General features: G+C 68.0%; 56 protein-coding genes (2 of these 56 only partly in view). 23 read left to right on the top strand and 33 right to left on the bottom strand.

Features of this window, described 5'->3' with window-relative positions; genetic code table 11:
• Positions 1 to 540, top strand: partial view of a phosphotransferase enzyme family protein gene (locus AC0IYU_RS26890; protein WP_472123297.1) — the 3' portion only. Its footprint begins 474 nt before the window's first position; the window shows 540 of its 1014 coding nt (coding positions 475–1014); its start codon lies off the left edge, out of view; the stop codon is at positions 538 to 540.
• Between the two features lie 15 nt (positions 541 to 555).
• Here AC0IYU_RS26890 and AC0IYU_RS26885 read toward each other — a convergent pair whose 3' ends face one another.
• From AC0IYU_RS26885 to imuA, 4 genes are all read right to left on the bottom strand, one after another.
• Complete coding sequence (locus AC0IYU_RS26885) at positions 556 to 1473, bottom strand: hypothetical protein (RefSeq protein ID WP_472123294.1); 918 nt, start codon at positions 1471 to 1473, stop codon at positions 556 to 558.
• Between the two features lie 65 nt (positions 1474 to 1538).
• Positions 1539 to 4937, bottom strand: coding sequence for an error-prone DNA polymerase (locus tag AC0IYU_RS26880; RefSeq protein ID WP_472123291.1), 3399 nt, complete (start codon positions 4935 to 4937; stop codon positions 1539 to 1541).
• Positions 4930 to 6324: a Y-family DNA polymerase gene (locus AC0IYU_RS26875; RefSeq protein WP_472123289.1), complete on the bottom strand. Its 1395-nt coding sequence runs from the start codon at positions 6322 to 6324 to the stop codon at positions 4930 to 4932. The genes AC0IYU_RS26880 and AC0IYU_RS26875 overlap by 8 nt, the downstream gene beginning before the upstream one ends.
• The gene (gene imuA / locus AC0IYU_RS26870; protein ID WP_472123286.1) at positions 6293 to 7099 is read right to left on the bottom strand and encodes a translesion DNA synthesis-associated protein ImuA; all 807 of its coding nucleotides are present in this window, start codon (positions 7097 to 7099) and stop codon (positions 6293 to 6295) included. The genes AC0IYU_RS26875 and imuA overlap by 32 nt, the downstream gene beginning before the upstream one ends.
• A 133-nt stretch (positions 7100 to 7232) precedes the next feature.
• Between imuA and AC0IYU_RS26865 the strand changes: the two genes are divergently transcribed.
• The gene (locus tag AC0IYU_RS26865) at positions 7233 to 8357 is read left to right on the top strand and encodes an ABC transporter substrate-binding protein (protein WP_472123283.1); all 1125 of its coding nucleotides are present in this window, start codon (positions 7233 to 7235) and stop codon (positions 8355 to 8357) included.
• A gap of 14 nt (positions 8358 to 8371) precedes the next feature.
• Here the strand turns inward: AC0IYU_RS26865 and AC0IYU_RS26860 are convergent, their stop codons facing one another.
• Positions 8372 to 9268 (bottom strand): LysR family transcriptional regulator, encoded by an 897-nt coding sequence (locus AC0IYU_RS26860; protein WP_472123280.1) that lies wholly within the window; start codon positions 9266 to 9268, stop codon positions 8372 to 8374.
• A 135-nt stretch (positions 9269 to 9403) separates the two neighbouring features.
• On the opposite strand from AC0IYU_RS26860, the gene AC0IYU_RS26855 reads away from it, so the two are divergent.
• Complete coding sequence (locus AC0IYU_RS26855) at positions 9404 to 10765, top strand: M20 metallopeptidase family protein (protein ID WP_472123277.1); 1362 nt, start codon at positions 9404 to 9406, stop codon at positions 10763 to 10765.
• A gap of 75 nt (positions 10766 to 10840) precedes the next feature.
• Positions 10841 to 11803 carry an aldo/keto reductase gene (locus AC0IYU_RS26850; protein ID WP_472123274.1) on the top strand — a complete coding sequence of 321 codons (963 nt, stop codon included), beginning with the start codon at positions 10841 to 10843 and terminating at the stop codon, positions 11801 to 11803.
• A 7-nt stretch (positions 11804 to 11810) separates the two neighbouring features.
• Here the strand turns inward: AC0IYU_RS26850 and AC0IYU_RS26845 are convergent, their stop codons facing one another.
• Positions 11811 to 12347: a cysteine hydrolase family protein gene (locus AC0IYU_RS26845; RefSeq protein WP_472123272.1), complete on the bottom strand. Its 537-nt coding sequence runs from the start codon at positions 12345 to 12347 to the stop codon at positions 11811 to 11813.
• Positions 12348 to 12370: 23 nt separating this feature from the next.
• Positions 12371 to 13963, bottom strand: a complete 1593-nt coding sequence (locus AC0IYU_RS26840; protein ID WP_472123270.1) for an esterase/lipase family protein — start codon at positions 13961 to 13963, stop codon at positions 12371 to 12373.
• 185 nt (positions 13964 to 14148) lie between these two features.
• On the opposite strand from AC0IYU_RS26840, the gene AC0IYU_RS26835 reads away from it, so the two are divergent.
• The gene (locus AC0IYU_RS26835) at positions 14149 to 15267 is read left to right on the top strand and encodes an MBL fold metallo-hydrolase (protein WP_472123266.1); all 1119 of its coding nucleotides are present in this window, start codon (positions 14149 to 14151) and stop codon (positions 15265 to 15267) included.
• A gap of 20 nt (positions 15268 to 15287) precedes the next feature.
• Here AC0IYU_RS26835 and AC0IYU_RS26830 read toward each other — a convergent pair whose 3' ends face one another.
• From AC0IYU_RS26830 to AC0IYU_RS26815, 4 genes are read right to left on the bottom strand one after another with little or no spacing between them, the layout of a single operon-like run.
• Positions 15288 to 16124, bottom strand: a complete 837-nt coding sequence (locus AC0IYU_RS26830; RefSeq protein WP_472123264.1) for an IclR family transcriptional regulator — start codon at positions 16122 to 16124, stop codon at positions 15288 to 15290.
• A 10-nt stretch (positions 16125 to 16134) separates the two neighbouring features.
• Positions 16135 to 17106, bottom strand: a complete 972-nt coding sequence (locus AC0IYU_RS26825; RefSeq protein ID WP_472123261.1) for an NAD(P)H-dependent flavin oxidoreductase — start codon at positions 17104 to 17106, stop codon at positions 16135 to 16137.
• A 20-nt stretch (positions 17107 to 17126) separates the two neighbouring features.
• Positions 17127 to 17753: a DsbA family protein gene (locus AC0IYU_RS26820; RefSeq protein WP_472123258.1), complete on the bottom strand. Its 627-nt coding sequence runs from the start codon at positions 17751 to 17753 to the stop codon at positions 17127 to 17129.
• A 14-nt stretch (positions 17754 to 17767) separates the two neighbouring features.
• Positions 17768 to 18496 carry an SDR family oxidoreductase gene (locus tag AC0IYU_RS26815; protein ID WP_472123254.1) on the bottom strand — a complete coding sequence of 243 codons (729 nt, stop codon included), beginning with the start codon at positions 18494 to 18496 and terminating at the stop codon, positions 17768 to 17770.
• Between the two features lie 293 nt (positions 18497 to 18789).
• On the opposite strand from AC0IYU_RS26815, the gene AC0IYU_RS26810 reads away from it, so the two are divergent.
• Positions 18790 to 20334 (top strand): class I adenylate-forming enzyme family protein, encoded by a 1545-nt coding sequence (locus AC0IYU_RS26810; protein ID WP_472123251.1) that lies wholly within the window; start codon positions 18790 to 18792, stop codon positions 20332 to 20334.
• A 23-nt stretch (positions 20335 to 20357) separates the two neighbouring features.
• Entirely contained in the window at positions 20358 to 21344 is a 987-nt protein-coding gene (locus AC0IYU_RS26805; protein WP_472123248.1) for a Bug family tripartite tricarboxylate transporter substrate binding protein, read from the top strand.
• A gap of 37 nt (positions 21345 to 21381) precedes the next feature.
• Here AC0IYU_RS26805 and AC0IYU_RS26800 read toward each other — a convergent pair whose 3' ends face one another.
• Genes AC0IYU_RS26800 through AC0IYU_RS26785 form a run of 4 tightly spaced genes read right to left on the bottom strand, consistent with a single transcriptional unit; the run spans position 21382 to position 26954 of the window.
• Entirely contained in the window at positions 21382 to 21573 is a 192-nt protein-coding gene (locus AC0IYU_RS26800; RefSeq protein WP_435435705.1) for a hypothetical protein, read from the bottom strand.
• Complete coding sequence (gene parC / locus AC0IYU_RS26795; RefSeq protein WP_472123245.1) at positions 21573 to 23981, bottom strand: DNA topoisomerase IV subunit A; 2409 nt, start codon at positions 23979 to 23981, stop codon at positions 21573 to 21575. Before parC ends, AC0IYU_RS26800 begins: the two co-directional genes overlap by 1 nt.
• Before the next feature lie 34 nt (positions 23982 to 24015).
• Positions 24016 to 24942 (bottom strand): lytic transglycosylase domain-containing protein, encoded by a 927-nt coding sequence (locus tag AC0IYU_RS26790; protein WP_472123242.1) that lies wholly within the window; start codon positions 24940 to 24942, stop codon positions 24016 to 24018.
• Positions 24943 to 24956: 14 nt separating this feature from the next.
• Positions 24957 to 26954, bottom strand: coding sequence for a DNA topoisomerase IV subunit B (locus AC0IYU_RS26785; protein ID WP_472123240.1), 1998 nt, complete (start codon positions 26952 to 26954; stop codon positions 24957 to 24959).
• A gap of 326 nt (positions 26955 to 27280) precedes the next feature.
• Here AC0IYU_RS26785 and AC0IYU_RS26780 point away from each other — a divergent pair, with 326 nt between their 5' ends.
• The 6 genes from AC0IYU_RS26780 to AC0IYU_RS26755 all read left to right on the top strand — a co-directional run bounded on the left by AC0IYU_RS26780 (position 27281) and on the right by AC0IYU_RS26755 (position 32260).
• On the top strand, positions 27281 to 28504 hold the full coding sequence (locus tag AC0IYU_RS26780; protein ID WP_472123237.1) for an MFS transporter: 1224 nt from the start codon (positions 27281 to 27283) through the stop codon (positions 28502 to 28504).
• Between the two features lie 19 nt (positions 28505 to 28523).
• Positions 28524 to 28664 (top strand): hypothetical protein, encoded by a 141-nt coding sequence (locus AC0IYU_RS26775; protein WP_472123234.1) that lies wholly within the window; start codon positions 28524 to 28526, stop codon positions 28662 to 28664.
• Positions 28665 to 28707: 43 nt separating this feature from the next.
• Positions 28708 to 29277: a class I SAM-dependent methyltransferase gene (locus tag AC0IYU_RS26770; RefSeq protein ID WP_472123231.1), complete on the top strand. Its 570-nt coding sequence runs from the start codon at positions 28708 to 28710 to the stop codon at positions 29275 to 29277.
• Between the two features lie 78 nt (positions 29278 to 29355).
• Positions 29356 to 30246 (top strand): 4-hydroxy-tetrahydrodipicolinate synthase, encoded by an 891-nt coding sequence (dapA, locus tag AC0IYU_RS26765; RefSeq protein WP_435435696.1) that lies wholly within the window; start codon positions 29356 to 29358, stop codon positions 30244 to 30246.
• Positions 30247 to 30386: 140 nt separating this feature from the next.
• Complete coding sequence (gene bamC, locus AC0IYU_RS26760) at positions 30387 to 31478, top strand: outer membrane protein assembly factor BamC (protein ID WP_472123229.1); 1092 nt, start codon at positions 30387 to 30389, stop codon at positions 31476 to 31478.
• Between the two features lie 5 nt (positions 31479 to 31483).
• Entirely contained in the window at positions 31484 to 32260 is a 777-nt protein-coding gene (locus AC0IYU_RS26755) for an MBL fold metallo-hydrolase (RefSeq protein ID WP_472123226.1), read from the top strand.
• Between the two features lie 68 nt (positions 32261 to 32328).
• Here the strand turns inward: AC0IYU_RS26755 and AC0IYU_RS26750 are convergent, their stop codons facing one another.
• The 3 genes from AC0IYU_RS26750 to AC0IYU_RS26740 all read right to left on the bottom strand — a co-directional run bounded on the left by AC0IYU_RS26750 (position 32329) and on the right by AC0IYU_RS26740 (position 34322).
• Positions 32329 to 32595, bottom strand: a complete 267-nt coding sequence (locus AC0IYU_RS26750) for a hypothetical protein (RefSeq protein ID WP_472123223.1) — start codon at positions 32593 to 32595, stop codon at positions 32329 to 32331.
• Positions 32596 to 32689: 94 nt separating this feature from the next.
• Entirely contained in the window at positions 32690 to 33190 is a 501-nt protein-coding gene (locus AC0IYU_RS26745) for a hypothetical protein (protein ID WP_472123220.1), read from the bottom strand.
• A complete protein-coding gene (locus tag AC0IYU_RS26740; protein WP_472123218.1) occupies positions 33180 to 34322 on the bottom strand; it encodes a JmjC domain-containing protein in 1143 nt (380 codons plus the stop codon). The genes AC0IYU_RS26745 and AC0IYU_RS26740 overlap by 11 nt, the downstream gene beginning before the upstream one ends.
• A 14-nt stretch (positions 34323 to 34336) precedes the next feature.
• Here AC0IYU_RS26740 and AC0IYU_RS26735 point away from each other — a divergent pair, with 14 nt between their 5' ends.
• The gene (locus tag AC0IYU_RS26735; protein ID WP_435435689.1) at positions 34337 to 34861 is read left to right on the top strand and encodes an FKBP-type peptidyl-prolyl cis-trans isomerase; all 525 of its coding nucleotides are present in this window, start codon (positions 34337 to 34339) and stop codon (positions 34859 to 34861) included.
• A gap of 63 nt (positions 34862 to 34924) precedes the next feature.
• On the opposite strand, the gene AC0IYU_RS26730 is transcribed toward AC0IYU_RS26735, so the two are convergent.
• The 4 genes from AC0IYU_RS26730 to coaBC all read right to left on the bottom strand — a co-directional run bounded on the left by AC0IYU_RS26730 (position 34925) and on the right by coaBC (position 37738).
• On the bottom strand, positions 34925 to 35425 hold the full coding sequence (locus tag AC0IYU_RS26730; RefSeq protein ID WP_472123215.1) for an outer membrane lipoprotein: 501 nt from the start codon (positions 35423 to 35425) through the stop codon (positions 34925 to 34927).
• Positions 35426 to 35606: 181 nt separating this feature from the next.
• Positions 35607 to 36053, bottom strand: a complete 447-nt coding sequence (gene dut / locus AC0IYU_RS26725; RefSeq protein ID WP_435435688.1) for a dUTP diphosphatase — start codon at positions 36051 to 36053, stop codon at positions 35607 to 35609.
• Entirely contained in the window at positions 36054 to 36515 is a 462-nt protein-coding gene (locus tag AC0IYU_RS26720) for a hypothetical protein (protein ID WP_472123213.1), read from the bottom strand.
• Positions 36515 to 37738: a bifunctional phosphopantothenoylcysteine decarboxylase/phosphopantothenate--cysteine ligase CoaBC gene (gene coaBC / locus AC0IYU_RS26715; protein ID WP_472123210.1), complete on the bottom strand. Its 1224-nt coding sequence runs from the start codon at positions 37736 to 37738 to the stop codon at positions 36515 to 36517. Before coaBC ends, AC0IYU_RS26720 begins: the two co-directional genes overlap by 1 nt.
• A gap of 124 nt (positions 37739 to 37862) precedes the next feature.
• Between coaBC and AC0IYU_RS26710 the strand changes: the two genes are divergently transcribed.
• From AC0IYU_RS26710 to AC0IYU_RS26680, 7 genes are read left to right on the top strand one after another with little or no spacing between them, the layout of a single operon-like run.
• On the top strand, positions 37863 to 39545 hold the full coding sequence (locus AC0IYU_RS26710; protein ID WP_435435685.1) for a CTP synthase: 1683 nt from the start codon (positions 37863 to 37865) through the stop codon (positions 39543 to 39545).
• Positions 39542 to 39832 carry a DUF1330 domain-containing protein gene (locus tag AC0IYU_RS26705; RefSeq protein WP_435435684.1) on the top strand — a complete coding sequence of 97 codons (291 nt, stop codon included), beginning with the start codon at positions 39542 to 39544 and terminating at the stop codon, positions 39830 to 39832. The genes AC0IYU_RS26710 and AC0IYU_RS26705 overlap by 4 nt, the downstream gene beginning before the upstream one ends.
• A gap of 49 nt (positions 39833 to 39881) precedes the next feature.
• On the top strand, positions 39882 to 41165 hold the full coding sequence (gene eno / locus AC0IYU_RS26700; RefSeq protein WP_435435683.1) for a phosphopyruvate hydratase: 1284 nt from the start codon (positions 39882 to 39884) through the stop codon (positions 41163 to 41165).
• A 19-nt stretch (positions 41166 to 41184) separates the two neighbouring features.
• Positions 41185 to 41463, top strand: a complete 279-nt coding sequence (ftsB, locus tag AC0IYU_RS26695) for a cell division protein FtsB (protein ID WP_472123207.1) — start codon at positions 41185 to 41187, stop codon at positions 41461 to 41463.
• Positions 41464 to 41485: 22 nt separating this feature from the next.
• Entirely contained in the window at positions 41486 to 42118 is a 633-nt protein-coding gene (gene pnuC, locus AC0IYU_RS26690) for a nicotinamide riboside transporter PnuC (RefSeq protein ID WP_472123204.1), read from the top strand.
• The gene (locus tag AC0IYU_RS26685) at positions 42115 to 42780 is read left to right on the top strand and encodes an AAA family ATPase (protein ID WP_472123201.1); all 666 of its coding nucleotides are present in this window, start codon (positions 42115 to 42117) and stop codon (positions 42778 to 42780) included. The genes pnuC and AC0IYU_RS26685 overlap by 4 nt, the downstream gene beginning before the upstream one ends.
• A gap of 52 nt (positions 42781 to 42832) precedes the next feature.
• Complete coding sequence (locus AC0IYU_RS26680) at positions 42833 to 43789, top strand: hypothetical protein (RefSeq protein ID WP_472123199.1); 957 nt, start codon at positions 42833 to 42835, stop codon at positions 43787 to 43789.
• A 19-nt stretch (positions 43790 to 43808) separates the two neighbouring features.
• Here the strand turns inward: AC0IYU_RS26680 and hslO are convergent, their stop codons facing one another.
• Together hslO and AC0IYU_RS26670 are read right to left on the bottom strand one after the other, a co-directional pair.
• Entirely contained in the window at positions 43809 to 44816 is a 1008-nt protein-coding gene (gene hslO / locus AC0IYU_RS26675) for an Hsp33 family molecular chaperone HslO (RefSeq protein ID WP_435483424.1), read from the bottom strand.
• 37 nt (positions 44817 to 44853) lie between these two features.
• Positions 44854 to 45378, bottom strand: a complete 525-nt coding sequence (locus AC0IYU_RS26670) for a gamma carbonic anhydrase family protein (RefSeq protein ID WP_435435676.1) — start codon at positions 45376 to 45378, stop codon at positions 44854 to 44856.
• 50 nt (positions 45379 to 45428) lie between these two features.
• Between AC0IYU_RS26670 and AC0IYU_RS26665 the strand changes: the two genes are divergently transcribed.
• On the top strand, positions 45429 to 46244 hold the full coding sequence (locus AC0IYU_RS26665; RefSeq protein WP_472123196.1) for a ferritin-like domain-containing protein: 816 nt from the start codon (positions 45429 to 45431) through the stop codon (positions 46242 to 46244).
• A gap of 20 nt (positions 46245 to 46264) precedes the next feature.
• On the opposite strand, the gene AC0IYU_RS26660 is transcribed toward AC0IYU_RS26665, so the two are convergent.
• The 8 genes from AC0IYU_RS26660 to AC0IYU_RS26625 form a co-directional block, all read right to left on the bottom strand.
• A complete protein-coding gene (locus AC0IYU_RS26660; protein ID WP_435435674.1) occupies positions 46265 to 46711 on the bottom strand; it encodes a MaoC family dehydratase in 447 nt (148 codons plus the stop codon).
• Between the two features lie 39 nt (positions 46712 to 46750).
• On the bottom strand, positions 46751 to 47884 hold the full coding sequence (locus tag AC0IYU_RS26655; protein ID WP_472123193.1) for a thiolase family protein: 1134 nt from the start codon (positions 47882 to 47884) through the stop codon (positions 46751 to 46753).
• A 95-nt stretch (positions 47885 to 47979) separates the two neighbouring features.
• Entirely contained in the window at positions 47980 to 48588 is a 609-nt protein-coding gene (locus tag AC0IYU_RS26650; protein ID WP_472123191.1) for a TetR/AcrR family transcriptional regulator, read from the bottom strand.
• A gap of 64 nt (positions 48589 to 48652) precedes the next feature.
• A complete protein-coding gene (locus tag AC0IYU_RS26645; RefSeq protein ID WP_472123188.1) occupies positions 48653 to 49645 on the bottom strand; it encodes a Bug family tripartite tricarboxylate transporter substrate binding protein in 993 nt (330 codons plus the stop codon).
• A 29-nt stretch (positions 49646 to 49674) separates the two neighbouring features.
• A complete protein-coding gene (locus AC0IYU_RS26640) occupies positions 49675 to 50661 on the bottom strand; it encodes a Bug family tripartite tricarboxylate transporter substrate binding protein (RefSeq protein WP_472123186.1) in 987 nt (328 codons plus the stop codon).
• 20 nt (positions 50662 to 50681) lie between these two features.
• Positions 50682 to 51443, bottom strand: coding sequence for a DUF72 domain-containing protein (locus AC0IYU_RS26635; protein ID WP_472123184.1), 762 nt, complete (start codon positions 51441 to 51443; stop codon positions 50682 to 50684).
• Complete coding sequence (gene xerD, locus AC0IYU_RS26630; RefSeq protein ID WP_472123181.1) at positions 51418 to 52326, bottom strand: site-specific tyrosine recombinase XerD; 909 nt, start codon at positions 52324 to 52326, stop codon at positions 51418 to 51420. Before xerD ends, AC0IYU_RS26635 begins: the two co-directional genes overlap by 26 nt.
• A 66-nt stretch (positions 52327 to 52392) precedes the next feature.
• Positions 52393 to 53367 carry a tripartite tricarboxylate transporter substrate binding protein BugE gene (locus AC0IYU_RS26625; RefSeq protein ID WP_435483417.1) on the bottom strand — a complete coding sequence of 325 codons (975 nt, stop codon included), beginning with the start codon at positions 53365 to 53367 and terminating at the stop codon, positions 52393 to 52395.
• A gap of 102 nt (positions 53368 to 53469) precedes the next feature.
• Between AC0IYU_RS26625 and AC0IYU_RS26620 the strand changes: the two genes are divergently transcribed.
• Positions 53470 to 54387 (top strand): AEC family transporter, encoded by a 918-nt coding sequence (locus AC0IYU_RS26620; protein WP_435483729.1) that lies wholly within the window; start codon positions 53470 to 53472, stop codon positions 54385 to 54387.
• 4 nt (positions 54388 to 54391) lie between these two features.
• Here the strand turns inward: AC0IYU_RS26620 and AC0IYU_RS26615 are convergent, their stop codons facing one another.
• Positions 54392 to 54629: the end of an ABC-F family ATP-binding cassette domain-containing protein gene (locus tag AC0IYU_RS26615; protein ID WP_472123178.1), read on the bottom strand. 1433 nt of this gene lie beyond the right edge of the window; 238 of the gene's 1671 nt are visible here — the last part of the coding sequence; the start codon falls outside the window, past its right edge; its stop codon occupies positions 54392 to 54394.

The following is a 54629-nucleotide window of genomic DNA, read 5'->3' as shown; positions in this document are numbered from 1 at the left end:
CGCTACCAGCGCCGGTTCATCAACGGCGTGACCGGCGACGACATCGTCGAGCGTTTCTTCGCGTTCTGGGAAGCGCACGCCGAAGAGATCGACACCATCGTCTACCGCAGCGAGCAGCTCGCCTCCATCCTGCTGGAACGCCCACCGCAGCTGGTGCCGTGCCACGCCCGCCTTCATGCAGGCAACGTGCTCGTGGGCGACGGCGGGCGCCTGTCGATCGTCGGCTGGCACAAGCTCATGCTCGCGCCGAAAGAACGCGACCTGATGTTCATCGGCGGCGGTGCAGGCCACGTGTGGAACCAGCCGGCGCAGGAAGCGCTGTTCTACGAAGGCTACGGCGCAGCGAACATCGACGCCGTGGCGCTGGCCTACTACCGCTACGAGCGGATCACCCAGGACATCCTCGAGATCTGCGACCAGATGTTCGACGCTGCGGCCAGTGCGCAAGACCGTGAAGAGGGCCTGCGCCGGATGACGAGCCAGTTCCTGCCGGACAACGTCGTCGCCATCGCGCACCGCAGCTACGACGCCGTGACCTGAGCCGCCGCACGCGCGTCAGATCAGCATGTCCTGCGCGTCGTCCTCGAAGCCGGCGATGGGCTGCGCCTTGGCCAGCGCCAGCCACACCGCGAACGGAATGCGGTCGAACGCGCGATGCACCGCGGCGCGCGCCACCACCAGGCGATCTCCTTCAAGCACCATCACGCCGCATTCCGCCGGCACCTCCTCGGGCGTGGCGATGCATCGCCCCTTGGCGTCGTTGCCCAGCACGTACCAGCACTCGCCGCCCAGGTCGAGGTAGGCCGCGCGCTTGTCGGGCTTGCGCAGATCGCCCAGCAGGTCGGCGCGGCTCACCTTCACTTCATGGACGATGGGATGCGCATAGGCCTCGACGCTGGTGTTGCGGATGGAGAACACGTCGGGCCGCGCGATGCACCAGCGCGCCTTGCCGCCCTCTTCCAGCGCCGGCAGCCGGGCGCGCAGGCCGAGGCCGCGCCATGCGATGCGCCCGCCGCGCGTCATCTCACGCGCCACGCGCTCCACCAGCGCCTCGTGCGGCGACAACGCAGCGCGGTTCAGGGTGAGCGTGGTGGCGATGCGTGCGATGCCGGCATCGGTCACGCGCAGCGTTTCGTGGCCGTGCACGGTGCGCACGCGCGCCAGGTAGCCGCCCGCGAGCAGCTCGACCTCGATGGCGTCGCAGCACGGCCAGCCAGCCGAGCGGTAGATCTCGCGCAGGCGCCGCGCATGCAGCTTGCCGAACGGCACCTCGGGGGCGGCCCTCTGCAGCGGCGGCGGCGGGTCCACCACCGGAGACGGAAAGCCGGGGTCGGTGAAAGGCGGCACTGCCGGCGGCGGATCGCCCTCGGGCGGCGGCATGGGGGGCGGCTGCACGGGGTTGGGCACATCGGGCGCCGGCGGCGGCGGTCCGATCGGCGTGGCGACAGGGGGTTCAAGCAGGAGTTCGGACATGTCAGGAACAGGTTAGCGAAAACTCGCGAATGGCGCGAGGCATGGAACGATCGGTTGCATTCGGTTCAATGGAAGTCGCGGCTGGTGTTGCTCTGCGCCAGACGGCCCATGAGCGGCGTCAGGTCCTTGAAGCCGGTGGCCACCAGGTGCTGCACCTTGCCGCCGCTGTCGTCGTCGCGCTGCCAGGTGCCCTGCACCGCGAGCAGGCGCGACTTCAGGAGCGGCTCGCGCCAGGCGTCGATGACGTGGTTCCACACGATCACGTTGACGTTGCCCGTCTCGTCCTCCAGCGTGACGAAGATGGTGCCGTTGGCGGTGCCGGGCCGCTGCCGCCCCTTGACGATGCCGCAGGCGCGCACGGTCTGGCCCGTGGCCATCTCGCGCAGTTCGGCCGCGCTCATGAGCTTCATGCGCGCCAGGCGCGGGCGCAGCAGCGCGAGCGGATGGCGGCGCAGCGTGAGGCCGAGCGCCGCGTAGTCGCCGACGATTTCCTCGCCCTCGGGCGCGGCGGGCAACAGCAGCGCCTGCTCGTGAATGGGCACGCCCTTGAGCAGGGCCGGCGCGCGCGCGCCCATGCCGCGGGTGGCGGTGGCGTCCCACACCTGCTGGCGCCGATGGCCCGAGAGCGCCATCAGCGCATCGGCCGCGGCCAGCGCGGCCATGTCCTTGCTTTCGAGCTCGGCGCGCAGGGCGAGGTCTTCGGTGCTGATGAAGGGGGCCTGCGCGCGGGCTTTCAGCAGCCGCTCGGCGCCTGCCGCGCTGAGGCCCTGGACGCGGTTCAGGCCCAGCCGCACCGCGGGCTGGTTGTCGTTGCCCAGGCGCCCGGCGTAGCGCGCGTCGGTGCCCGCCGGCATGCGCGGGGCATCGGGCGCACGGGCTTCGAGCGTGGTGTCCATCTCGCTCACCATGACATCGACCGGCCGCACTTCGACGCCATGGCGCCGCGCGTCCTGCACCAGCTGCGAAGGGCTGTAGAACCCCATCGGCTGCGAATCGAGCAGCGCGGCGAGGAAGCAGGCGGGTTCGTAGTTCTTCAGCCAGCTGCTCACGGTGACCAGCAGCGCGAAGCTCGCGGCGTGGCTCTCGGGAAAGCCGTAGTCGCCAAAGCCGAGGATCTGCTTGAAGATGGCTTCGGCGAACTCGACCTTGTAGCCGTTGTCCTTCATGCCCTCGACGAGCTTCTCGTGGAACTTGTCGAGGCCGCCCTTGCGTTTCCACGCCGCCATGGCACGGCGCAGCTGGTCGGCTTCGTCCGCCGAGAACTTGGCCGCGATCATCGCGATCTGCATCACCTGCTCCTGGAAGATCGGGATGCCCAGGGTGCGTTCGAGCGCGATGCGCAATTCTTCTTTCTCGTAGTGGATCGGCAAGCCCTTGCGCACCCGCTCGCGCTGCTTGAGGTACGGATGCACCATGCCGCCCTGGATGGGCCCGGGCCGCACGATCGCGACCTCGATCACCAGGTCTTCGTAAGTGCGCGGCTTCAGGCGCGGCAGCATCGACATCTGCGCGCGGCTCTCGATCTGGAACACGCCCACGGTGTCGGCGTCGCAGATCATGTCGAACACCTGCGGGTCATCGTTGGGCACCTGGTGCATCTCCACCATCGAGCCCCGCCAGCGGTTCATGTGGTCGAGCCCGCGGCGGATGGCGCTGAGCATGCCGAGCGCGAGCACGTCGACCTTGAGCATGCCCATGGCCTCGAGGTCGTCCTTCTCCCACTGGATGACGGAGCGGTCTTTCATGGAGGCCTTCTCGACCGGCACCAGCCGCGTGAGCTTGGTGTGCGTGAGCACGAAGCCGCCCACGTGCTGGCTCAGGTGGCGCGGAAAGCCCTTGAGCCGCTGCGTCATCTCGATCCAGTGTTCGATCTTGAGCGCGTCTTCCTTCACGCCCGCGCGCTCGCAGGCCGCGTTCAGCTGCTCGCCGAGCAAGGTGTCGTCGAACCAGTAGTGGTCCTTGGCGAATTCGTCGATCAGCCGCTCGTCGATGCCGATGGCCTTGCCCACGTCGCGCAACGCGCTGCGCGATCGGTAGCAGATGACGACGGCGGCAATGGCGGCGCGCTCGCGGCCGTATCGTTCGTAGATGTACTGGATGACCTCCTCGCGCCGCTGGTGCTCGAAGTCGACGTCGATGTCGGGCGGCTCGTTGCGTTCACGGCTCAGGAAGCGCTCGAACAGCAGCGTGCCCTTCTTGGGGTCGATGGCGGTGATGCCGAGGCAGTAGCACACCGCCGAATTGGCCGATGAGCCGCGCCCCTGGCAAAGGATCTTTTGCGACTTGGCAAAGCTCACGATGTTCTCCACCGTGAGAAAGAACATCTCGTAGCCCAGCTCGATGATGAGGGCCAGCTCCTTGTGGATCTGCATGCAGACGCTGGCCGGAATGCACGAGGCATATTTTTCGAGCGGGTATTTGTCGAGCGCGCCCTCCCACGTCTTGCGCACCAGTGTCTGCGCCGGCGTCTCGCCATTGCCGACGCTTTCGAGCGGGTACTGATAGTTCTTGCGAATCTCCTGCGGATCGAACCTGCAGCGCTCGGCCACCACCCGCGTGTTCTCGAGCATTTCCTGCGGGTACAACTGAGCCAGCCGCACACGCGAGCGCAGGTGCCGCTCGGCATTCGACTGCAATGCGAAGCCGCACTCGGCCACCGTCCTGCCTTCGCGCACGGCCGTCAGCACGTCGTGCAGCGGCTTGGTCGCACGCGAGTGCATGTGCACGTCGCCGGCCGCCACCAGGGGCACGCCCGCGGCCTCGCCCGCCTGCACCAGCGTGACGAACCACAGGTCGTCGTCCATCTCGTTGAAAAGCTCCAGCGCCAGCCAGAGGTTGTCGCCGTACAGGGCCTTGGCTGCCGTCAGGTCTTCATGCAGCGTGGCCGCGTCCACGGTCTCGCCGGGCATGCGATGCGCCACGAAGAGCACCTGGCAGCGCTGCAGCGAGGCCACGTTGCTGCCGTTCACGCTGTCGTCCCAGCTCACGAGGTATTCGCCCTTGGGCAGTTCGGTGGTGGTACGCGCGGCGGTGATGAACTCGCACAGGTTGCCCCAGCCCTCGGCGTCGTTCGCGATCACCACGAGCCTGAAGCGCTCGAAGCGGAACTCGCTGCCGAACAGCAGGCGAAAGCCGGGATTGCGCGGAATCTTCGGCTCGTCGGGGAACTCGCGCTCATGCGCCTCCAGCTTGGCGGGCAGGTCGCGCAGGGCCACGCAGGCGCGCACGATGCCGGCCACGGAGCATTCGTCGGTGATGGCCAGCGCGTCATAGCGCAGCTGGTAGGCCCGCTCCACCATCTCTTCGGGCGTGGAAGCGCCGCGCTGGAAACTGAAGTTGGTCAGGCAGTGCAGCTCCGCATAGCCAGGCAGTTCCGCCGCCGGCCGCGCCCGCATCTGCACCGGCAGCGCATGCACCTTGGCGAGCTGGCGCTTGCGCTCCTGCTTGTCGCTGAGCTCAGGCATAGAAGCCCTGCAGGTACCAGCGCACCTCGCCGGCAGAAAAGCGCGCGGCGTGCCGCTCGCGAAAGATCCACACCAGCCCGGCCTCGGGGCTCTGCGCGACGTAGTAGTCGCGCAGTGCGGGCTGGCCGCCCTCTTCCTTGCCGCCCCACCAGCCGGTTTCCACGCGCTGTGGACCGATCAGCCGGCTCAACGGGCCGCGATAGCACGGGCGCTCGCCGTCCATGTCGAGCAGCAGCGGCTCGGGCAAGAGCCACGGCGGGTAGAGGGCGTCGGGCTGCGACGCGGCGGCCTGCGCTTCCTTGCGAGCCTTGTCGAGCGCCTTGTCGGGTGGCTTTTCTTTCTGCAGCGCCGGCCGCCACGCCTGCTTGCGCTCCGGCCGATGGTCGGCCTGCGCCGACGGCACCACCACCTGTTGCGCCCCGAGCCGCACGCTGAGCCGCTCGACCATCTCGTGCAGCTTGTCGCCCTTGCGGTTGTCTTCCGGCAAGAAACTGGTGCTGGCGCCGGCCCACGGGTCGGTTTCCAGCGTGCGCAGCTTCAGCCAGCTCACGGGCGCGGCCAGCGTGGTGAGGGCGAGCTTTTCGGACAACAGGCGGCGCAGGTGCGCCATGTCCTGCGTGGGCTCGGCGGTGCGCACGGTGAGCTGCTGGTGCGGCGGCAGGTTCACGCCGTTGAAGCGCTTGAGGTCGAGCGTCCATTGCAGCTCGAGCGCGCGCGCGCCGCGTTGGCGTGCGCGCAGCCAGATCTGCAGGGCCGACAGCAGCCGGTTGGCCGACCACATGAGTTCGGGTCCGGTCTCGGCCAGCGCGGGCAGCTCCAGCTTCTGCTCGAACACGTCGGGCAGCGTGAGCCAAGCGTGGCTTTCGGGGCGCAGGCCCCAGGCGGCGTCGAGCGCCACGCGCAACTCGGCGCCGAAGCGCCGCGTGAGGCCGCCGCGCGGAAGCGCCGCCACGTCGCCCCAGGTGCGGCAGCCCATGCGCGCGAGCAGGTCGAGGTGGCCGTGGGCGGCCGTCAGCGTGTCCAGCGGCAGGCCGGCCGGAATCTCCCCGGGACGGCGCTCTTGGCGCGCGAACAGGCGCAGCCGCGCCAGCGCTATGAGGCTGGTGGCGCCCTGGGCGCCCAGCATGCGCGCGCCGGGCACGGGGTTGGATGCGAGCAACTGCCGCATCAGCGGGGTCCGGCCGCCCCACAGGCGTTCGCAGGCGGAGACCTCGAGCATCAGCGCCTCGTCCTGCCAGGCGACGTGGGGAGTGTACTGCAGCGCCCACCAGCCCAGCGCTTCAGGCGTGGGCAGGGCCACGACATCGGTGGCGCGGGCGGCATCCGGGGTGTCAGGGGTATCGGGGGTATCGGCCTCAAGCGACCACTGCAAGGCGATCCAGTGCATCCTGGCCTCCCTTCCATGCGTCGATGCGCACCACGGTGGCCGAGGTGGCCGCCGCGCCGGCGGGCACCGTGCCCCGCTGCTGCAAACGCAGCTTGCGCCGCAGCCGGGCGGCGGCGAGCAGCGCGGCCATGCGCGCGTTGCGCGCCGGCAGCATCAGCGGCGCGGCCAGCGGCGGGCCGCGGCGCTTGAGGATGTGCAGTTCGATCTGCGACGCGTCGGCCTCGCAGCGCAAGGCGCTGATGCGCAGGCGCGCGGGCGAGGCCGACAGCGCGACCGATTCGGGCCGGCACACGAACAGCAGCAGCTCATGCTGTGCGGCCGCCAGCTGCAGCCGCCGCAGCTCGCCCACCCGCGCCTGCGGCAGCCACGCCACGACGGCCGACACGTCCGCGCAGCGCAGCGCCTGCTCGCAGGCCCAGAGGCGCGCGGGCGCCGCCTCGCTCTTGACGCACATCAGCGACTCCACCGGCAGACCCTGGGCCGCAAGCGAAGCCCCGCAAGGCTCGTAGGGCGGTCCGATCAGCACCACCGGCCCGCCGCGCGCCTGCACCGCCTGCGCCAGCGCGGGCAGCAACAGCTGCCACACATGCGCTTCGGGCGAGTGCTGCAGCAGCTCCGTCATCGCCCCGACTGGCCAACCGCCGCCCGGCAACTCGGCGTCGAGCGCGGCATGGCCGGTGGCAACGATCTGCGCGTCGGCCAGGCCGAGTTCGTCGGCGTGCCAGACGCCGCGGCCCGCGGCGGCGGAAAAGGAGTCGAGGAAAGGAAGGCCCATGGTGAAGACTGTTAACTGTATTTTTATACAGTATTCCATGCGCCACAAGCAAAGACGGGGAAAGATCGATTTACCCCAACGGAACGCTGCCTTAAGATAAGTTTGTTAACAGTTTGTGACTTTCATACACAAAATGATTCGTTCGATCGCCGCCGCCCTCACCGCCCTGTGCACGTTGGCACTGGCACTCCCATCACCGGCGCAGGCCCAACCCAAGCCCATCGTCATCGGCCAGACCTACGTGAAGACCGGGCCGCTCGCCTCGCTGTCGACCGAGCCGCTGGTCGGCATCCGGGCCATGTTCACCGCGCTCAACGCCGGCGGGGGCATCAACGGCCGGCCGGTGGAACTGCGCCAGCTCGACGACGCCTACGACCCTGCCAAGGGCTCGGAGAACGTCAAGGCCTTCGCCAGCGAAGGCGCGGTCGGCATCCTGATGCCCATCGGCACCTCGTCGTCGGTCGGCGCGCTGAAGACCGCCAACGAACTGAAGATTCCCGTGGTCGGCCCGTACACCGGCGCGGGCCCGGTGGTGAAATTCTCGGAGTACGGTTTTCCGGTGCGCATCAGCTTCGACGAGGAATACAGCCGCATCGTGAACCACCTCTTCACCATCGGCCTGTCGCGCATCGCCTTCGCGTACAACGACAACCCGGGCGCGCGCTCGGCGATGGAAAGCACGCAGAAATTCATTGCCGAGCGCGGCGACAAGATGGTGGGCAGCGTGGCCGTGAAGAACGACGGCTCCGACGCCACCGAGCGCGCGCAGGAACTGGCCAAGCTCAAGCCCAAGGCGGTGGTGCTGTCGGCCACCAACGACGTGGCCGCCAAGTTCATCACGGCCTACCGCGCGGCCGGCGGCGAGACGGCCTTCTATTCGTTCTCCTTCCTCAACGGGCAGAAGCTGTTCCAGGACATCAAGAAGGACGCGGCCGGCGTGGTCATCTCGCAGGTGGTGCCCTACCCCTGGAACAGCGCGATGCCGGTCATCGCCGAATACCAGGCCGCCATGAAGAAGATCGGCGCGACCGAGTTCAGCTACGCCAGCCTCGAGGGCTACGTCACGGCCAAGGTGATGGCCGAAGGGCTCAAGCGCGCGGGCGCGAACCCGACGCCGGAGTCGCTGCAGAAGGGCCTGGAGTCGTTCAAGACGCTCGATCTCGGCGGCATCGCCGTGGCCTACCGTCCCGGCGAGCACCGCGGGCTGACCTTCTCCGAGCTGTCGATGCTGAAGGCCGACGGGCGGTACCTGCGCTGACCAGCACGGCCCCTTCAGCCGCCCGCCTGCACCGTGCGCGCCACCGCCTGCAGCGCCTGGGCGAAGGCCTGCGCGGCGGGCGTGAGCGCCGCGCGGTCGCGCATCAGCAGCGACACCTGCACGTTCGGCAACCTGTCGGCCAGGCGCAGCGCCACCAGCCCCCTTGAGGCGGCCGCCCGCGTGAACAACGAGGACGACGCCAGCGTGAGCGCGCCCGCGCGCTTCACCAGCGTCATGCCCAGCTGCCACGAATGGCAGACCACGATGTCGCGCGGCGGCGCTTCGCCAAGCTGCGCGAAGCAGCGGCGCAACAGCTGCGCGCCGTAGCTGGGCACCACCCACATCGCCTCGTGCAGCTTGCCCATCGCGCGCACGCGCGCCAGCGGATGGCCTGCCTTGGCGACCACGGCCAGTGGAAAGTCGAGCAGCACTTCCCTTTGCAGCCCGTCGTGGGCCACGGGCTCCAGCTCGCCGAGGATGGCGAAGTCGAACTCGCTGCGCTTCCACAGCCCGTTCACGTCGGTGCCGCTGAGCTCCTGCAGCTCGAGGGCCACGCCCGGCCAACGGGCGCGAAAGTCGAGCAGCGCGTTCGGCAGCAGCCGCTCGACCGCGAACGAGCTGAAGGCCACGCGCAACGAGCCGCCCGCGCCGTCGCGCAGCTGCGCAATTTCTTCTTCGGTGCGGCGCACCTCGTCGGCCAATGAACGCGCGCGCCGCAGCAGCGCTTCGCCAATCGGCGTGAGCACCACGCCCTTGGCGCTGCGCACCAGCAGCTGCGCGCCCACGCTGTGCTCCAGCTCGCGGATGGCGTAGGTCATGGCGGGCTGCGTCAGCTCGCCGCCGCGCGCGGCGGCGCGGATGCTGCCGGCATCGGCGACCGCTTCGAAGATCTTCAGGTGCTTCAGGTTCATGGCGTGCAGCCGTGCGGGCAATCGAAAAAGGGGCGATCAGCAATTTTGATCGCCTCGAAGTTTCTCGGATCTTTTCCTTCACCCCCGCTTTCGCTAAGGTCCGCGGCGGTTCTTTCACTTTCCTTGCAGAACACCATGAACATCCGCTCCCGCCTTGCCCTGCTGATGCTGTCCGGCAGTTTCCTGAACACCGCCGCCTTCGCGCAAGCCACGCAGGCCGCACCGGACGCCGGCAACGCCCTCGCCACGCGCGCGCTGGCGCTGGCGGACGCCTCCGAGGCGCAGGTCATCGCGTGGCGCCGGCACATCCACCAGCAACCCGAGCTCTCCTACCAGGAGGTGCAGACCGCCGCCTACATTGCCGCCGCGCTCGCGAAGATGCCCGGCATCGAGGTGCAGCCCGGCATCGCCAAGACCGGCATCAAGGCCGTGCTGCGCGGCGGCAGGCCGGGCCCGGTGGTGGCGCTGCGCGCCGACATGGACGCCCTGCCCGTGCTCGAGCGCAACGACCTGCCCTTCAAGTCAACCGACAAGGCGCCCTGGCTCAACGCGGAGGTGCCGGTGTCGCACGCCTGCGGCCACGACACGCACGTGGCCATGCTGCTGGGCGCCGCGCAGGCCTTCTCGCAGATGCGCGCGGAGTTGCCCGGCACGGTCGTGTTCCTGTTCCAGCCGGCCGAAGAGCAAGGCCCCGGCCCGGTGCTCAGCGGCGCGCCCGCCATGGTGAAGGCCGGCGTGCTCGACAACCCGAAGGTCGACGTGGTGATGGGCCAGCACATCAACGCGCGCGGCCCGTCGGGCACCATCAGCTACCGCCGCGGCGGCTTCATGGCCAGCGGCGATGTGTTCAAGATCTCGCTCAAGGGCAAGGGGGGCCACGGCTCCTCGCCATGGACCGCCAAGGAACCCACCGTTGCGGCGGCCGAGATCGTGCTGGCGCTGCAGAACATCGTGAGCCACCAGATCGATCCGCTGGACGGCCCCACCGTGGTCACGGTGGGCCTGCTGCAAAGCGGCAACCGCGTGAACATCCTGCCCGACACGGCCGAGATCGCGGGCACGGTGCGTTCGCTGTCGGCAAAGAACCAGAAGGTGGCGCACGACAACATCCGCCTGAAGGCGCAGAAGATCGCCGAGAGCCACGGCCTCACGGCCGAGGTGACCATCGACACCGGCTACGAGGTGCTGGTGAGCGACCCCGCCGCCACGCAGGCGGTGGCGCAGGCGCTGGAAACCGCCGCCGGCGCGGGCAAGGCGCGCGAGTCGCAACCCAGCATGGGCTCGGAAGACTTCGGCTCCTTCGGCAAGAACATTCCCGTCGTGTTCTGGCACCTGAACGCCTCGCCCTTCGGCGACCGGCACGGCGCGCCCAACCATTCGTCGGAATTCGTCATCGACGAGTCGGCGATGAAGGTGGGCGTGCGCGCGCTGGTGGGCAGCACGCTGGCGTACATGAACAAGCCGGCGGGCGCCGCAAGCACCGGCAGCGGCAACTGATCGCCCTGGGCTGAACGCGGCGATGCGCCGATGCACCGGTTTTCCAGGGCCGCGGTGCTAAGGTGGCGCGCATCCATGACACCACCCGGCCCGCCCAGCGCCAAGCTCCCTGGTCTTTCACGCGCCCGGTTCCTGCGGCTGCTTGCGACGCTGCCGGCGGGCGCGGCGCTACCGTCCTTCGCGCAGCAGCAGCCGCCACCGCCCATGCCGACGAAGATGAACACCCGACCCATTCCCTCCACGCAGGAAGCCCTGCCCGTCGTCGGTTGCGGCACCTGGATCGGTTTCGACCAGCGCCCCGGCACCGACGAATACCGGCGCCTGCCCGGCGTGCTCGACGCCCTGTTCGCGGCCGGCGGCACGGTGATCGACAGCTCGCCGATGTATGGCCGCTCCGAGGAAACCACCGGCGAGCTGCTGGCCATCTCGGGTGGGCGGGACAAGGCCTTTCTCGCCACCAAGGTCTGGACCTCGGGGCGGGAGGCCGGCACCGCGCAGATGGCGCAATCGTTCAAGCGCCTGCGCACGCCGCGCATCGACCTGATGCAGGTGCACAACCTGGTCGACTGGCGCACCCACCTCGCCACGCTGCGCGGCTGGCAGTCGCAAGGCCGCGTGCGCTACATCGGCATCACGCACTACACGGCGTCGGCCTATGGCGAGGTCGAGGCGTTGCTGCGCGCGGAGAAGCTCGACTTTCTGCAGATCAACTATTCGGCCGACGCCCGCGACGCCGAACAGCGCCTGCTGCCGCTGGCGGCCGAGCGCGGCGTGGCGGTGATCGTCAACCTGCCGTTCGGCGGCGGTGGCCTGCTGCGCCGGTTGCGTGGCAAGCCGCTGCCCGGCTGGGCCGCGGAGATCGGCTGCACGAGCTGGGCGCAGTTGCTGCTGAAGTTCGTGCTGGGCCACGCCGGCGTGACCTGCGTGATACCGGGCACGAGCCGTGCCGAACACATGGCCGACAACGCGGCTGCCGGCGTGGGCACGTACGCCGATGCGGCCTTCTGGCGACGGCACGCCGGCGAACTGGCCGGATAGAAAGCGTTCAGCCGGCCAGCACGATGTCGGCGGCGGGCACCGCGCGAATCGGCACGCCGAAGCTCGTGATGTCCGACAACGTGGCGTTGTGGTGCGCGCGAATCTGCGCGCCCGTGGCATGCGGCTTGTCGTGCGAGGTGTGCGCGTCGGCGGCCAGCACGACCTCATAGCCCAGCGCGGCGGCGCGGCGCGTGGTGGTGTCCACGCAGAACTCCGAGGAGTAGCCGCAGATCACCACCCGCTTCACGCCCCGGTCCGACAGCCAGGCTTCGAGCGGCGTGCGCAGGAACGAGTCGGGCGTGGTCTTGCGGATCTTCGCGTCGCGCGAGTCGGTGTTCAGCGCGCCGGCGAGCTGCCAGCGCTCGGAGTCGAACTCCAGGTCCACCGCGTTCTCATGCTGGATGAAGGCGACCGGCACGCCGCTCGCGCGGGCGCGTTCGGTGAGCGCGTTGATGCGCTGCATCACTTCTTCGGCTTCATGGGGACGCGGCAGGTCGTCGCACAGACCGCGCTGGACGTCGATGACGAGGATGGCAGTTTTCATGGCGCCCATCGTAGCCGCGGGCTTCAGTTCCAGGCACTCACCTCGAGCCGTACTTTCCCGCTGATGCCGGGCGCGGCCGGCGCGGCGCCCAGGCTCGACAGCGGCATCACGAACTGCAGCTTGCCACCGGCCAGCTGCCTGGGGCTGATCGGCAGCGAGGCCTTGCCTGCCGTGTCGGTCTGCCAGCCGTATTTGACGCTCCAGTTTTGCGCCGCATCGTCCGCCGCGGGCGGCGAGAGCTCGATGACCAGCGTGTCGCGAAACAGCGAGCTGCCCTCGTAGTGGCCGTCGAGCCAGAACTTGTTGTTGACCTGGTAGTCGGGCACGCGCACGCCCAGGGTCATGGCGTAGGCCAGTGTCGGGCGGTCCTGCTTCACGCGGGCCTTGTTGGCAAGGAACACGCTCGACAGGTAGATGGCGCGCCGGTCGGCCTTGGCGGGGTCGGTCAGTTCCTTGTGCGTGCGGCAGGCGGGCGAGTCTTCTTCCGCCACGCGCCGGCTCAGGTACCAGCGCTTGCCGCGCGGCGCGGCCAGCAGTTCGACCTGGTAGAGCGCGTCGACGTCGGCGCCCGCGGGCAGGTCGGGCGGCAGCGTGACGCCATCGACGTCGAACCACAGGTCGACCCGCACGTCGCCGAACAGGAAGCGCACGAGGTTCTGGTAGGCCTCCTCGGAATTGACGATGCCGAAGAAGCCGGAATGCGAGCGGTAGGTGTAGGCCGTGGCCACCGGCAGCGTCTTGCCGGCGGCATCGGTCGACCAGAGCGAGGCGTTCTCGATGCGCACCAGCCCGTCGCTGCCGTGGCCCGCGAACATGCGCGACAGGCCCTTGGCGCTTTCGTAGTCGCCGCGGTTGGAGCCGACCATGCAGAAGAAGCGCTCGGGCGGAAAGGCGGTGGCCGGCAGGTAGTCCATGCGGCCGTCGACCGGCGCGGTGGCCAGGAACTCCGACATCTTGTCGCGGTTGAAGGTGTTCATCTCGTTCGCGGTGAGCCAGGCCGGCACGTTGATGCCGCCCATGTCGATGCCGTTGTGCGGCGTGGCATAGGTGAACACCTTGTCGACGCAGGCGCGCGCCGCCGCGTCGCCGAGCGCCGGGTTCTGCAGCAAGGCCCGCACCACGAGGCCGCCCATCGAATGCGCGACGAGGTAGCAGCGGAAGTCGGCGCGGTCGTAGCCCGGCCCCTCGCGCAGGGCCACCAGGTCGCGCACGCGCAGGATCAGCTGGCTCAGGCCCTGGGCGTACACGGTCACGTCCTTCGACTGTCCGTCGCCGAGCAGCTCGGAGCCCGAGTCGTAGTAGCGATAGATGATGACCGAGGCCGAGGGAATGCCGTCCACGTCCTTGCCGGTCTCGTCGGGCGATGGTTTCCAGTCGGGGTCGAGGATGTCCAGGCCGTTCTGGTAGACGCTCTGGTATTGAAAGTCGGCCAGCAGCCGCACCACGGGCGACTCGAAGACGAACTTCTGCGCGGGCGCTTCCTTCTTCACCGTGGCGCGGTACACGGTGGAGCCCAGGTTGAAGCCGCAGAACGGATCGGCCGCGGTGTCGTCGCGCTCGGCCTCGGTCATGGCGTAGCCGCGCACGTAGATGATGGGATAGCGATTGCTGCTCATGGGTCTGCCGCCTTGTCGAAGCCGATCGAGCCTTCCAGTGTGCCGAGGCACAGGGGCGCCGGCCATACAGCGCATGGCATAGGCAAAGGCCCTGCCTGCCGAATGTTTCTAAGGCTGAAACCATTGAAACGCCTGCCATGGCTAATCTCCCGCCATCCGACAAACACAATCAAGAAGGCTCCCCCATGGCTGACGAATCAGGCCCGCAGGGCTCCTACCTGCCGCAACTCTTGCGCCGCGGCACCGCGCTGGCCGCGGCCGGCTGCGCCTTCGTGGCGGGCTGCAGCGCCGCCAGCGGCGAGGCACGCTACGACAACTCACCCCAGTTCAAGGACGGCGGATTCCACAACATGGCCAACCCCGACCTGCCCGCGCAGGCCAGTGCCTGGCGCATCTGGTCGCGCTTCATCGTGGGCAGCAAGGTCGACAGCGTGCCCGTCGACGCCATTCCGGTGAAGCCGCTGGACCGGGCCACGCTCGACGCGCTCGACGTCAAGACCAACCACGTGGTGCGCCTGGGCCACTCGTCGCACCTGCTCAAGCTGCGCGGCAAGTACTGGCTGATCGACCCGGTGTTCAGCGAGCGCGTGTCGCCCGTGCAGTGGGCCGGGCCGAAGCGCTTTCACCAGCCGCCGATCACGCTCGAACAGCTGCCGCCCATCGAGGGCGTGATTCTTTCGCACGACCACTACGACCACCTCGACCTGGCCACCATCGAGTACCTCTCGAAAAGCGTGCAACGCTACTTCGTGCCCCTGGGCGTGCGCTCGCGGCTGGTGGTGATGGGCGTGCCGGCCGAGCGCGTGAGCGAGCTCGACTGGTGGCAAGGCGGCGAACACGACGGCGTGAAGCTCACCGCCACGCCCGCGCAGCATTTCTCGGGCCGCACCCTGGGCGACCGCGACCGCACGCTGTGGGCCTCGTGGGTGGTGCAAAGCGGCGACCAGCGCATCTTCTACAGCGGCGACTCGGGCTACTTCCCCGGCTTCAAGCAGATCGGCGACCGCTTCGGCGGCTTCGACATCGCGCTGATGGAAAACGGCGCCTACGACGCCATGTGGCCCGCCGTGCACATGACGCCAGAGCAGAGCGTGCAGGCCTTCGAGGACCTGCGCGGCAAGGTGTTCTTCTCGGTGCACAACAGCACCTTCGACCTGGCCTTCCACACCTGGCACGACCCGCTGGACCGCATCGCGGACCTCACCGAGGCGAAGAAGATCGAGCTGGCCACCCCGGTGATCGGCGAGGTGGTGACGGTGGGGCAGGCGCGCACCAACACGCGCTGGTGGGTCGGGCTGCGCTGAGCTTGATTGCTTGTGAGGGCCTAGGCCGGATTGCGGAAATGCCGCTCGATCGCGCGCACCGTATCGAGCAATTGCGGGCGAACGTCGTGCATGAAGGCCTCCGGCGCCATCGAGCGCGGCCCCGCCGCGCTCAGCACCATCAGCGGCATGCCCTTGCCGACCCGCAGCGGTGAGGCGATGGCGTTCACCTCGCCGCGCCAGTCGCCGAAGGAACTGCAGCAGCCGTACTGCTCGATGTCGGCGACCGCCTGGCGGATTCCCTGCTCGATGCGCGGCCAGCCCGCCACGTCGAGCGTGCGGATGCGCTCCTCCAGCCCGCGGCGCGCACCCGGCTTGGCACCGGCCAGGTAGGCCCGCCCCATCGCCGAGGTGGCCAGCGGAATGCGCGAGCCGATGTTCAGCCGGATGGTGACGATCGAATCGCTGCGGCAGGTTTCCAGGTAGAGCATCGACATGCCGTCGCGCATGCCCAGCGCGATGAGGCAGCCGGTGTCGTTGGCCAACTGCTGCATGAGCGGACGGCTCACCTCCTTGGCATCGAGCCGCGACAGCGTGGTGCCGCCCAGCGTCAGCGTGGCCATGCCCAGCCGGTAGCGGCCCGACTCCGCCACGTGGTGCAGGAAGCCGAGCTTGGTCAGCGTGTAGGTCAGCCGCGTGACGGTGGACTTGGGCAACCCGCAGCGCTCGGCCAGCTCCTGGTTGCCCAGGCGCTCCTCGCCCGAGGCGAAGCATTGCAGCACCTGCAGGCCGCGCGCGAGGGCCGTCACGAAGTGCCGGTCTTCCTTGGCGTTGACCTTGCGCTCGACGTCTTCGTATTCGCCGAGCTCCCGCTTGGAATGGATTTCTGCGCGCTTCATGCGCCCTACTCTAGAGCAGCCGTGCCAGGCGCTGCGAAACGATGGCCTCGGCCTCTTGCATGATCCGCGCGACCAGTTCTGCCACGGTGGGCACGTCGTGGATCAGGCCCGCCACCATGCCGCAGCTCCAGGCGCCGGCGTCCATGTCGCCGTCGACCATCACCTTCGGGTACACGCCGCCCACGAACTCGCGGATGTCGTCGATCTGCGTGCGCGCGCCCTTCTCGCGCTCGATGGCGAGCAAGGCCTCCACACCCGCGTTGTTCAGCACGCGCTCGGTGTTGCGCAGCGGGCGCATCACCAGCCGCGTGTCGAGCTCGGAGGCCGCGACGATGGCCGCCTTCACGTTCGCATGCACCGGTGCCTCCTGCGTGGCGATGAAGCGCGTGCCCATGTTGATGCCCTCCGCGCCGAGCGCCAGCGCGGCCACCAGGCTGCGGCCGTCGGCCATGCCGCCCGAGGCGACGAACGGAATGTCGAGCGCCTCGGCCGCGCGCGGCAGCAGGATGAAGTTGGGCACGTCGTCCTCGCCCGGGTGGCCGCCGCACTCGAAGCCGTCGACGCTCACCGCGTCGCAGCCGATGGCCTGCGCCTTGAGCGAATGCCGCACCGAGGTGCACTTGTGGATGACCTTCACGCCGGCCTTCTTCAGCTGCGGCATGTATTGCTCGGGGCTGCGCCCCGCCGTCTCGACGATGCGCACGCCGCCTTCGACGATGGCGTCGATGTACTCGGGATACGGCGGCGAGGCGAACGTCGGCAGGAAGGTGAGGTTCACGCCGAAGGGCTTGTCGGTCATCTCGCGGCAGCGGGCGATTTCCTTCGCCAGCAGTTCGGGTGTCTTCTGCGTGAGCCCGGTGATGATGCCCAGGCCGCCCGCGTTGGAGACCGCCGCGGCCAGCTCGGCGAAGCCGACGAAATGCATGCCGCCCTGGATGATGGGGTGCGCGATGCCGAAGAGTTCAGTGATTCTGGTTTTCATGGTGAAAGTGCCGGGGACTGTCAGTGGCTGTGCTGCGAAACGATTTCTTCCTCGACCTCGCGCAGGCGGTCCTTGCCGAAGAACATCTGGTCGTTCACGAAGAAGGTGGGCGAGCCGAAGGCGCCCTGCTCGAAGGCGGCCTGCGTGTTGGCCATGAGCGCCTGCTTGACCTCGGCGGTCTGCATGGACGCGAACAGCTCGGCCGCGGGCAGGCCCGCGTCGTTCAGCGCGGTGGCCACCACGTTCGCGTCGGCCATGTTCAGGCTGCGCTCCCACATGCACGAGAAGACGGCATCGACATAGCGCTCGAAGCAGCCGAGCGCCTGCGCCGCGACGGCGCCGCGCATGATGGTCAGCGTGTTGACGGGAAAGAATTCATTGCGGCGGTAGGCCGTGATGCGGTGCTTGGCAAGAAAACGCTGGAACTCCAGCGCGTCGTAGGCGCGCTTGTTCGCGATGTCGGCGAAGGCTTCGGCCGGCGAGCGGTTGTTGGTGAGCTTGAAGAGCCCGCCCAGCAGGATCGGCACGTACTCGATCGCAGTGCCCGTGCGCGCCGCCACGGCTGGCAGCACCTTGTGGCACAGGTAGGCGTTGGGGCTGCCGAAGTCGAAGAGAAAGCGCAGCTTCACGGTGTTCGTCTCGTTCATGGTCGCTCCCCTGCTCACCAGGTTTCCATCCACGGGCGCAGTTCCATCTCGTGCGTCCACGCATCGCGCGGCTGCTGGTGGATCTGCCAGTAGGCCTCGCCGATGCTGTCCGGCGACACCACGCCGCCCTGATCCAGCAGCGCGTAACGCTCGGGAAAGTTGGTGCGGATGAACTCGGTGTCGATGGCGCCGTCGACCACCGGGTGCGCCACGTGGATGCCCTTGGGCCACAGTTCGCGCGCCATGCTCTGCGCCAGCGCGCGCAGGCCGTGCTTGGCACCGGCGAACGCGGCGTAGCCGTCGCGCCCGCGCAGGCTGGCGGTGGCGCCGGTGAAGATGATGGTGCCGCGCCCGCGCTCCAGCATGCGCTTGGCCACCTCGCGGCCCATGAGAAAGCCGCCGAAGCAGGCCATCTCCCACACCTTGAAGTAGACGCGCGCCGTCGTCTCGGTGATGCCGAAGCGCACGTTCGCGCCGATGTTGAACACCGCCACCTCGATGGGCGCGATGTTCTTCTCGATGTTCTCCACCAGCGAGACCATCTCCTCTTCCTTGCGGGCGTCGCTGCCGAAGCCGTGCGCCTGGCCGCCCGCGGCTTCGATCTCGCGCACCAGCGGCTGGAGCTTGTCGGCGCTGCGACGGGTGACACAGGCGATGTAGCCCTCGCGGGCGAATCGCTTGGCGATGGCGCCACCGGTGGCGTCTCCGGCGCCGATCACGAGGATGGCTTTCTTGTCGTTCATGCGTTGTCTTTCGTCGGTCGGTCTGTGAATGCACGCGGGTTGCCGCGCGGCCACTTCATTCTGGGATGCCGGACTGCCGAACAGCGCATGGCGGGCGGAATTCAAAACTGCATTGCAGAACTTGAAGCTGCATGCCGGCTTGCACCGCCGCTCGAATGAAAGCGATGAAACCCGGTGCGTTCTCACTGGGGAAATCCCTGCTCTCTGTTCTGCAGTGCAGTTTTCAAAAGACATGCTACGGAGCGCTTGCTTCATAGACTCGCCGCCATTCGAAACACGGGACCGACCCACCAATGACGACCGAGACACACGCCCAGCCCCCTCGGGTGCACCACCTTCTTTCGCCCTGGATCGCCGGGCAGCCCGACGCGCTGGCGCTGCGCGACGCCGGCGTGTCGCTGAGCTATGGCGAGCTCGGCGCGCAGATGGACGCCATGGCGCGGCAGTTGGCCGGCGCGGGCGTGCGGGCCGGCGACCGCGTGCTCATCGTCGGGGAGAACTGCGCGGCGCTGTGCGTCGCCTTCCTGGCGCTGAGCAAGCTGGACGCCTGGACCGTCGCGGTGAACGCGCGCCTGTCGCCACGCGAGATCGACCAGTTCATCGCGCACTCCGGCGCGCGGCGCGTGCTGTACCTGTGCCATGTCTCGCCCGAGGCGCGCGGCCACGCGCAGCGCCAGCAGGCCACGCCTTTCGGCAGCGACCTGGGCGAAATCGCCATCGGCCCGCTCGCCGAGGACGTGCTGCCGGAGCCCTGCGACGCCGACCCCGCGAAGCAGGTGGCGGCCATGGTCTACACGTCGGGCACCACGGGCGCGCCCAAGGGCGTGATGCTGACGCACGCGAACCTGATGTTCGTGGCCACCTCCGCGCGCGAGCTGCGGCGGCTGGGCCCGCGCGACGTCGTCTACGGCGTGCTGCCGATGGCGCATGTGGTGGGCCTGTCGACGCAGTTCCTCGGCGCGATGTGCGCGGGCGCCGCGCTGCTGCTCGAGCCGCGCTTTGCACCCGAGAACGCGGTGCGGGCGCTGCGCCGCGATGGCGTCAGCGTGTTCACGGGCGTGCCCGCGCTGTTCGCCCGCATCCTGGAGTGGGCGCGCAAGAGCGGCGTGGCCATCGACGCACCCGCGCTGCGCCTGATCAGCGTGGCCGGTTCGCCGCTCACGCCCAGCCTCAAGGCCGAGGTGGAACGGGAATTCAGGCTGCCGCTGCACAACGGCTACGGCTTGACCGAGACCGCGCCCACCGTCGCGCAGACACGGCTGGACACGCCGCGCGAGGACTGCGCCGTCGGCCCGGGCATTCCGCGCGTCGAGCTTCGCATCCAGGGCCTGGGCGGCGCCAGCGTCGAACCAGGCGAAGCAGGCGAGCTGTGGGTGCGCGGACCCGGTGTGATGAAGGGCTACTACCGCAGCCCCGAGCTCACCGCGGCCGTGATCGATGCGGCGGGCTGGTTCAACACGGGCGATCTTGCGCGGCTCACGCCCGACGGCGCGCTGTTCATTTCCGGACGCACCAAGGAGCTGATCATCCGCTCGGGATTCAACGTCTATCCGCTCGAGGTGGAGCAGGTGCTGAACGCCTACCCGGGCGTCGTGCAATCGGCGGTCGTCGGGCGCGAGGCCGGGCACAACGAGGAAATCGTGGCCTTCATCGAAACCAGGGAAGGCATGCCCATCGACGACGCGCGGTTGCGCGCGCACCTGCGCGAGCACCTGTCGCCCTACAAGCAGCCCAGCGAGATCCGCGCCATGGCGACGCTGCCGTCGGCACCCAACGGCAAGGTGCTCAAGGGCGTGCTGAAAGCGCTCGCGCAGACGCCTTTGAACACCGCGCCATGAACACCATCACTTCAAGCACTCCCATGCGCCATCGCACATTTCACGCCCTCGCATTCACGCTCGCCGGCCTTGCCGCCGTCGTCGTTCCCGGCCCGCAGGCTCACGCCCAGGAAAAGCCGGGCGCCTATCCCTCGCGGCCCATCAAGATCATGATCGGCTTCGCCCCGGGCGGCTCGACCGATGCGCCGATGCGGGTGCTCGCGGAAAAGGCGGGCGCCATCCTCAAGCAGCCCATCGTCATCGAGAACAAGCCCGGCGTCGGCGGCACGATGCCCGCGCAGAGCCTGCAGTCGGCCGCGCCGGACGGCTACACGCTGGGCATTGCCTCGGCCGGGGTCTACCGGCTGCCCTACACCAACGACATCAGGTGGGACCCGGCCAAGGACCTGAGCTATGTGATCGGCCTGACCGGCTACGCCTTCGGCATCGTCGTGCCCGCGAACTCGCCGATCAGGACCTTGAAGGACTACGTGGCGCACGCCAGGGCGAACCCCGGCAAGCTGACCTACAGCACGCCCGGCATCGCCACCACCAACCACCTGACGATGGAGCAGCTGTCGCGCCTGTACAAGATCGAGCTCAACCACATTCCGTACAAGGGAAGCGCCGAATCGCTGCAGGCCATCGTGGGCGGCCAGGTCGACTCCGCGGCGGAGACCTCCGCCTTCGTGCCCTACGTGGACTCCGGAAAGCTGCGGCTGATCGCCGTGTGGGGCGACAAGCGCATGGCGCGCTACCCGGACGTGCCCACGCTGAAGGAAAGCGGCGCGAACATCGTGCAGACCTCGCCTTGGGGACTGGTAGGCCCCAAGGGGCTGGACCCCGTCATTGCCGCCAAACTGCACGATGCGTTCAAGCAGGCGATGGAGACGAAGGAGTTCAGGGAGATGCTGGCCCGCTACGAGATGGAGCCGGACTACATGAGCGCGAAAGACTACCGCGCCTTTGCCGTGGATGCGATGAAGCGCGAGAAGGAAATCCTCGACGCGCTGGGCCTGTCCCGCAAATAGGCGCTGAAGGCCGGGCAGGCTCGTCGCCGGGACATGGCTACCCGCCGCGCTCCTTGCGCTCGCGCGCCCGGCGCACCTGCCGGGTCTCGCCGGCCTGCGAAGCGATGCGCTCCTTCTCGCGCTTCTTCGCCGCGCGCTTCTCGCGCATGCGCTTGCCCAGCACGTAGCTGCCGAGGCCGGTGACCACGGCAATGAACAGGCCGATGACGCTGACGTCGATGCCGCCCATCACAGCACCCGCACGACGCCGGTCGGCTTGAAGCCCAGGTCGGCCGCCTTGCCCTTGCGCGCACGGTTGCCGCGTGCGTTGTTCAGCGTGCGGATCTCCAGTGTTTCCTCGCGCTCCTTGGCACCGCGGCCGATGCCTTCGATGCGCACGCTGCGCGTGTAGGCCGCCGCGCCCGCGAGCGTGTCCTTGGGCTCCAGGTCGATCAGCGTGAGGCCGCGGCCGCCCTTGGGCAGGCTCTTGAGCTCGGCGATCTCGAAGGTCAGGATGCGCCCGCCCGTCGAGGCGCAGGCCACGTGCGTGGCCGCGGGCATCGGCTCGGCGCCGCTCGCGCCGCCCACCAGCGAAGGCCGGCACAGCTGCTCGCCCTCGCCCACGTCGATGAAGGCCTTGCCGCCGCGCTGGCGCGACATCATGTTCTCGACCGTGGCGATGAAGCCGTAGCCGCCGGTGTTGGCCAGCAGCACGCTCGCGCCGACCGGGCCGGCGAAGAAGTGCGTGACGTGCGTGCCGCTGTCCAGCTCGATGAGCGTGGTGACGGGCTGGCCGTCGCCGCGCGCGCCGGGCAGCGAGGCCACGGGCACGGTGTAGACGCGCACGCCCTTGTCCTTGGAGGAGCCGAACACCAGCAGGGTGTCGACGCTGCGGCATTCGAAGGCGCCGTAGAGCGCATCGCCCGACTTGAAGCTGTATTCGGGCGTGGCGCCCTTCTCCGCGCTCGCGCCGTTGGCCGCGGCCTTCTCGCTCACCCAGCCCTTCTGCGCGCGCACCCAGCCCTTCTGCGACACGATGACGGTGACCGGCTCGTCGACCACCTTCACTTCGGCCACGGCGCGCTTCTCGGCCTGGATCAGCGTGCGGCGCGGGTCTTCGAAGGTCTTGGCGTCGGTTTCGATTTCCTTCACCAGCAGGCGGCGCAAGGCGGCCGGGCTGCCCAGGATGTCCTCCAGCCTTTTCTGTTCCTCGCGCAGGCCCTTGAGCTCCTGCTCGATCTTGATGGCCTCCAGCCGCGCCAGTTGGCGCAGGCGGATTTCAAGAATGTCCTCGGCCTGGCGTTCGCTGAGGCTGAAGCGCGCCATCAGCGCGGCCTTGGGGTCTTCGGCCGCGCGGATGATCGCGATCACCTCGTCGATGTTCAGCAGCACCAGCTGCCGGCCTTCGAGGATGTGCACGCGCTCCAGCACCTTGTTCAGCCGATGGCGCGAGCGCTTCTCGACGGTGACCTGGCGGAACGCGATCCACTCGTTGAGCATCTGGCGCAGCGACTTCTGCGTCGGCTTGCCGTCGATGCCCACCATGGTGAGGTTGATCGACGACGAGGTTTCCAGCGAGGTCTGCGCCAGCAGCGTGGTGATGAACTCTTCCTGGCTGATGCGCGAGGTCTTGGGCTCGAACACCAGGCGCACGGCCGCGTCCTTGCTGGACTCGTCGCGCACCACGTCGAGCACCGACAGCATCGCCGCCTTCAGCTGCGTCTGGTCGGCGCTCAGTGCCTTCTTGCCGGTCTTGACCTTGGGGTTGGTGATTTCCTCGATTTCTTCGAGCACCCGCTGCGTGCTGACGCCCGGCGGCAGTTCGTTCACCACCAGCTGCCACTGGCCGCGCGCCAGCTCTTCGATCTTCCAGCGCGCGCGCACCTTGAGCGAGCCGCGGCCGGTGCGGTAGGCGTCGGCGATGTCGCTCGCGCTGCTGATGATCTGCGCGCCGCCCGGGTAATCGGGGCCGGGCACGATGGCGAAGAGTTCTTCTTCGCTCAACTGGCCGTTCGACTTGATCAGCGCCACGCAGGCGTCGGCGATCTCGCGCAGGTTGTGGCTCGGGATTTCGGTGGCCAGGCCCACCGCGATGCCGCTCGCGCCGTTGAGCAGCGTGAAGGGCAGGCGCGCGGGCAGCAGGCGCGGCTCTTCGGTGCTGCCGTCGTAATTGGGAATGAAGTCGACCGTGCCTTCGTCGATCTCGTCGAGCAAGAGGCTGGTGATGCGCGCCAGGCGCGCCTCGGTGTAGCGCATGGCCGCGGCGCCGTCGCCGTCGCGGCTGCCGAAGTTGCCCTGGCCGTCGACCAGCGGATAGCGCTGCGAGAAGTCCTGCGCCATGCGCACCAGCGCGTCGTACGCGGCCTGGTCGCTGTGCGGATGGAAGCGGCCGAGCACGTCGCCGACCACGCGCGCGCTCTTCACGGGCTTGGCGCCCACCGTGCCGTTGGTGCCGCCGAAGCCCAGGCCCATGCGCGACATCGAGTAAAGGATGCGCCGCTGCACCGGCTTCTGCCCGTCGGACACGTCGGGCAGCGCGCGGCCCTTGACCACGCTGAGCGCGTACTCGAGGTAGGCGGTCTGTGCGTAGTCGGCCAGCGTGAGGGTGGTGTCGCCGTCGTTGGGGCCCGCAAGGTCGAGCGGAGGTTGGGAATCCATCGTCTGTCGTTTCCGGAAGATTGCTGTTGCTTGTTTATTCGGTCATGGCCACCGAAGGCGAACCCGTCAGGGAGGAGACGGGCACTTCGGGCATGTAGGGAGAGGTCGGCACGGCGGACGGGTCGGGCATCGAGGGCAAGGCGGGCAACTGCGTCGGCCGCTCGGGCGGCATGTTGCCGCGGCCGACGGCGCCGCCCATTTCCATGCGCACGCGCCCTGGCGACTTGCCGCCGACGGCGCCGGCGCCGCCGCTGCGCCCGGTGGCGCCGGGCTTGAGGTACGCATAGAGCTGCAGCACGGTCTGCACGTAGTTCTGCGTTTCCTTGTAGTTCGGAATCTTGTTGCCCGCGCGCTGCACAGCGCCCTCGCCCGCGTTGTAGGCGGCCAGGGCCAGCTCGATCTGCCCCGGGAACATGGCGATCAGGTCGCGCAGGTAGCGCGAGCCGGCGGCGATGTTGATGCGCGGGTCGAACAGCTTCTTCTCGATGGTCGTGCGCTTGTCCGCCGACACGCCGTAGCGCTGCGCGGTCGCCGGCATGAGCTGCATGAGGCCCATCGCGCCCTTGGGCGAGACGGCCTGCGCGTCGAAGCCCGATTCGGTGGCGATCAGCGCCTGCAGCAGTTCGTAGTCGATGTCGTGCTTGTTCGACGCATCGCGCAGCGCCGCCTTGGCGCTCTTGTAGCTGGGCGAGGCCTCGAACATGGCAAGCAGGGTCTGCGATGCGGGCGGCACCTTGCCGTCGAGCTTGCGGCCGCTGCGCGCCAGCGGCGAAATGCCCTGCGCGGTGTCGAAGCTCTGGCCGCCCCTGAAGAAGATCTGGTAGCGCTCGTCGATCTTCTCGGAGGCGAAGTGCGCCACGCCCTTGCTGTCGACGTAGCCGTAGATGTCAGCGGCGCGCGCGAACCCCTGCTGCATGCACAGCAAAAGGGCCAATAGCAACGAACGCTTGAAAGCTGACATGCGTGGTGGGAGGGTCAAACATCGATGTCGACGTCGTCGGCGCGCAATTCCATGAGCTCGCGCCGCGCCGCCGCTTCGCCCTTGCCCATGAGCTTGGTGATCTCGCCCTGGGTGGACGTGAAGTCGAACCGGCCCAATTGGACCTGCATCAGGCGCCGGGTGTCTGGATTGAGCGTGGTTTCCCACAATTGTTCCGCGCTCATTTCGCCCAGGCCCTTGAAGCGGCTGATGCTCCAGGCGCCTTCGCGCACGCCGTCCTTGCGCAGCTTGTCGAGCGTGGCGGTCAGTTCGCCCTCGTCCAGCGCGTAGACCTTGGATGCCGGCTTCTTGCCGCGCGCGGGCGCGTCGACCCGGAACAGCGGCGGCTTTGCGACATACACGTGGCCGGTTTCGATGAGCTTCGGGAAGTGCCGGAAGAACAAGGTCAGCAGCAGTACCTGGATGTGCGAGCCGTCGACGTCGGCATCGCTCAGGATGCAGACCTTGCCGTAGCGCAGGCCGCTCATGTCGGGCGTGTCGTCGGGTCCGTGCGGGTCGACGCCGATGGCCACCGAGATGTCGTGGATTTCGTTGTTGGCGAACAGCCGGTCGCGCTCGACCTCCCAGGTGTTGAGCACCTTGCCGCGCAGCGGCAGGATGGCCTGGCTTTCCTTGTCGCGGCCCATCTTGGCGCTGCCGCCGGCGGAGTCGCCCTCGACCAGGAACACTTCGTTGTGGCTGATGTCCTTGCTCTCGCAGTCGGTCAGCTTGCCCGGCAGCACGGCCACGCCCGAGCCCTTGCGCTTCTCGACCTTCTGGCCGGCGCGCTGGCGCGTCTGCGCGGCCTTGATGGCGAGTTCGGCGAGGCGCTTGCCGTAGTCGACGTGCTGGTTGAGCCACAGCTCGAGCGCGGGGCGCACGAAGCTGGACACCAGGCGAACCGCGTCGCGCGAATTCAGCCGCTCCTTGATCTGGCCCTGGAACTGCGGGTCGAGCACCTTGGCGCTGAGCACGTACGAGGCGCGCGCGAACACGTCCTCGGGCAGCAGCTTCACGCCCTTGGGCAGCAGCGAATGCAGCTCGATGAAGCCCTTCACCGCGGTGAAGAGGCCGTCGCGCAGGCCGCTTTCGTGGGTGCCGCCGGCGCTGGTGGGAATCAGGTTGACGTAGCTCTCGCGCACCGGCTGGCCGTCTTCGGTGAACGCCACGCACCAGTCGGCGCCTTCGCCTTCGGCGAAGTTGTCGGCGTTCTTGTCGGCATGGCCGGCGCCTTCGAACAGCGGAATGACCGGATCGCCATTGAGCGTCTGCATCAGGTAGTCGCTGAGGCCGCCCTTGTAGAGCCACTGCTGGCTTTCCTTGGTCTTCTCGTTGGTGAGCGTGACGCTCACGCCGGGCATCAGCACGGCCTTGCTGCGCAGCAGGTGCGTGAGCTCGGCCATGGGCAGCACCGCGGTCTCGAAGTACTTGGCGTCGGGCCAGGCCCGCACGGTGGTGCCCTGCTTGCGCTCGCCGGCTTCGAGCTTGCGGATCTCGAGCGCCTCGATCACGTCGCCGGCGCTGAAGGCCAGCTTGGCGACCGAGCCTTCGCGGTGCGAGGTGACTTCGAGCCGCTTCGACAGCGCATTGGTCACCGACACGCCCACGCCGTGCAGGCCGCCCGAGAAGCTGTAGGCGCCGCCGGAGCCCTTGTCGAACTTGCCGCCGGCGTGCAGCCGGGTGAACACGAGTTCGACCACGGGGGCCTTTTCTTCGGGGTGCATGCCGAACGGAATGCCGCGGCCGTCGTCTTCGATGCTGACCGAGCCGTCGACATGCAGCGTGACCTTGATCTTCTTGCCGTAGCCCGCCAGCGCCTCGTCGGCGGCGTTGTCGAGCACTTCCTGAATGATGTGCAGCGGGTTGTCGGTGCGGGTGTACATGCCCGGGCGCTGCTTGACGGGCTCGAGGCCCTTGAGCACGCGGATGGAGCCTTCCGAGTAGCCGGAAGTCTCGGACGATGAATTGGGGGGAGTCTTGGGGGGAGTCGCCATGGGGGCGGATTGTAGTCAGTGGCAGGGAAATGACTGGATACCCATACAGGACCCTCCGGCCGCAGCCGGAGGCTGGCAGGAGGAACTGGGCTGCTTGTCGGCGACGGCCTGACCGGTGCAAGCCAGCAAGGCAAGCTCTGGCCCTGCCTTTTCGGGCGGCTCCGGGTCCGGAACGATGCTCCCGGTCACCAGACCGAACGACGGCGACATGCGCAGGCCCGCATCGGCTTGATGCATCGACGGCATCAAAACCTCCCCGATAAATCATCAATGGCTTTGGCCGCCAGCGCGCCTGCCACAGCCTGCAAGTCGCTACATTCGACGCCATGCAAGCGCCCGCCCCCACCCTCTCGATCAAGCAAGTCCTGTTCTGCGGGGCGATGATCGTCACGCTCTCGATGGGCATCCGCCACGGCTTCGGGCTGTGGCTGCAGCCCATCACGCAGGCCCAGGACTGGAGCCGCCAGACCTTCTCGTTCGCGTTGGCCATCCAGAACCTGTCGTGGGGCATCTTCGGGGTGTTCGCGGGCATGCTGGCCGACCGCTTCGGGGCGTTCCGGGTGCTGATCGGCGGCGCGGTGCTCTATGCGCTGGGCCTTTTCGGCATGGCGCATTCGCCCACGCCGCTGCTCTTCACGCTGAGCGCGGGCGTGCTGATCGGCGCGGCGCAGGCCGGCTCGACCTACGCGGTGATCTACGGCGTGATCGGGCGGCAGATTCCGGCCGAGCGGCGCTCATGGGCCATGGGCGTGGCGGCGGCGGCCGGCTCGTTCGGGCAGTTCCTGATGGCGCCCATCGAAGGCCGGCTCATCGGCCACCTGGGCTGGCAGACCGCGCTGGCCGTGCTGGCGGTGCTGGTGCTGGTCATCGTTCCGCTGGCCTTCGGCCTGCGCGAACCCAGGACGGCGGCGCTGGGCGGGCACCGTGAGCAGTCGGTGCTGCAGGCGGTCGGCGAGGCCTTCCGCTATCCGAGCTTCGGGCTGCTGATGGCGGGCTACTTCGTGTGCGGCTTCCAGCTCGCGTTCATCGGCATCCACATGCCGACCTACCTGCGCGACCGCGCGCTGCCGGCCGAGGTGGCGGGCTACGCGCTGGCGCTGATCGGGCTGTTCAACGTGTTCGGAACGTACACCGTCGGGCTGCTGGGGCAGACGCTGGCCAAGCGCAAGATCCTCGCGGCCATCTACTTCGCGCGGGCGGTGGCGATCGCGCTGTTCCTGCTGGCGCCGATCTCGCCGATGAGCGTGTATGTGTTCTCCGCGGCCATGGGCTTCCTGTGGCTGTCGACGGTGCCGGCCACCAACGCCATCGTGGCGGGCATCTTCGGCGTGGCGCACCTGTCGATGCTCAGCGGCTTCGTGTTCCTGAGCCACCAGGTCGGCTCTTTCCTGGGCGTGTGGCTCGGCGGCTACCTGTACGACACGACGGGCAGCTACGACATCGTCTGGTACATCGCGATCGCGCTGGGCGTGTTCGCCGCGCTGATCAACCTGCCGGTGAAGGAAAACGCCATCGCGCGCGCCCCGCAGCCGGCGGGCGCCGCAGGCTGATTGCGTATAAAGCGGGGCCATGGCACCACGTCTGCGCCGACACCTCGCGAACGCCGGCTGGCTTGCCGCCGCGCTGGCGGTGCTGGGCGGCGTGTTCGCGCTGTACGTGCACCCGGACTTCCTGGTGACGCTGGCCGACCAGATCTGGTCCTGTTTCTGAGCCTTCTACCCTTCTCACGCACGCTGGACGTGCGCATCACGCTATGAAAGATATAGCACCTACGCACGCTTCGGCCACCCCCTCCGAATGGCTCGTGCGCTGGTCGCACCTGCTCGCACCCGGCAGCTCCGTGCTCGACGTGGCCTGCGGGTCCGGGCGGCACATGCAGTGGTTCGCCGGACGCGGGCATGCGGTGACCGGCGTCGACCGCTCGCCCGAGGCCCTGGCGGCGGCGGGCGCGTTCGGCGGCACGGTCATGGCGGACATCGAATCCGGCCCCTGGCCTTTCGCGGGCCAGGCCTTCGGCGCGGTGGTCGTCACCAACTACCTCTGGCGCGCGCGCATGGCCGACATCGTGGCCGCCGTGGCACCGGGCGGCGTGCTGCTGTACGAAACCTTTGCCGCGGGCAACGAAACCGTCGGCAAGCCCTCGCGGCCCGACTTCCTGCTGCAACCCGGCGAGCTGCTCGCGGCCTGCGAGGGCCTGCGCGTGGTGGCCTACGAAGACGGCTTCGTGGCCGAGCCTGCGCGCTTCGTGCAGCGCATTGCGGCCGTCCGCCCCGCGGCGTCGGCCGCCCGCCAACCGGTGCGCCACCTCCTCAAGGGAAACTGAGGGCGCCGCAGCGGCGGCTTGACAGGCTGCCGGAGTAAGTAGAATCGGCGCTTTCGTCCACCGACAAAGAGATTCCCCTTGGAGCAATTGACAGGCAGCATCGTTGCGCTCGTCACGCCGATGCACGACGACGGCAGTGTCGACTACCCCGCCCTGCGGCGGCTCATCGACTGGCACATCGAAGAAGGCACCGACTGCCTCGGCGTGGTCGGGACCACCGGCGAATCGCCGACGGTCGACGTCGAAGAGCACTGCGAAATCATTCGCGTGTCCGTCGAACAGGCCAAGGGCCGCGTGCCCGTGATGGCCGGTTGCGGCGCCAACTCGACCAAGGAAGCCATCGAGCTCGCCAAGTTCGCCAAGGGCGTGGGCGCCGATTCGCAGCTCCAGGTCGTGCCGTACTACAACAAGCCCACGCAAGAGGGCCAGTACCAGCATTTCAAGGCCATCGCCGAAGCCGTGGGCGACCTGCCCATCGTGATGTACAACGTGCCCGGGCGCACCGTGGCCGATATGGCGCACGATACCGTGCTTCGCCTCACGCAGGTGCCCGGCATCATCGGCATCAAGGAAGCCACAGGCAACATCGAGCGGGCCCAGTGGCTCATTCGCGACGTGCCGAAGACCTTCGCCGTCTACTCCGGCGACGACCCGACCGCGGTCGCGCTCATGCTCTGCGGCGGCCAGGGCAACATCAGCGTCACGGCCAACATCGCGCCGCGCAAGATGCACGAACTGTGCGTGGCCGCGCTGGCGGGCGACGTGAAGCGGGCCATGGAGATCCAGTTCGAGCTCATGCCGCTGCACCGCAACCTGTTCGTCGAGCCCAACCCGATTCCCCTGAAGTGGGCCATGGCCCGGCTCGGCCTGTGCGGTGGCACGCTGCGCCTGCCGCTCACCGAACTCGGTGAAGCCGCGCGCCCGGCCGTCGAAGGCGCCCTGCGCGCCACCGGCCTTCTCAAGGGTTGAGAGCGTCCTCCACACACCCCGGACCTGCCTTTTCCCCTGGCCGCAACAAGGTTACGCAACCTTTTGCCGGAACTGTGCTCAGAGATGGCGGGCGCTGCGGCCCATAGATTGACCGAACCATTCCAACAAGGAAGAAGACGTTGAAGAACCTTTCGCAACTTTCGCGATATGCATTGCTGGCCACCCTCGTTGCCAGCCTCGCCGCGTGCTCCGTCCTCGAGAGCGACAAGATCGACTACAAGAGCGCCGGCAAGGCCCCGACGCTCGAGGTCCCCCCCGACCTGTCGCAGCTCTCGCGCGACAACCGCTACGCGGTGCCCGGCGGCGCCGTCACCGCGAATGCATACCAGGCCGGCATCGCCAACGCACCGGGCGTGCCCACCGCAGTGAGCACACTCGGCGACGTGCGCATGGAGCGCGCGGGCACGCAGCGCTGGATCGTCGTCAACCGCGCGCCCGACCAGCTCTGGGACCCGGTGAAAGACTTCTGGCAGGAAAGCGGCTTCCTGCTGACCACCGAGCAGCGCAACCTGGGCATCATGGAAACCGACTGGGCCGAGAACCGCGCCAAGCTGCCGCAGGACATCATCCGCGGCACGCTGGGCAAGCTGGTCGATTCGGTCTACTCGACCGGCGAGCTCGACCGCTTCCGCACACGCCTGGAGCGCACGCCCAACGGCACCGAGATCTTCATCAGCCACCGCGGCATGCAGGAGGTCTACAACAACTCGCGCCAAGACCAGACCGTGTGGCAGCCCCGCCCGAGCGACCCTGAACTCGAGACCGAATTCCTGCGCCGCCTGATGGTCAAGCTCGGCGTCTCGCAAGAGCAGTCGAAGATCCTCGCCGCCACCACCGCGCCGACCAAGACCGCCGTCATTGCCAAGGTCGGCAACCAGCCAGTGGTGCAGATCAGCGAAGGCTTCGACCGCGCATGGCGCCGCGTCGGCCTGGCACTCGACCGCACCGGCTTCACCGTGGAAGACCGCGACCGCAGCGCCGGCGTGTACTACGTGCGCTACGTAACGCCGAACCCCGACAAGAAGGAGCCCGGCTTCTTCGGCAAGTTGTTCAGCGGCTCGCCGAAGGACGAAGCACCCATCAAGTTCCGCATCTCGGTCAAGGGCCAGGGCGAAGCCACGACGGTGTCGGTGCTCAACGAAGCCGGCGCGCCGGAAACCTCGGCCAACGCCGAGCGCATCGTCAAGGTCATTGCAGACGACCTGAAGTAGCCCGCATGCTCCGCTTCCGAAGCCTCGGCAGCGGCAGCACGGGCAATGCCGCGCTGGTCGAATCGACCAGCGCAGGCCGCACCTCCCGCCTCCTGGTCGACTGCGGCTTCGGCCTCAAGCAGCTCGACCTGCGGCTCGCGCAAGCGGGCCTCGTCGCCGGCGACATCGATGCGGTCTTCGTGACGCACGAGCACGGTGACCATATCGGCTGTGCCCATTCACTGTCGCGGCGCAACCGCATTCCCGTCTGGATGAGCGAAGGCACGTGGCTCGCCACGGGCGGGCGCGACTTCGAAGGCCGGCTGAACATCGCGCGCGACGATGCCGAGTTTTCGGTCGGCGACATCGGCGTGCAGCCCTTCACCGTGCCGCACGACGCGCGCGAGCCGCTGCAACTGCGTTGCACCGACGGCAACCGCACGCTCGGCGTGCTCACCGACCTGGGACATTCCACGGCCCATGTGCTGGCCAGGCTGGGCGGCGTCCATGCGTTGCTGCTGGAGTTCAACCACGACAGCGACCTGCTGGCCAACTCGGCGTACCCGCCGTTCCTGAAGCACCGCGTGGGCGGCAACTACGGGCACCTGTCGAACACGGCCGCCGCTGAAATCGCGCGTGCAGTGCTTCACGATGGCCTGCGGCATGTGGTGGCGGCGCACCTGAGCGAGCAGAACAACCGGCCCGAGATCGTTCGGCGCCTGATGGCCGAAGCGCTGGGCGGCGACGAGTCCGAAATGCTCACTGCAACGGCAGCGGAAGGCTCGCCCTGGCTCGACGTGTGAGCTGAATCCGCACCACGAAAAAAAGCCGCCTCATGGCGGCTTTCTTCATGGCGAGAGCCTGGCAAGCGTTACTGCTTGGGCGCCTCGTTCTTCTTCGCGGCTTCGGTCGCGGCGTTCGCGGCATCGAGTGCCGACGAGGCGCCCGGTGCCGGCGTTGCGGCACCCGAATCGGTGGACGGTGCAGTCGCCGGGGCGGCAGGCGCGGGTGCGGGTTCGGTCACGGGCGCAGGAGCCGGCGTCACAACCGCCGGCGCGGCGTCCTCCTTCTTTCCGCAGGCGACGAGCGCGGCAGCGGCAATCAGCGAGGCAACCAGGACGGACGTTGACTTCTTCATGGAATCTCCTTTGGCGATGAATGTCTGGAACGAAAAAATTCTAGACCTGCATCGCCGCTCGAATGTGTCTGGCAGCCGGATTCGCGGCATTGGCTTACAAGCCCAGCGTCGACGCCGAAAAGGCCTGTCGCCCGAGGCGCCAGCACTCGTCGATGGCCTCGCGCAAAGCGCGGCGCGACTGCGCGTCGGTGCCGCTCACGCCCCTGCTGCGCTCGGGGTCTATGCGATGCACGAACCAGGTGGGCGTCCAGATGGCGCTGGGCACCTCGGCGCCCGCGGCCTTACCGGTCGCGCGGCATTCGACGATGTGGTCCCACATGCGGCGCCACGGCACGAAGCGCGCATGCGTGCGCTCCAGCACATCGAAGCGCTGTGCGAGCAGCACGAAGCGCCGCCCGCTGGCCGACCAGGCCTGCAAGGCCTCGATGCTTGCGCGCTCGCCCAAAGGCCAGTCCGAGAAATCGGGGTCGCTGAAGACGATTTCCTTCCAGCCTTGTTGGGCCGCGCAAGACAGTGCGCCGCGCAGGATGGCATCGAAGGCCTCGCGGCCGTCGAAACGGCCGTCGGCCAGCGAATGAGTTTCATCAGTCGGCATGAAGCCAACCTGACTCGCACCACTCGCCCAGCAACCCGCGCGCGCCTTCGCTCGCGCGGGCCAGTTCGCGCGGCCCGAGTTCGCGCCGGTCGGCCAGTCGGCGCATCAGCGTGGCGTCGGCACCGCCTGCGCGAAAACTCTCGCCGTTGATGTAGATGTGCCGCGTGTCGTAGAGCATGCGCGTGCGGCGGTCGAGCGCCACGCGCTGCGTGGCATCGGGCAACTCGCCGCCCTCGTCGAACCACACGTTGGCCTTGGGCTCGGTGAGCGATTCGCCGAGCGCGCGCTCGACGGCATCGGGGTCGCGCAGCGCGGCCTCGACGGCCTTGCGCGCGAAGGCCTGCAACGCGGCGGGCATGCGGGCCGGCGCATCGACGGCGGGCTGCGTCGGATCGCGGTAGCGGGCCAGTTCGGCGGGCCCGGCGTCTTCCAGGTCTTCAGCGTAGGCCTGCGCCATGCGCGACAGCAGGTCGGCCCCCATCTCGCCCACCGCGGACGAGCGCAGCCCGATGGAGCACGTCATGCAGTCGTCGCCGACTGCCACGCCGTCGTGGGCGTACTTGGGCGGCAGGTACAGCATGTCGCCGGGCTCCAGCACGAAGGTCTGCTCGGGCTCGAAGTTCTGCAGGATCTTGAGCGGCACATCGGGCTGCAGGCTCAGGTCGCCCTGCTTGCCGATGGACCACTCGCGGCGCCCTTGCGCCTGGAGCAGGAACACGTCGTAGCTGTCGAAATGCGCGCCGACGCCGCCGGTGTCGCTCGCATAGCTGATCATCAGGTCGTCCAGGCGGGCGTCGGGCAGGAAGCGGAACTGCCGCAGCAGGTCGTGCACGCCCTCGTGATGCAGGTCCACGCCCTGCACCAGCAGTGTCCAGGCGGGCTGTTTCAGGGGGGGCAAGGCGCGGCGGGCAAGCGGCCCGTGCTTGAGCGACCAGCCGGACTTGCCATGCCGGATCAGGCGCGACTCGACCTCCTCGCGCTCGGCCAGCGCAAACAGCGCATGACGCTCGATCGGTGGCACCATGTCGGGAATCGCCTGGCGAACGAGCAAGGGTTTTTTCTGCCAGTACTGGCGCATGAACTGCGCGGCGCTCAGGCCGCCGAGCAACGGCAGCGGTTGTGTAATCTCCATGGGAGAATTCTGCAATGGAAATCTCTGAACAATGCGTGGTCGGCTTGACCTGGACCATGAAAGACACGCTCGGCGACGTGCTGGACGTGCTGGACGAACCGGTGGACTTTCTGGTCGGCGGCGACGATCTCTTCGACGTGATCGAGGCGGCCCTGCAGGGCCATGAGCCCGGCGCCCGGGTGCAGCTGCAGGTCGAACCCGAGCAGGGCTTCGGCGACTTCAACGACCAGTTGCTCTTTCTGGAGCCCCGCTCGCTCTTTCCCGCGGACACGGAAGAAGGCATGACCTTCGACGGCTCCGCCCTGCCCAAGGGCGTGAGCGACACCATTCCGAAGGACACGATCTACACGGTGGCCGAAATCTACCCCGACCACCTGGTGCTGGACGGCAACCATCCGCTGGCGGGCATTGCGATCCGGCTCGACATCACGGTGCGCTCGGTGCGCGAAGCCACCGAAGAGGAAATCGGCCGTGGTTCGGCGGGTACCGGCTTCTTCAAGGTGGCGCCCATGGCGCCGGGCAACCAGACGCTGCACTGAGGCCCGGCCAACCCAGCAAAAAGCCGGGCGTGCCCGGCTTTTTCGCGTGTCAAAGAACGCGGGCTACATGCGCGAGATCTGGCCGTTGTCGATGCGCACGCGGTCACCGATGCGCAGGTCGCCCGGGCTCTGCACGTCGAAGGCGCGGTAGCCGCCGCGGTCGGTCTGCACCGACACGCGATAGGTTTCATAGGCACGCGGCCCGTTCTGCTGCGCCTCGATGGTGTTGCCCAACAGGGCACCACCCACGATGCCCAGCGCGGTGGCCGCGGCACGGCCGTTGCCGCGCCCGAACTGGTTGCCCACCACGCCACCGATGACACCGCCTGCCACGGCGCCGCCGCCGCTCGTGCCGGTACCCGCGGTTTCGCTGCGCAACACCTCGATGTTGGCGACGTGGCCGTATTCGACGTAGGAAGCTTCCTGGTACTGGATCGACCGCGGGGGCGCCTGGTACGGGTAGCGCGAGGTCTGGTAGACCGGGGCGGGGGCCACGCACGCCGTGAGCGTGGCAACGGCCAGCACGGAAGCAGTGACGGAAACGAAGCGCATTGAGATCTTCATGTTGGGAGGCTCCTCGGATAGAACGGTGCACAAAAATGCACTTGCGTGTGACTAACGCCGCAGCCGCTGCCGCGATGACGCAAAACACACACTGAAACCTTCGAGGCGCGCGGGCCTCGGCAGTTCCGTTCTTTACCGCTCGGACACTCAGGTCCCCTTAAGGATCGGATCCCCAAAAGGCTCAGTGCTTGCCTGTGGAGCCGTAGCCGCCCTCGCCGCGTTGCGTAGGTGCAAATTCTGTGACCACCCGAAACTGCGCCTGCACCACCGGCACGATCACCAACTGCGCCAGCCGTTCCATCGGCTCCAGCACGAAGGGCGTGTCGCTGCGGTTCCACGCGCTGATCTTCAGCTCGCCCTGGTAGTCGCTGTCGATCAGGCCCACGAGGTTGCCCAGCACGATGCCATGCTTGTGGCCCAGGCCCGAGCGCGGCAGGATGAGCGCGGCATAGGCCGGGTCGGCCAGGTGGATCGCAATGCCGGTGCCCACCAGCTGCCAGCCGTTGGGCGCCAGCGTGATCGGCGCATCGAGGCACGCCCGCAGGTCGAGCCCGGCGCTTCCGGGGGTGGCATACGCGGGCAATTGATCCACCATGCGCGGATCGAGGATACGGACGTCGACTTTCACTTACTTGCTGCCTTGCTTGTGTTGCTGTTCTCTTTGCTTGCGGGCCGCGTCCTCGAGCACCTGCTGCCACTTGGCGATGCCCGGGGTGAGCTTCACGCCCTTCAGTTTGCTGCCGAACCAGACCGCCACGCCCAGCAGCAGGACCAGCGCACTGAAGGGCACCCCGATCGACCACAGCACCAGGAACACCAGCGCGCCCACGCCGCCCAGCACCTTGAGCGTCGTCGGGTCGAAGGCGCCCGGCCGGGACCTGGCCACTTCGCCGCTGGACGCGTCACCGCGCTGCTGCATGGCGGCCGTCACGGGACCGGGCTGGTTGGGCAAGGTCGTGATGCCGACGTCGAGCCCCGGCTCGCCCTCCTTGGCCGCGCGCTTGGGTAGCAGCGCCTGCGCCGACAGCCGCTCGACATAGCGGGCGAAGTCGCCGTTGGGCGGCGTGTTCCATTGCGGATTCAGGTTCATCAGACCCTCCAGTCGGTAAGTCGTACGGCAATTTCGGTCATGAGTTCGCGCGCCAGCGTGAGCTTGGGCGCGCGGGGGAGCTCGCGCACGCCGTGGGCGTCCACCAGCAGCAACGCGTTGTCGTCCTGACCGAAAGTCAGCGGGCCGATGTTGCCGACCAGCAGCGGAATGCCCTTGCGCTGTCGCTTGGCCTTGGCATGTTCGATGAGGTTTTCGCTTTCGGCGGCAAAGCCCACACAGAAAAGTTGCTTCGCTTGGGCCCGTTCGCTGCGCGCCACGGTCAGCAGGATGTCGGCGTTCTCGACGAAGTCGAGTACCGGCGTCTTCCCGCTGCCGTCTTTCTTGATCTTCTGGTCGCTGTGCGTTGCAGGTCGCCAGTCGGCCACCGCGGCTGTTGCTACGAAAATGCTAGCAAACTCCGCAGCACGGACGGTCGCATCGAGCATGTCCTGGGCCGAAATCACGTCGACACGCGTCACGCCGCGCGGGGTCGGCAGGTGCACCGGCCCGGCCACCAGCGTGACCTCGGCGCCCGCCTCGCGGGCCGCGCGGGCAATGGCAAAGCCCATCTTGCCGGACGAATGGTTGGTGATGCCGCGGATCGGGTCCAGCGCCTCGAAGGTCGGGCCTGCGGTCACCAGCATCTTTTGCCCCGCCAGCAGCTTGGGGCTGAAGAAGGCGGTGATGTCCTCGAGCAGTTGCGCCGGCTCGAGCATGCGCCCGTCCCCGGTTTCGCCGCAGGCCTGCCAGCCGCTGCCCACGCCCAGCACGGTGGCGCCATCGGCCGCCACCTGCCTCAGGTTGCGCTGGGTGGCGGGATGGGCCCACATCTCGCGGTTCATGGCGGGTGCGATCAGCAGCGGAATGCGCTCCGTGGGACGCGCCAGGCACATCAGGCTGAGCAGATCGTCCGAGCGGCCCTGCACCAGCCGCGCAATGAAGTCTGCGCTGCAGGGCGCCAGCACGATCGCATCGGCCTCGCGGCTCAGGTTGATGTGCGGCATGTTGTTGGGCTCGCGCGTGTCCCACTGCGAGGTGTAGACGGTGCGCCCGGAGAGCGCCTGCATGGTCACCGGGGTGATGAACTGTTCGGCCGCCTCGGTCATCACGACCTGGACGGTGGCTCCGGCCTTCACGAACAGGCGGCACAGTTCGGCCGATTTGTAGCAGGCGATGCCGCCCGTGAGGCCCAGGACGATGTGTTTGCCGGCGAGATCTTGCATGGGCCGTATTGTTGCTCATGGGCCATGAAGCTTCGGGCAACAAGCCCTTGGCCCGAAGTGTCGCGAAGGGCACATCTATAATCGCAATTTCCCACTGCCCGGATTCATCACGTCCGGAACTGGCATGACCAAATTTGTCTTCGTCACCGGTGGTGTCGTCTCTTCCCTTGGCAAGGGAATCGCCTCCGCCTCGCTCGCCGCGATCCTCGAATCGCGCGGCCTCCAAGTCACCCTCATCAAGCTCGATCCGTACATCAATGTCGACCCCGGCACGATGTCGCCCTTCCAGCATGGCGAAGTGTTCGTCACCGATGACGGCGCCGAGACCGACCTCGACCTCGGCCACTACGAGCGCTTCATCAACACGCGCATGCGCAAGGCCAACAACTTCACGACCGGCCAGATCTACAAGAGCGTGCTCGAGAAGGAACGCCGCGGCGACTACCTCGGCAAGACGGTGCAGGTGATTCCGCACATCACCAACGAGATCCAGGAATACATCAAGCGCGGTGCCGGCATCGGCACCTCGCACGAAGTGGACGTGGCCATCGTCGAGATCGGCGGCACGGTGGGCGACATCGAGTCGCTGCCCTTCCTGGAAGCCGTGCGCCAGATGAGCCTGCGCAACGGCCCGAACAACTCGGCCTTCGTGCACCTGAGCTACGTGCCCTGGATCGCCGCCGCCGGCGAACTCAAGACCAAGCCCACTCAGCACACCGCCAAGGAACTGCGCGCCATCGGCATCCAGGCCGACGTGCTGCTGTGCCGCGCGGACCGCCCGATTCCCGACGACGAGCGCGCCAAGATCTCGCTGTTCTCGAACGTGCCCGAGTGGGGCGTCATCTCGATGTGGGACGTGGACACCATCTACAAGGTGCCACGCATGCTGCACGAGCAGGGCCTGGACGGCCTGATCTGCGACAAGCTGCGCATCAACACCCCGCCGGCCAAGCTGCAGCGCTGGGACGACCTGGTGTACGAGGTCGAGCATCCGCAAAAGGAAGTGTCGATCGCCATGGTCGGCAAGTACGTCGACCTGTCGGACAGCTACAAGTCGCTCAACGAGGCGCTGCGCCACGCCGGCATGAAGAACCATGCGCGCGTGAAGATCGACTACATCGACTCCGAGACCATCTCGACGCAGGACGTCTCGCGCCTGGCCAAGTACGACGCCATCCTGGTGCCCGGCGGCTTCGGCCAGCGCGGTGTCGAGGGCAAGATCTCGGCTGCGCGCTTCGCCCGCGAAGGCAAGGTGCCCTACCTTGGCATCTGCCTTGGCATGCAGGTGGCCACCATCGAATACGCCCGCCACGTGGCCGGCCTCAAGAACGCCAACAGCACCGAGTTCGACCCCGAGACGCCCACCCCCGTGATCGCGCTGATCACCGAGTGGAAGGACGCCGACGGCACCGTGAAGACGCGCGACGAGAAGTCCGACCTCGGCGGCACCATGCGCCTGGGCGCGCAAAGCTCCGACGTCACGCCCGGCACGCTGGCGCACAGCATCTACGGCGACGTGGTCACCGAGCGCCATCGCCACCGCTACGAAGCCAACGTCAACTACCTCGACGAGCTGCGCAAAGCCGGCCTCGTGATCTCCGCGCTCACGCAGCGCGAGCACCTGACCGAAATCGTCGAGCTGCCGCAGGACGTGCACCCCTGGTTCATGGGCGTGCAGTTCCACCCCGAGTTCAAGTCGACCCCGTGGGGCGGCCACCCGCTGTTCAACGCCTTCATCAAGGCGGCGCTGGAGCACAAGGACAAGAGCGCGGGCAGCGCCGGCAAGTCGCTGAAGGCCGTGGCATGAGCAGCGGCTACGTCATTGCCCATGTCGAGGTGACCAACCCGACCCAGTACGAGGACTACAAGAAGTGGTCGAGCCTGGCCATGCAGGCGCACGGCGCCGAAGTGTGCGTGCGCGGCGGCCAGGTGCAGCCGCTGGAAGGCGACTGGCAGCCCACGCGCGTGGTCGTGCTCAAGTTCGCCAGCTTCGAGAAGGCCAAGGCCTTCTACGAAACGCCCGAGTACCTCAAGGCGCGCGAAGCGCGTGCCGGCGCCGCAATCATGAACATGATCGCCGTCGAGGGCCTCTGAGCCCCGTTCATTTATTCGCCCAAAGAGAACCAAAAGAGAAAGACAAAAGATGAGTGCAATCGTTGACATCGTCGGCCGCGAAATTCTCGACAGCCGAGGCAACCCCACCGTCGAGTGCGACGTGCTGCTCGAGTCGGGCACCATGGGCCGCGCGGCCGTGCCCTCGGGCGCATCGACCGGTTCGCGCGAAGCCATCGAGCTGCGCGACGGCGACAAGAGCCGCTACCTCGGCAAGGGCGTGCTGAAGGCGGTGGAGAACATCAACACCGAGATCTCGGAATCGGTACTCGGCCTGGACGCCAGCGAACAGGCCTTCCTCGATCGCACGATGATCGACCTGGACGGCACCGACAACAAGGCCCGCCTGGGCGCCAACGCCACCCTGGCCGTCTCGATGGCCGTGGCCCGCGCCGCGGCCGAAGAGTCGGGCCTGCCGCTGTACCGCTACTTCGGCGGCATGGGCGGCATGCAGCTGCCGGTGCCGATGATGAACGTCATCAACGGCGGCGCGCACGCCAACAACAGCCTCGATCTGCAGGAGTTCATGATCATCCCCGTGGGCGCCAAGAGCTTCCGCGAGGCCGTGCGCTACGGCGCCGAAGTGTTCCACGCGCTGAAGAAGATCCTGGGCGACCGCGGCATCAGCACGGCGGTGGGCGACGAAGGCGGCTTCGCCCCCAGCGTCGAAAGCCATGAAGCAGCGATCCAGCTCATCCTCGAAGCCATCGACAAGGCCGGCTACACCGCTGGCGAGCAGATCGCCCTGGGCCTGGACTGCGCGGCCAGCGAGTTCTACAAGGACGGCAAGTACGTGCTGTCGGGCGAAAACCTCTCGCTGTCGGCCGAGAGCTGGACCGACATGCTGGCAACCTGGGTCGACAAGTACCCGATCATCAGCATCGAAGACGGCATGCACGAAGGCGACTGGGACGGCTGGAAGCACCTGACCGAACGCCTGGGCAAGCGCGTGCAGCTGGTGGGCGACGACCTGTTCGTCACCAACACCAAGATCCTGCAGGAGGGCATCGACAAGGGCATCGCCAACTCGATCCTGATCAAGATCAACCAGATCGGCACGCTGACAGAAACCTTCGCCGCCATCGAGATGGCCAAGCGCGCGGGCTACACGGCCGTCATTTCGCATCGCTCGGGCGAAACCGAAGACAGCACCATCGCCGACATCGCGGTGGGCACCAATGCCGGCCAGATCAAGACCGGCTCGCTGTCGCGTTCGGACCGCATCGCCAAGTACAACCAGCTGCTGCGCATCGAAGAAGACCTGGGCGACATCGCCGTGTACCCCGGCCGCGGCGCGTTCTACAACCTGAAGTAACGCCAGGACGCCACGCGCCATGCGCGCCCGCCTCGTTCCACCGATCATCCTGCTGCTCCTGCTGGCCGTCCTGCAGTGGCAGTTGTGGAACGGGCGCGGCAGCGTGCGCGACGTGGGCCAGCTGCGCACCAAGCTGTCCGACCAGAAGGAAGCCAACGCCAAGGCCGCGCTGACCAACGAGCGCCTGAATTCCGAGGTCAACGACCTCAAGGACGGCCTCGAGATGGTCGAGGAACGCGCGCGCGCCGAACTCGGCATGGTCAAGCCGAACGAAGTGTTCGTGCAGATCGCGCACTGACCCTTCAATCTTTCGCCCGCTGATGACCGAGCTTCTCTCGGCCCCCGCTTTCTTGTTGTGGGGCTCCCCCGTCAGCTGGCTCGAATTCGTCGCCGCCCTGCTGTCACTCGCCATGGTCGGCTGCAACATGCGCGAGATCCACTGGGGCTGGCCGCTGGCCATCGTCAGTTCGCTGCTCTACGTGGCCGTGTTCGCCAAGGCACGCATCTACGGCGACGCATCGCTGCAGGTCTTCTTCGCTTTCGTCGCCTTGTGGGGCTGGGCGCAATGGCTGCGCGGCCACCGCGCCGACGGCAGTGCGCTGCATGTCAGCCGGCTCTCGCCGCGCGGCATCGCCCTCACCCTGGCCGCCTGCGCCTTCGCATGGCCGGCGGTCGCCCTCTTCCTGATCTGTTTCACCGACACCGACGTGCCTTGGTGGGACGGCTTCGCCACCGGGCTGAGCCTGGTCGGGCAGTTCCTGCTCGGGCGCAAGTTCATCGAGAACTGGCTGATCTGGCTGGCCGTGAACGTGGTGAGCGTGGGGCTCTTCATCCACAAGGGCCTGTGGCTCACCGTGGGCCTGTACGCGGTGTTCGCGGTGCTCAGCGTGGCCGGCTACCTGGCGTGGCGGCAACGCATGCCGGGCGCGGCGACCCAGGCGGTGCGCCCATGACGCCAAGCCTGCCTACCGGCTGCGTCATCGCGCTCGTGGGCGCCGAGAGCACCGGCAAGACCGAACTGGCGCGCGCCCTTGCGCAGCGCCTGCAGGAGCGCGGCACACCGACCACGCTCGTGAGCGAGTACCTGCGAGAGTGGTGCGAACGCGAAGGCCGCACGCCGCGCCCCGACGAGCAGCAGGCCATCGCCGACGAACAGACCCGCCGCATCGACGCCGCGGCCGCCTTGGGCGTGGTGGTGGCCGACACCACGGCGCTCATGACGGCGGTCTACAGCGAGCAATTGTTCGCCGACACCACGCTGTACGACGGCGCGCTGACGGCGCAGCGGCGCTATGCCATCACCCTGCTCACCGCGCTCGACCTGCCCTGGGTGGCCGACGACATGCGCGACGGCCCGCACGCGCGCCAGCCGACCGACACGCTGGTGCGCGCCGCGCTCACCGGCGCCAGGCTTTCGTTTGCCGTGGTGCACGGCACGGGCGGCGAACGGCTGGCCAGCGCATGGAACGCCATCAACTCCATCGCCGGCAACGAGGGCCGCGCGCGAGGCCGGCTCGACGCGAAGCCCGCCTCGTGGTCATGGCCTTGCGAGAAGTGTTCCGACCCGCAATGCGAACATAAGCTCTTCAGCGACCTGATTGCGCGCCGCGACTAGCACCCCGGCTGTCGCGCCGCATCGCGCCCGTGCCCCTTTCACCGGAGACCCGATGCACCTTTCGACCGCCGCTTTCGCCGCCCTGCTGCTGGCATCCGCCCCCGCCCTCGCCCTCGCTGCCCCCGTCGCCGCCACCGTCGAGAACGGCACCACCACCACCGCCTGCGCCGAGGAAGACAACGTCTCCCTCACCCTGCGCGGCGAGGGCATCCGCCGCATGCGCATCGATGCCCTGCAGCCCGACTACCTCGACAAGATCGGCAACGACGTCACCGCCCCCGACTTCTCGGGCTGCAACTTCGACGGCGGCGCGCACCCTACCGACCCGGCCCATCGCTTCAGGAAGCGCACCGTGGTGCTGATGGACAACGCCCAGTGGCGCATCGTCGGCATGACGCTGCCGACCTTCTGGCGCGCACAGCGCGTGCCGGTGCAGGTGGGCAAGCGCAAGGACAGCGGCTTTCACCTGCTGCAGGTGTTCAAGAAGGAGAACGGCAAGGCGCTCGAGGCCATCGTGCTCTACCCGTCCGACGGCTACTGGCGCCTGAAGCCGTTGCCCGACACGCGCTTCGGCGACGGCGTCTACGGCTCGTCGTTCCTGCTGGGGCCGGTCGAGGCGGCGGCGCGGCCGGTGGTGAACATCGCATCGATCCGCATCGTGCCCCGGCCGCTGGCCATTCACGTGCGCTTCACGGACGGCGGGAGCGCCGTGGCCCGTGTCGACGAAATCAGCCGCACGCGCACCGCGCTCGACGTGGCGTTCTCCAGGCCCACCGCCAGCGCGCAACCCTTCGCGGTGCTGCGCTCGATGTACGTGACGCCCGACAACGCCGACGTGAGCGAGGTGCGCTGGCAGGCATCGCCGCAAGCCGCGCCGCAGATGCTGCCGCTGCCTGAGGTGAAGACCTTGCAGGCCACGCAGGTGCGCTTCGGGCGCAGCGTGCCGTCCAAGCACAACACCAGCGCGCCGGACATTGCGTTCGGCGGCTTCGACGACGCGGCGCGCTGAGGTTGAAGGCGCCCGCCTTCTACTGAACGATCGGGCTGCCCGGAATCTGGTCGGTCGGCGGCCTGAAGATCTGCGCCGCATCGACCGCGTCGAAGCGGTACTGCTTGCCGCAGAAGTCGCAGCCCACCTCGATGTCGCCGCGCTCGGCGAGGATGCTGTCGGCCTCCTCCACGCCCAGGCCGCGAATCATCTGCGCCACGCGCTCGCGCCCGCAGGTGCACGCGAAGTGGGGGCCCAGCAGGCCGGCCTGCGGCTCGAAGCGCAGCAGCTTTTCTTCCCAGAACAGGCGGCGAAGAATGGTCTCGATGTCCAGCGTCAGCAGCTCGTCGCGCGTCAGGCTGGACGCGAGGATCGAGATGCGGTTGTAGTCCTCGTTCAGGCCGATCTGGTCTTCGTTGGCCTGGTCGTGGTCTCTTTGGGACGTGCCCGACGTGCCTTCCAGGTTGCCCTCGCCCTTCACCGGCAGGCGCTGGATCAGCAGGCCCGCGGCCACCTTGTCGTCGGCCGCGAGCACCAGCGTGGTGTCGAGCTGCTCGCTTTGCAGCATGTAGTGCTGCAGCACGTCGCTGAGCTTGCCCAGCTTCTCGCCCTCGTCGCCGAAGAGCGGCACCACGCCCTGGTAGGGCGTGACACCGGGGAGCTTGTCCTTGGGGTCGAGCGTGATCGCGCAGCGGCCCTTGTTGTTCACGTTGACCATGTCGGGCAGCCGCGCATCGGCCGGCAGGTCGCCGATGACCTTGGCGGTGGCGCGCAGGCTCAGGTCGGGCTTGGCCTCGGCCACGGCCACCTTCACCGGGCCGTCGCCGAAGATCTGCAGGATCAGCGCGCCGTTGAACTTGATGTTCGACTGCATCAGCGTGGCAGCGGCCGCCATCTCGCCCAGCAGCTCGGCCACGGGCGGCGGGTAGGGACCGGTGGAGGTGTTGGAGGCGCGCCGCGCAAGGATCTCCTGCCACGCATCCGTCAGGCGCACGATCATGCCGCGCACCGGCAGGCCATCGAACAGGAATTTGTGCAGCTCGCTCAAAACGTTTTCTTTCTGTGTGTGCCTGCAACCGAACCGGTCAGGCGATCTTTTTAAGGCCCTTCGCGAAGCGATGGGCGTTTTCCACGTAGTGCTCCGCGCTCTGGCGCAGGCGGGCGGCCGCCGCGTCGTCCAGGGTGCGCACCACCTTGGCCGGCGAGCCGATGATGAGAGAGTTGTCGGGAAACTCCTTGCCCTCGGTCACGACGCTGCCGGCGCCAACGATCGAGTTGCGGCCGATCTTCGCGTTATTCAAGATCACGGCCTGGATGCCGATCAGCGAGTTGTCGCCCACCGTGCAGCCGTGCAGCATCACCTGGTGGCCCACGGTGACGTTGTCGCCGATGGTCAGCGGGCAGCCGACGTCGGCATGCAGCACCGACAGGTCCTGGACGTTGCTGTTGCGCCCGATGGTCAGCGTCTCGGTGTCCCCGCGCAGCACGGCGCCGAACCACACGCTCGCGTTGTCCGCCAGCCTGACGTTGCCCATGACCTGCGCACTGTCGGCCACCCATGCACCTTCGCCCAGTTGGGGAGCCACGCCGTCGAGTTCATAGAGCGCCATTGTTCTTGTCTCCGGGAATGTCAAAGAAGGTCAAAACTAGAATTGTAGGGATGCACCCCCGATTGAGCGCGCTCGCCGCGCTGCGCCTGACAGATCCCGATGAAAAAGTGGCCGCCACGCGCGCCGCTGCTGCGCTGACCGCTACAGATTCAATAGCAGGCGATGCCATCCGCGTGCCCGGCGACGACATCGGCGTGCCCGGCCGCCCCGAAAATCCCCTGCGCGTGGCCGCCACCGCCGTGCAGAAACGCTCGCCCTTCACCCCCGAGGGCCGCGCGGCGCTGATCCATTCGATCTGCCACATCGAGTTCAACGCAATCAACCTGGCGCTCGACGCCGTGTGGCGCTACGACGGCATGCCCGAGGCCTACTACCGCGACTGGCTGCGCGTGGCCGAAGAAGAGGCGCTGCATTTCACGCTGCTGCACGCGCACCTGCAGGACATGGGCCACCGCTACGGCGACTTCCCCGGCCACGACGGCCTGTGGAACATGTGCGAGAAGACCAAGGACGACGTGCTGGCGCGCATGGCGCTGGTGCCGCGCACGCTGGAAGCACGCGGCCTGGACGCCACGCCGCTCATCCAGGCCAAGCTCAAGCGCGTGAACACGCCCGATGCGCTGCGCGCGGTCGAGATCCTGGACATCATCCTGCGCGACGAAGTGGGCCACGTGGCCATCGGCAATCACTGGTACCGATGGCTGTGCGACGGCGCGAGCATCGACGCCGAAGCGACCTACCCGGCCCTCGTGGCGCGCTATGACGCGCCGCGGCACAAGCCGCCGTTCAACCTCGAGGCGCGCGGGCGGGCGGGGTTCAGCGCCGAGGAACTGCGCCAGCTCTCGGCGGCCCAGGACAAGGCCTGAAGCCGTCGGCCTGCGTCGTTCTAGGCAGGCCGCGCGTGCACCACCAGCTTCGGCGTGAAGTACTGGAGCACCTCGCCGCGCTGGTTGCGCGTCTGGCAGCGCATCGTCACCATCGCGCGCCCGGGCTTGGAGCGCGAGGGCACGATGTCGACCACCTCGCTGACCACGTGCAGCACGTCGCCGGGCCGCGTGGGTTTGGGCCATTGCAGCTCGCCACCCGAGCCGATGATGCCGTCGGCCAGCGGAATGCCGCTCTCCACCAGCAGCTTCATCGTGAGCGCCGCGGTGTGCCAGCCGCTCGCGGCCAGGCCGCCGAAGAAGGTGCTCTTCGCAGCCTCTTCGTCGGTGTGAAAGGGCTGCGGGTCGAACTGCTGCGCAAAGGCCTTGATCTGCGCCACGTCGAGCGTGTGCTCGGCGCTCTGGAAGCGGTCGCCGACCTTCAGGTCTTCGAGGTACAGCTTGTCCATGGGAGTCTCCTGGTTGTGACGAGCGTCATTCTCGGACGCTCAGACGCGCTCGAGGATCGTCGCAATGCCCTGCCCGCCGCCGATGCATTGCGTGGCCAGCGCATAGCGCCCGCCCTCGCGCGCCAGCAGCGACGCCGCCTTGCCCGTGATGCGCGCGCCGGTCGCGCCCAGCGGATGGCCGATGGCCAGGCCGCCGCCGTCGAGGTTGACCTTCGACGGGTCGCGCCCCAGGTCGCGGATGCAGGCCAGCGCCTGCGACGAGAAGGCCTCGTTGATCTCGATCACGTCGAGGTCTGCGGCACTCAGCCCGGCGCGCGCCAGCGCCTTGCGGGTGGCGGGAATCGGGCCGATGCCCATGACGGCCGGGTCGACCCCCACGGTCGCGAACGACTTGATGCGCGCGAGTGCCTTCAGCCCGTGCGTCGCCGCGAAAGCGTCGCTGGTGACCAGCACCACGGCCGCGCCGTCGGTCAGCGGCGACGAGGTGCCGGCCGTGACCACGCCGTCGGGGCGGAACACGGGCTTGAGGTTCGCCAAGGCTTCGGCCGAGGTCGTGGGGCGGATGCAGCCGTCGGCATCGACGATGTCGCCCGAAGCCAGGCGCACCGGAATGATCTCCCCGGCCAGCCGGCCTTGCGCGCGGGCCTCGGCCGCCTTGCGGTGGGAGTCCACGGCCAGCGCTTCCTGGTCGGCACGGCTCACATTCCAGCGCTGTGCAACGTTCTCGGCGGTCTCGCCCATCGAGATGTAGGCGTCGGTGGAGTCCTGCAGCTCGGGGTTCGGCGAGAAGTTGAAGCCGCCCTGCGGCACCATCGTCATCGACTCCACGCCCACGCACAGGAAGGCCTCGCCCATGCCTGCCTCGATCTGCGCTGCCGCGATGTGCACGGCCTGCATCGACGAGCCGCAGAAGCGGTTCACCGTCATGCCGCCCACCTCGTGCGGCAGTCCGGCGAGCAGCCCGACGATGCGCGCGAGGTTGTTGCCCTGCGAGGCCTCGGGGTACGCGCAGCCGAGGATGACGTCCTCGAGCAGTGCGGGGTCGAGGTCGGTGCGTTGCAGCAGGCCGCGCACCACGCCGGCGGCCAGCGTGTCGGGCCGCACGCCGGCAAGGGCGCCTTTCCTGGCGAAGTGGAAGGGAGAACGGGCGTAGGCGGAAATGACGGCTTTCATGGCGATGCTCCAACAGATAAAACCTACCATCCAATCGGTAGGCTATGCGGTTAAAAAATAGGCACACCGGAGCGTGCCTGCGTCGAGCCCGGCGGTCAGCCGGGCAGTGAACTCCTGAGTTGCATGATGGATTCGTCGAAGTCTTCCACGCGCCCGGTCATGCGTGCCGACAGCAGCGCGCCCTGGCACACGGAGAACACATAGGCGGCGAGCGAGGCGACCGAGGTGCGCCTGGCCTTCGTGCCCTTTTCTGCTTTCTCGCGCGTTCCTTGTGCGGACGCCAGCGCCCCCAGCACGCCAGTGAGCCACGTCACCTGGGTGTTGCGCAGTTCCTGCACGGCCAGGCGAAGCTCGTCGTTGATCACGCCCCAGCCCGGGGCCAGTGCGCCTGCGGGACACATGGCGGAGCCGGCCCGCAGCGTGTTGCGGTACATGCGGAAATAAGATTCGAGCGCGTCCTTCGGCTCCCGCGCGCGGGCGGCGTCCCAGTCCTTGAAACCCTGCGTGGCCGCGCGGATCACGGCGATACCCAGCGCTTCCTTGGTCGGAAAGTGGTGGTACAGGCTGGCCTTGCGAACACCCACCGCATCGGCCACGTCCTGGAAGCTGAAGCCCAGGTAGGAGCGGGTCTCGATGAAGCCGCGCGCCACCGCGAGGATCTGCTCGCGGGTGCTGCCGGTGGCAAGGGCGGTGGCGTCTGTCATCTACCTACTATAAGGTAGGGTGAATCCAACCGCAAGCCACGCGGTCACTTCCGCGTCAGCAGCCTCAGTCGGCCTTGATGCCCGCCGACTTGATGATGCGGCCGTTGCTCTCGAACTCGCTGGCGATCTCCTTGGCGAACGCTTGCGGCGTGCCGCCGGTCGGCACGTTGTCGGTGGCCGTGAGCTTGGCGCGCAGCTCGGGGCTGGCCAGCGCCTTGTTGATCTCGGCGTTGTACTTCGCCACCAGCGCAGGGGGCGTGGCGGCCGGCGCGAACACGCCGAACACCGAGTTGATGTTGGCCGCCTTGTAGCCCAGTTCGGCCAGCGTGGGCACCGCGGGCAGGCTCTCCAGGCGCGCCGGCGCGCCCACGGCCAGCGTGCGCAGCTTGCCCGACTGGATGTGCGACGACAGCGTCGGGCTCGCGTTGGTCGACAAAATCTCGAACTGCCCGCCGATGGCGTCGTTGAGCTGCTGGCCGCCGCCCTTGTAGGGCACGTGCGTGATGTCCACGCCCGCCGCCGCATGCAGCTGCTCCAGCACGATGTGTCCGAGCGAGGCCGGCCCCGACGTGGCCCAGCGCACGGCGCCCGGGTGCGCCTTGGCGTCGTCGATCAGCGCCTTGAAGTCCTTGGCCTTGCTGGCCGGCGTGGCGATCAGCAACACCGGCGAATACATCACGCTGGCCACCGGCGCCACGTCCTTCAGCGGATCGAAGGGCAGCTTGCCCAGGTGCGGGCTCAGCACCAGCGGGCTGATGGCCGAGAAGCCCAGCGTGGCGCCGTCGGGCGCGGCCTTGGCGACGGCGTCCATGCCGATGGCGCCGCTGGCGCCGGCGCGGTTGTCCACGATCACCGTGGTGCCCATCTGCGCGGCCAGCCGGTCGCCCAGTGCGCGCGCGACCACGTCGCTGACGCCGCCGGCCGGGTACGCGACGATGAGCCGCACTGTCTTGGGAACGGCTTGGGCGTGGGCGCCGGAGGCAGCGACGAGCGCGGCGGCAGCCAGGAGTCGGGTCGCCGTGCGGCGCGAGTGCTTCGAAGAGGCCAGGAAATTCATGTCTGTCGGTTGCGGTTGCGTGGGTTGCATCAGTCCAGCTGCAGCTTGCGCTCCTTGATCAGCCTGGACCACTTCTCATTGTCCGCCTTGACGAAGGCCGCGAACTCGACAGGGCCGAGCGAATGCACCTCGGCGCCCGCGGCGGCGAACTTCGCCTTGATCTCGGGCTGTGCCAGCGCCCTCGCCAACTCGCTGGAGAGCCTGTCGACCACGTCCTTCGGCATTTTGGCCGGCCCCACCAGACCCTGGAAGCCGACCGCCTCCATGCCCGCCAGCCCGAGTTCCTTCACCGTCGGCACGTCGGGCAGCTGCGGGTCGCGCACCGGACCGGTCACGGCCAGCGCCTTCAGCTTGCCGCCTTTCACCTGCGGCAGCAGCACGCTGCCCGCGTCGATGAGGATCTGCGTCTGCCCGCCCAGCAGGTCCTGCACCGCGGGCGCGCTGCCCTTGTACGGCACATGCGTCATGTCCAGGCCGGTGACCTGGTTCATCAGCTCGCCGTTCAGGTGGGTCGAGGTGCCGTTGCCGCCGGAGGCGAAATTGACCTTGCCCCGCTGTCCCTTGGCCCAGGCCACGAACTCCTTGAGGTTCTTCGCCGGATGGTCGGGCCGCGTCACCGCGATGTAGCTGCCCTGGCTGATCTGGCCGATGTACGTGAACTGCCTGATCGGGTCGTACGGCGGCTTGCTCTGCAGGTACGGCGCAATGGCGAAAGGGCCGGTGTTGGCCAGCAGCAGCGTGTAGCCGTCGGCCGGCTGGCGCGTGAGCTCGGTCGCGGCAATCATGCCGCTGGCGCCCGGCTTGTAGTCGACCACCAGTTGCTGCTTGAGCGCCTCCTGCAGCGGCACCTGCACCGTGCGCGCCGCGAAGTCGATGCCGCCGCCCGGCGGATAGCCGACGATCAGGCGGATGGGCTTGGCGCTCGGGAAGCCTTGTGCGACGGCAAGGCCGCTGGCGACGGCAAGGCCGCTGGCGACGGCCAGCGAAAGGCCGGCACAGAGTCGGTTGAAGTTCATGTTCTGTCTCCTCTTGTTGATCATTGGTCTTGCAGCAGGCGCTGCAGCGTCAGCGCGTTGCCGACCGCCTCGCCGCCTGCCGTGTTGTCGAGCACGCACCAGCACTGAGCGCCCTCTTCCTTCGCGAGCCGCAGCCGCTGCGCCAGCCGCGCAAGCAGGCGGTCGTCGTAGGCCGACCAGTAGCGGCGCGGCGAGCCGTGCAGCCGCAGGTAGACAAGGCTCGGCCAGCCACCGGGTGCCGCAGCCTCGTCGAACAACACCGGGTCTGCCAGCACGCGGGCCACCTGAAAGCCCGCGAGCAGGCCGTCGACCTGCGGCGCGAACCAGCTGCGATGGCGCGGCTCCAGCACCACCGCGCCCGAATGCCTTTGCCGCAGCGCGGTGAAAAACCTGCGCACCACGTCGGCATCGAACGCCAGGCTGGGCGGCAACTGCACGACCAGCGCACCCAGCTTGTCGCCGAGCCCCTCGACCTGGGCGGCGAATTCCTCGAACGCAGGCATCGCATCGACCAGCCTGCATTCGTGTGTCACCGACTGCGGCAGCTTGACCGCGAAGCGAAACCCCGCGGGCGTGCTCGCGGCCCAGCGTTCATACGTCTCGCGCCGGTGCGGCCGGTAGAAAGACGTGTCGATCTCGACCGCGTCGAAACGCTGCGCGTAGCGCTCGAGGTGCGAGCCCTCGGCCGGAAACTCCGGCCACAGCGCGCGCGGCAGGCTCCAGCCGGCGCAGCCGATGCGCCACGGTTCAGGAGAATCAGCCGCGCGGATGGTGCTTGGCATGCAACTGCTTCAGGCGCTCGCGCGCCACGTGCGTGTAGATGGTGGTGGTCGAGATGTCGGCATGCCCCAGCAGCAGTTGCACCGCGCGCAGGTCGACGCCGTGGTTCAGCAGGTGCGTGGCGAAGGCGTGGCGCAGCGTGTGCGGCGACAGCGGCACGTGGATGCCGGCGGTGGCCGCGTGCTTCTTCACGATCATCCAGAACATCACGCGCGTCATGCCGGCGCCGCGCGCGGTCACGAACAGGTCGGGCGTCTGCTGGCCGTCGAGGATGGCGGGGCGCGACTCGTCGATGTAGCGCTCGATCCAGCGCCGCGCCTCGCCGCCGAAGGGCACCAGCCGCTCCTTGTTGCCCTTGCCCAGCACGCGCAGCACGCCGTCGTTCAGGCTCATGTCGATGGCCTTGAGCGCCACCAGCTCGCTCACGCGCAGGCCGCTGGCGTACATCAGCTCCAGCATCGCGCGGTCGCGCAGGCCCAGCGGCGTCTCGACGTCGGGCGCGCCGAGCAGGTCGTCGACCTGCTTCTCGGACAGGGTCTTGATGGCGCGCGGCATCTGCCGCGCGGGCATGAGCCGGATGGTCGGGTCGGCCACCACGCGCCGCTCCCGCAGCGCCCAGCGGTAGTAGCGCTTGAACACCGTGAGCCGGCGGTTGGCGGAAGTGGCCTTGCCCTGGGTGGACAGGCGCGCGCCCATGTAGGCCTGCACGTCGGTCTCGCGCGCGGCAGTGAGCGCGGCGCCGTCGCGCTGCAGGCGCAGCCACTGCGCGAACAGCGCCAGGTCGCGCCGGTAGGCGGCCAGCGTGTTCTTCGACAACCCGTCCTCGAGCCAGAGGGCGTCGATGAAATCGTCGATGTCGGGTGTTTGCGTGGCGGCCTCGGTCATGCAATGCAAGATAACAAAAGAAAAAGCCGCCCGGCATGCGGGCGGCTTTGCGGTGCGCGAAAAACCTCAGTCGAGCTTGAGGTTCTGCTTTTTCACCACGTCCTTGTAGACCTCGTACTCGGCCTTGATCTGCGCGGAGAACTGCTCGGGCGAGTTGGCCACGATCAGCGAGCCGGTGTCCTCGATGCGCTTGCGCACCGCCGGCTCTTCCACGGCCTTCTTCACGCCCGCGCTGATCTTTTCGACCACTTCCTTCGGCAGGCCCTTGGGGCCGAGGATGCCGTAGTACGCCATGCGGTTCACCGGCTCCAGGCCCACTTCCTTGAAGGTCGGCACGTTGGGCAGCGCGGCCAGGCGCTGCGGTGCGGACACCACGATCGGGATCAGCCGGCCGCTGGTGATGAAGGGCATGGCCGAGGGGATGTTGTCGAACATGATCGGCACCTGGCCGGCCACCACGTCGTTCAGCGCCGGGCCCGCGCCGCGGTACGGGATGTGCGTGACGAAGGTGTTGGTCAGGCTCTTGTAGAGCTCCATCAGCAGGTGGCCGATGCCGCCCGTGCCCGACGACGCGTACGAGTACTTGCCGGGGTTCTTCTTCAGCTCGGCCACGAACTCGGCGTAGTTCTTGGCCGGGAAGTTCGGGTTCACCGCAATGATGTTGGGCGTGGCCGCGATGTTGATGATCGGCGTGAAGTCGTTGATCGGGTCGTACGGCGTCTTCGGATTGATGGCGGGGTTGGCCGCCGTGCTCGACACGGTGGCGATGCCCAGCTTGTAGCCATCGGGCGTGGCGCGCGCGGTTTCGGCCGCGCCCACGATGCCGCCGCCGCCGGCGCGGTTGATCACCACCACCGGCTGGCCGAGCACCTTGCCCAGCGGGTCGGAGATCACGCGCGCCACGATGTCCGTCGTGCCACCGGGTGCGAACGGCACGCTCAGCTCGACGGGCTTGTTCGGGTAGCCCTGTGCAAAGCTCTGGCCCGCAAAAGCAACCAGTGCGGCGCCCCCCACCAGCGCGCTCCATTGACGACGTTGCATCGATAACTCCTTGGATTGTTTGATGTCGAAAAAACGAAGCCCGGATGCTAGCGTCCGAAAGCCGCTTTCCGTGCTGTGGAATACCCACGGTCTGTCCGGTTTATCCTCGAAGCGGTGAACTACGCGCAGCTGCTCTTCCCCGACTTCTCCCTCATCGCCATCGGCTGGCTCCTGTGCCGCTACACCGCGCTCGACCGCCGCGTGTGGGACCAGGTCGAGAGCCTGGTTTACTACTTTCTTTTTCCGGTGCTGCTGTTCCATTCGATCGTGCGCAGCCCGCTGGACTTCGGTGCCACGTCGAACCTGCTGACCGCCGGACTATGCATCGGCGCATGCGGCATCGCCATGGCCTACGCCCTGCCCTTCGTTCCGGGTATTCGCGCGCACATCGACCGGCGCGACCACGCGGCCAGCACGCAGGTCGCGTTCCGCTTCAACTCGTTCATCTGCCTGGCGCTGGCCGAGCGGCTGGCCGGGGGCGAAGGGCTGCTGCTGATCGCGGTGCTGATCGGCGTGTGCGTGCCCATCTTCAACATTGCAGCGGTGTGGCCGATGACGCGTCATGCGAATACCGGTTTCCTGCGGCAGCTGGTGCGCAACCCGCTGATCGTGGCGACCGTGGCCGGGCTGCTGGCCAACGTGCTGGGCCTGACCGTGCCGAGCTGGGCCACGCCGACACTCACGCGCATCGGCGCGGCGTCGCTGGCGCTGGGGCTGCTCGCGGCCGGCGCGGGCATGAAGTTCTCCACGCTGGGCACGGGCAAGGTGCTGGCGGTGTCGGTGCTGTCGATCCGCCATCTGTTCCTGCCGCTGGTCGCCTGGGGACTGGTGCATGCGCTGCGGCTCGATGCGACGCAGGCGGTCGTGCTGATGGCCTTCTCCGCGGTGCCGACGGCATCGAGCGCCTATGTGCTGGCCGCGCGCATGGGCTACAACGGGCCCTATGTGGCGGGGCTGGTGACGCTGTCGACCCTGCTGGGCGTTCTGAGCCTGCCGTTCGCGCTGGCGTTGCCGCGATAGGCAGCTACCCCAGGTCGCTCAGCGACCACCCACCTGCCTGCGCATCGAGCCTGTGCGTAAGACCCAGCGCCGACAGGAACCGCGAATCGTGTGACACCACCACGATCGCTCCAGGGAACCCGCGCAACGCCTGTTCGAGTGCCGACACCGAAGCGATGTCGAGGTGATTCGTCGGCTCGTCGAGCAACAGCATCTGCGCCGGTGCGCCGCTCCATAGCGCGCACGCCAACGCGGCCTTCAGG

The organism is Variovorax sp. AC103 (assembly GCF_979254005.1).
Note: the sequence above shows the minus strand (reverse complement) of the source record. Positions and strands in the feature narration are given on the sequence as shown.

Bases quoted from the DNA above. Each gene is read 5' to 3' on its own strand.
- AC0IYU_RS26885 (WP_472123294.1), bottom strand. From the start codon at position 1,473: ATGTCCGAACTCCTGCTTGAACCCCCTGTCGCCACGCCGATCGGACCG.
- AC0IYU_RS26880 (WP_472123291.1), bottom strand. From the start codon at position 4,937: ATGCCTGAGCTCAGCGACAAGCAGGAGCGCAAGCGCCAGCTCGCCAAG.
- AC0IYU_RS26875 (WP_472123289.1), bottom strand. From the start codon at position 6,324: ATGCACTGGATCGCCTTGCAGTGGTCGCTTGAGGCCGATACCCCCGAT.
- imuA (WP_472123286.1), bottom strand. From the start codon at position 7,099: ATGGGCCTTCCTTTCCTCGACTCCTTTTCCGCCGCCGCGGGCCGCGGC.
- AC0IYU_RS26865 (WP_472123283.1), top strand. From the start codon at position 7,233: ATGATTCGTTCGATCGCCGCCGCCCTCACCGCCCTGTGCACGTTGGCA.
- AC0IYU_RS26860 (WP_472123280.1), bottom strand. From the start codon at position 9,268: ATGAACCTGAAGCACCTGAAGATCTTCGAAGCGGTCGCCGATGCCGGC.
- AC0IYU_RS26855 (WP_472123277.1), top strand. From the start codon at position 9,404: ATGAACATCCGCTCCCGCCTTGCCCTGCTGATGCTGTCCGGCAGTTTC.
- AC0IYU_RS26850 (WP_472123274.1), top strand. From the start codon at position 10,841: ATGACACCACCCGGCCCGCCCAGCGCCAAGCTCCCTGGTCTTTCACGC.
- AC0IYU_RS26845 (WP_472123272.1), bottom strand. From the start codon at position 12,347: ATGAAAACTGCCATCCTCGTCATCGACGTCCAGCGCGGTCTGTGCGAC.
- AC0IYU_RS26840 (WP_472123270.1), bottom strand. From the start codon at position 13,963: ATGAGCAGCAATCGCTATCCCATCATCTACGTGCGCGGCTACGCCATG.
- AC0IYU_RS26835 (WP_472123266.1), top strand. From the start codon at position 14,149: ATGGCTGACGAATCAGGCCCGCAGGGCTCCTACCTGCCGCAACTCTTG.
- AC0IYU_RS26830 (WP_472123264.1), bottom strand. From the start codon at position 16,124: ATGAAGCGCGCAGAAATCCATTCCAAGCGGGAGCTCGGCGAATACGAA.
- AC0IYU_RS26825 (WP_472123261.1), bottom strand. From the start codon at position 17,106: ATGAAAACCAGAATCACTGAACTCTTCGGCATCGCGCACCCCATCATC.
- AC0IYU_RS26820 (WP_472123258.1), bottom strand. From the start codon at position 17,753: ATGAACGAGACGAACACCGTGAAGCTGCGCTTTCTCTTCGACTTCGGC.
- AC0IYU_RS26815 (WP_472123254.1), bottom strand. From the start codon at position 18,496: ATGAACGACAAGAAAGCCATCCTCGTGATCGGCGCCGGAGACGCCACC.
- AC0IYU_RS26810 (WP_472123251.1), top strand. From the start codon at position 18,790: ATGACGACCGAGACACACGCCCAGCCCCCTCGGGTGCACCACCTTCTT.
- AC0IYU_RS26805 (WP_472123248.1), top strand. From the start codon at position 20,358: ATGCGCCATCGCACATTTCACGCCCTCGCATTCACGCTCGCCGGCCTT.
- AC0IYU_RS26800 (WP_435435705.1), bottom strand. From the start codon at position 21,573: ATGGGCGGCATCGACGTCAGCGTCATCGGCCTGTTCATTGCCGTGGTC.
- parC (WP_472123245.1), bottom strand. From the start codon at position 23,981: ATGGATTCCCAACCTCCGCTCGACCTTGCGGGCCCCAACGACGGCGAC.
- AC0IYU_RS26790 (WP_472123242.1), bottom strand. From the start codon at position 24,942: ATGTCAGCTTTCAAGCGTTCGTTGCTATTGGCCCTTTTGCTGTGCATG.
- AC0IYU_RS26785 (WP_472123240.1), bottom strand. From the start codon at position 26,954: ATGGCGACTCCCCCCAAGACTCCCCCCAATTCATCGTCCGAGACTTCC.
- AC0IYU_RS26780 (WP_472123237.1), top strand. From the start codon at position 27,281: ATGCAAGCGCCCGCCCCCACCCTCTCGATCAAGCAAGTCCTGTTCTGC.
- AC0IYU_RS26775 (WP_472123234.1), top strand. From the start codon at position 28,524: ATGGCACCACGTCTGCGCCGACACCTCGCGAACGCCGGCTGGCTTGCC.
- AC0IYU_RS26770 (WP_472123231.1), top strand. From the start codon at position 28,708: ATGAAAGATATAGCACCTACGCACGCTTCGGCCACCCCCTCCGAATGG.
- AC0IYU_RS26755 (WP_472123226.1), top strand. From the start codon at position 31,484: ATGCTCCGCTTCCGAAGCCTCGGCAGCGGCAGCACGGGCAATGCCGCG.
- AC0IYU_RS26750 (WP_472123223.1), bottom strand. From the start codon at position 32,595: ATGAAGAAGTCAACGTCCGTCCTGGTTGCCTCGCTGATTGCCGCTGCC.
- AC0IYU_RS26745 (WP_472123220.1), bottom strand. From the start codon at position 33,190: ATGCCGACTGATGAAACTCATTCGCTGGCCGACGGCCGTTTCGACGGC.
- AC0IYU_RS26740 (WP_472123218.1), bottom strand. From the start codon at position 34,322: ATGGAGATTACACAACCGCTGCCGTTGCTCGGCGGCCTGAGCGCCGCG.
- AC0IYU_RS26735 (WP_435435689.1), top strand. From the start codon at position 34,337: ATGGAAATCTCTGAACAATGCGTGGTCGGCTTGACCTGGACCATGAAA.
- AC0IYU_RS26730 (WP_472123215.1), bottom strand. From the start codon at position 35,425: ATGAAGATCTCAATGCGCTTCGTTTCCGTCACTGCTTCCGTGCTGGCC.
- AC0IYU_RS26720 (WP_472123213.1), bottom strand. From the start codon at position 36,515: ATGAACCTGAATCCGCAATGGAACACGCCGCCCAACGGCGACTTCGCC.
- coaBC (WP_472123210.1), bottom strand. From the start codon at position 37,738: ATGCAAGATCTCGCCGGCAAACACATCGTCCTGGGCCTCACGGGCGGC.
- AC0IYU_RS26710 (WP_435435685.1), top strand. From the start codon at position 37,863: ATGACCAAATTTGTCTTCGTCACCGGTGGTGTCGTCTCTTCCCTTGGC.
- AC0IYU_RS26705 (WP_435435684.1), top strand. From the start codon at position 39,542: ATGAGCAGCGGCTACGTCATTGCCCATGTCGAGGTGACCAACCCGACC.
- eno (WP_435435683.1), top strand. From the start codon at position 39,882: ATGAGTGCAATCGTTGACATCGTCGGCCGCGAAATTCTCGACAGCCGA.
- ftsB (WP_472123207.1), top strand. From the start codon at position 41,185: ATGCGCGCCCGCCTCGTTCCACCGATCATCCTGCTGCTCCTGCTGGCC.
- pnuC (WP_472123204.1), top strand. From the start codon at position 41,486: ATGACCGAGCTTCTCTCGGCCCCCGCTTTCTTGTTGTGGGGCTCCCCC.
- AC0IYU_RS26685 (WP_472123201.1), top strand. From the start codon at position 42,115: ATGACGCCAAGCCTGCCTACCGGCTGCGTCATCGCGCTCGTGGGCGCC.
- AC0IYU_RS26680 (WP_472123199.1), top strand. From the start codon at position 42,833: ATGCACCTTTCGACCGCCGCTTTCGCCGCCCTGCTGCTGGCATCCGCC.
- AC0IYU_RS26670 (WP_435435676.1), bottom strand. From the start codon at position 45,378: ATGGCGCTCTATGAACTCGACGGCGTGGCTCCCCAACTGGGCGAAGGT.
- AC0IYU_RS26665 (WP_472123196.1), top strand. From the start codon at position 45,429: ATGCACCCCCGATTGAGCGCGCTCGCCGCGCTGCGCCTGACAGATCCC.
- AC0IYU_RS26660 (WP_435435674.1), bottom strand. From the start codon at position 46,711: ATGGACAAGCTGTACCTCGAAGACCTGAAGGTCGGCGACCGCTTCCAG.
- AC0IYU_RS26655 (WP_472123193.1), bottom strand. From the start codon at position 47,884: ATGAAAGCCGTCATTTCCGCCTACGCCCGTTCTCCCTTCCACTTCGCC.
- AC0IYU_RS26650 (WP_472123191.1), bottom strand. From the start codon at position 48,588: ATGACAGACGCCACCGCCCTTGCCACCGGCAGCACCCGCGAGCAGATC.
- AC0IYU_RS26645 (WP_472123188.1), bottom strand. From the start codon at position 49,645: ATGAATTTCCTGGCCTCTTCGAAGCACTCGCGCCGCACGGCGACCCGA.
- AC0IYU_RS26640 (WP_472123186.1), bottom strand. From the start codon at position 50,661: ATGAACTTCAACCGACTCTGTGCCGGCCTTTCGCTGGCCGTCGCCAGC.
- AC0IYU_RS26635 (WP_472123184.1), bottom strand. From the start codon at position 51,443: ATGCCAAGCACCATCCGCGCGGCTGATTCTCCTGAACCGTGGCGCATC.
- xerD (WP_472123181.1), bottom strand. From the start codon at position 52,326: ATGACCGAGGCCGCCACGCAAACACCCGACATCGACGATTTCATCGAC.
- AC0IYU_RS26625 (WP_435483417.1), bottom strand. From the start codon at position 53,367: ATGCAACGTCGTCAATGGAGCGCGCTGGTGGGGGGCGCCGCACTGGTT.